This window comes from Sphingomonas sp. 22R3R2A-7 (assembly GCF_036856055.1).
Taxonomy (GTDB): domain Bacteria; phylum Pseudomonadota; class Alphaproteobacteria; order Sphingomonadales; family Sphingomonadaceae; genus Sphingomonas.
The window spans coordinates 1-49,241 of the sequence record NZ_JASPFR010000002.1; the positions used below are offsets into that span (position 1 = coordinate 1).

46 protein-coding genes, 6 pseudogenes and 1 riboswitch are annotated in these 49,241 nt (G+C 63.1%); of the genes and pseudogenes, 30 read left to right on the forward strand and 22 right to left on the reverse strand.

Annotated elements, in window-relative coordinates:
- Window positions 1-304: 304 nt before the first annotated feature.
- From QP165_RS19435 to QP165_RS19455, 5 genes are all read right to left on the reverse strand, one after another.
- Window positions 305-991 (reverse strand): ZIP family metal transporter, encoded by a 687-nt coding sequence (locus QP165_RS19435; RefSeq protein ID WP_055763298.1) that lies wholly within the window; start codon window positions 989-991, stop codon window positions 305-307.
- A gap of 3 nt (window positions 992-994) precedes the next feature.
- Window positions 995-4,228, reverse strand: a complete 3,234-nt coding sequence (locus QP165_RS19440; RefSeq protein WP_056677697.1) for an efflux RND transporter permease subunit — start codon at window positions 4,226-4,228, stop codon at window positions 995-997.
- A gap of 3 nt (window positions 4,229-4,231) precedes the next feature.
- On the reverse strand, window positions 4,232-5,401 hold the full coding sequence (locus tag QP165_RS19445) for an efflux RND transporter periplasmic adaptor subunit (RefSeq protein WP_055763292.1): 1,170 nt from the start codon (window positions 5,399-5,401) through the stop codon (window positions 4,232-4,234).
- Window positions 5,398-6,663: a TolC family protein gene (locus tag QP165_RS19450; protein WP_055763290.1), complete on the reverse strand. Its 1,266-nt coding sequence runs from the start codon at window positions 6,661-6,663 to the stop codon at window positions 5,398-5,400. The genes QP165_RS19445 and QP165_RS19450 overlap by 4 nt, the downstream gene beginning before the upstream one ends.
- Before the next feature lie 420 nt (window positions 6,664-7,083).
- Entirely contained in the window at window positions 7,084-7,746 is a 663-nt protein-coding gene (locus QP165_RS19455; protein WP_055843156.1) for a cation transporter, read from the reverse strand.
- 69 nt (window positions 7,747-7,815) lie between these two features.
- Here QP165_RS19455 and QP165_RS19460 point away from each other — a divergent pair, with 69 nt between their 5' ends.
- Window positions 7,816-8,220 (forward strand): MerR family transcriptional regulator, encoded by a 405-nt coding sequence (locus QP165_RS19460; protein ID WP_235516308.1) that lies wholly within the window; start codon window positions 7,816-7,818, stop codon window positions 8,218-8,220.
- Window positions 8,221-8,269: 49 nt separating this feature from the next.
- Here the strand turns inward: QP165_RS19460 and QP165_RS19465 are convergent, their stop codons facing one another.
- A complete protein-coding gene (locus QP165_RS19465) occupies window positions 8,270-8,998 on the reverse strand; it encodes a DUF6118 family protein (protein ID WP_192143182.1) in 729 nt (242 codons plus the stop codon).
- Between the two features lie 61 nt (window positions 8,999-9,059).
- Entirely contained in the window at window positions 9,060-12,032 is a 2,973-nt protein-coding gene (traA, locus tag QP165_RS19470; RefSeq protein ID WP_056677703.1) for a Ti-type conjugative transfer relaxase TraA, read from the reverse strand.
- Between the two features lie 194 nt (window positions 12,033-12,226).
- On the opposite strand from traA, the gene QP165_RS19475 reads away from it, so the two are divergent.
- The 4 genes and pseudogenes from QP165_RS19475 (at window position 12,227) to QP165_RS19490 (ending at window position 13,408) form a co-directional block, all read left to right on the forward strand.
- Window positions 12,227-12,553, forward strand: a complete 327-nt coding sequence (locus tag QP165_RS19475; protein WP_333981227.1) for a YnfA family protein — start codon at window positions 12,227-12,229, stop codon at window positions 12,551-12,553.
- 10 nt (window positions 12,554-12,563) lie between these two features.
- Window positions 12,564-12,893 (forward strand): conjugal transfer protein TraD, encoded by a 330-nt coding sequence (locus QP165_RS19480; protein WP_133032461.1) that lies wholly within the window; start codon window positions 12,564-12,566, stop codon window positions 12,891-12,893.
- Between the two features lie 13 nt (window positions 12,894-12,906).
- The gene (locus tag QP165_RS19485) at window positions 12,907-13,131 is read left to right on the forward strand and encodes a conjugal transfer protein TraD (protein WP_133032462.1); all 225 of its coding nucleotides are present in this window, start codon (window positions 12,907-12,909) and stop codon (window positions 13,129-13,131) included.
- A pseudogene (locus QP165_RS19490) lies at window positions 13,128-13,408 on the forward strand (hypothetical protein). The gene QP165_RS19485 and the pseudogene QP165_RS19490 overlap by 4 nt, the downstream one beginning before the upstream one ends.
- A 73-nt stretch (window positions 13,409-13,481) precedes the next feature.
- Here the strand turns inward: QP165_RS19490 and QP165_RS19495 are convergent.
- A pseudogene (locus tag QP165_RS19495) lies at window positions 13,482-14,000 on the reverse strand (type IV secretory system conjugative DNA transfer family protein); the annotation flags it as partial.
- A 106-nt stretch (window positions 14,001-14,106) separates the two neighbouring features.
- Between QP165_RS19495 and QP165_RS19500 the strand changes: the two are divergent.
- From QP165_RS19500 to QP165_RS19520, 5 genes and pseudogenes are all read left to right on the forward strand, one after another.
- A pseudogene (locus QP165_RS19500) lies at window positions 14,107-14,958 on the forward strand (type IV secretory system conjugative DNA transfer family protein); the annotation flags it as partial.
- Window positions 14,959-15,660: 702 nt separating this feature from the next.
- Window positions 15,661-16,536 (forward strand): replication initiation protein, encoded by an 876-nt coding sequence (locus QP165_RS19505; RefSeq protein WP_031392895.1) that lies wholly within the window; start codon window positions 15,661-15,663, stop codon window positions 16,534-16,536.
- A gap of 547 nt (window positions 16,537-17,083) precedes the next feature.
- Window positions 17,084-18,169 (forward strand): sulfite oxidase, encoded by a 1,086-nt coding sequence (locus QP165_RS19510; protein ID WP_031392894.1) that lies wholly within the window; start codon window positions 17,084-17,086, stop codon window positions 18,167-18,169.
- Complete coding sequence (locus QP165_RS19515) at window positions 18,169-18,609, forward strand: YidH family protein (protein ID WP_051916165.1); 441 nt, start codon at window positions 18,169-18,171, stop codon at window positions 18,607-18,609. The genes QP165_RS19510 and QP165_RS19515 overlap by 1 nt, the downstream gene beginning before the upstream one ends.
- Window positions 18,610-18,848: 239 nt before the next feature.
- Window positions 18,849-18,925, forward strand: a riboswitch (Fluoride riboswitch).
- A 23-nt stretch (window positions 18,926-18,948) separates the two neighbouring features.
- Window positions 18,949-20,313, forward strand: a complete 1,365-nt coding sequence (locus QP165_RS19520) for a voltage-gated chloride channel family protein (protein ID WP_055879823.1) — start codon at window positions 18,949-18,951, stop codon at window positions 20,311-20,313.
- A gap of 9 nt (window positions 20,314-20,322) precedes the next feature.
- Here the strand turns inward: QP165_RS19520 and QP165_RS19525 are convergent, their stop codons facing one another.
- From QP165_RS19525 to QP165_RS19550, 6 genes and pseudogenes are all read right to left on the reverse strand, one after another.
- Complete coding sequence (locus QP165_RS19525) at window positions 20,323-20,799, reverse strand: hypothetical protein (protein WP_031392891.1); 477 nt, start codon at window positions 20,797-20,799, stop codon at window positions 20,323-20,325.
- A 13-nt stretch (window positions 20,800-20,812) separates the two neighbouring features.
- Window positions 20,813-22,056, reverse strand: a pseudogene (locus QP165_RS19530) (molybdopterin-dependent oxidoreductase).
- 106 nt (window positions 22,057-22,162) lie between these two features.
- On the reverse strand, window positions 22,163-23,314 hold the full coding sequence (locus QP165_RS19535) for a TDT family transporter (RefSeq protein WP_031392889.1): 1,152 nt from the start codon (window positions 23,312-23,314) through the stop codon (window positions 22,163-22,165).
- Window positions 23,311-24,183, reverse strand: a complete 873-nt coding sequence (locus tag QP165_RS19540) for a LysR family transcriptional regulator (protein ID WP_031392888.1) — start codon at window positions 24,181-24,183, stop codon at window positions 23,311-23,313. Before QP165_RS19540 ends, QP165_RS19535 begins: the two co-directional genes overlap by 4 nt.
- Window positions 24,184-24,271: 88 nt before the next feature.
- A complete protein-coding gene (locus QP165_RS19545; protein ID WP_031392887.1) occupies window positions 24,272-25,255 on the reverse strand; it encodes a malate dehydrogenase in 984 nt (327 codons plus the stop codon).
- Between the two features lie 46 nt (window positions 25,256-25,301).
- The gene (locus QP165_RS19550; protein ID WP_051916164.1) at window positions 25,302-26,471 is read right to left on the reverse strand and encodes a hypothetical protein; all 1,170 of its coding nucleotides are present in this window, start codon (window positions 26,469-26,471) and stop codon (window positions 25,302-25,304) included.
- A 261-nt stretch (window positions 26,472-26,732) separates the two neighbouring features.
- Between QP165_RS19550 and copM the strand changes: the two genes are divergently transcribed.
- The gene (gene copM / locus QP165_RS19555; RefSeq protein ID WP_031392885.1) at window positions 26,733-27,113 is read left to right on the forward strand and encodes a CopM family metallochaperone; all 381 of its coding nucleotides are present in this window, start codon (window positions 26,733-26,735) and stop codon (window positions 27,111-27,113) included.
- A complete protein-coding gene (locus QP165_RS19560) occupies window positions 27,110-28,528 on the forward strand; it encodes a YncE family protein (RefSeq protein ID WP_056677682.1) in 1,419 nt (472 codons plus the stop codon). Before copM ends, QP165_RS19560 begins: the two co-directional genes overlap by 4 nt.
- 350 nt (window positions 28,529-28,878) lie before the next feature.
- On the opposite strand, the gene QP165_RS19565 is transcribed toward QP165_RS19560, so the two are convergent.
- The 3 genes from QP165_RS19565 to parA form a co-directional block, all read right to left on the reverse strand.
- Complete coding sequence (locus QP165_RS19565) at window positions 28,879-30,228, reverse strand: IS1182 family transposase (protein ID WP_236701726.1); 1,350 nt, start codon at window positions 30,226-30,228, stop codon at window positions 28,879-28,881.
- Window positions 30,229-30,475: 247 nt separating this feature from the next.
- A complete protein-coding gene (locus QP165_RS19570) occupies window positions 30,476-30,745 on the reverse strand; it encodes a ribbon-helix-helix domain-containing protein (protein ID WP_031392883.1) in 270 nt (89 codons plus the stop codon).
- A gap of 1 nt (window position 30,746) precedes the next feature.
- Complete coding sequence (gene parA, locus QP165_RS19575; protein WP_031392882.1) at window positions 30,747-31,424, reverse strand: ParA family partition ATPase; 678 nt, start codon at window positions 31,422-31,424, stop codon at window positions 30,747-30,749.
- Window positions 31,425-31,625: 201 nt separating this feature from the next.
- Here parA and QP165_RS19580 point away from each other — a divergent pair, with 201 nt between their 5' ends.
- From QP165_RS19580 to QP165_RS19595, 4 genes are all read left to right on the forward strand, one after another.
- A complete protein-coding gene (locus QP165_RS19580; RefSeq protein WP_031392881.1) occupies window positions 31,626-32,096 on the forward strand; it encodes a hypothetical protein in 471 nt (156 codons plus the stop codon).
- Between the two features lie 146 nt (window positions 32,097-32,242).
- Window positions 32,243-32,806 carry a recombinase family protein gene (locus QP165_RS19585; protein WP_056677686.1) on the forward strand — a complete coding sequence of 188 codons (564 nt, stop codon included), beginning with the start codon at window positions 32,243-32,245 and terminating at the stop codon, window positions 32,804-32,806.
- A 607-nt stretch (window positions 32,807-33,413) separates the two neighbouring features.
- Entirely contained in the window at window positions 33,414-33,896 is a 483-nt protein-coding gene (locus QP165_RS19590; protein ID WP_056677689.1) for a helix-turn-helix domain-containing protein, read from the forward strand.
- Window positions 33,896-34,468, forward strand: a complete 573-nt coding sequence (locus QP165_RS19595) for a PIN domain-containing protein (RefSeq protein WP_056677692.1) — start codon at window positions 33,896-33,898, stop codon at window positions 34,466-34,468. Before QP165_RS19590 ends, QP165_RS19595 begins: the two co-directional genes overlap by 1 nt.
- Before the next feature lie 221 nt (window positions 34,469-34,689).
- Here the strand turns inward: QP165_RS19595 and QP165_RS19600 are convergent, their stop codons facing one another.
- The 4 genes from QP165_RS19600 to copC all read right to left on the reverse strand — a co-directional run bounded on the left by QP165_RS19600 (window position 34,690) and on the right by copC (window position 38,972).
- Window positions 34,690-35,073: a MerR family DNA-binding protein gene (locus QP165_RS19600; RefSeq protein WP_055763348.1), complete on the reverse strand. Its 384-nt coding sequence runs from the start codon at window positions 35,071-35,073 to the stop codon at window positions 34,690-34,692.
- Complete coding sequence (locus QP165_RS19605) at window positions 35,070-37,352, reverse strand: heavy metal translocating P-type ATPase (protein ID WP_200909707.1); 2,283 nt, start codon at window positions 37,350-37,352, stop codon at window positions 35,070-35,072. The genes QP165_RS19600 and QP165_RS19605 overlap by 4 nt, the downstream gene beginning before the upstream one ends.
- Window positions 37,353-37,540: 188 nt before the next feature.
- Window positions 37,541-38,599, reverse strand: coding sequence for a copper homeostasis membrane protein CopD (gene copD / locus QP165_RS19610; RefSeq protein ID WP_333997081.1), 1,059 nt, complete (start codon window positions 38,597-38,599; stop codon window positions 37,541-37,543).
- Between the two features lies 1 nt (window position 38,600).
- A complete protein-coding gene (gene copC / locus QP165_RS19615; protein WP_055763339.1) occupies window positions 38,601-38,972 on the reverse strand; it encodes a copper homeostasis periplasmic binding protein CopC in 372 nt (123 codons plus the stop codon).
- Window positions 38,973-39,094: 122 nt separating this feature from the next.
- On the opposite strand from copC, the gene QP165_RS19620 reads away from it, so the two are divergent.
- From QP165_RS19620 to arsH, 13 genes and pseudogenes are all read left to right on the forward strand, one after another.
- A complete protein-coding gene (locus tag QP165_RS19620; protein ID WP_055763369.1) occupies window positions 39,095-39,367 on the forward strand; it encodes a hypothetical protein in 273 nt (90 codons plus the stop codon).
- The gene (locus QP165_RS19625; protein WP_055763336.1) at window positions 39,364-39,804 is read left to right on the forward strand and encodes a periplasmic heavy metal sensor; all 441 of its coding nucleotides are present in this window, start codon (window positions 39,364-39,366) and stop codon (window positions 39,802-39,804) included. The genes QP165_RS19620 and QP165_RS19625 overlap by 4 nt, the downstream gene beginning before the upstream one ends.
- Window positions 39,801-40,394 carry an RNA polymerase sigma factor gene (locus QP165_RS19630; RefSeq protein WP_055763333.1) on the forward strand — a complete coding sequence of 198 codons (594 nt, stop codon included), beginning with the start codon at window positions 39,801-39,803 and terminating at the stop codon, window positions 40,392-40,394. The genes QP165_RS19625 and QP165_RS19630 overlap by 4 nt, the downstream gene beginning before the upstream one ends.
- Window positions 40,395-40,437: 43 nt before the next feature.
- Window positions 40,438-42,375, forward strand: a complete 1,938-nt coding sequence (locus QP165_RS19635) for a copper resistance system multicopper oxidase (RefSeq protein WP_056405756.1) — start codon at window positions 40,438-40,440, stop codon at window positions 42,373-42,375.
- On the forward strand, window positions 42,372-43,583 hold the full coding sequence (locus QP165_RS19640; RefSeq protein ID WP_055763326.1) for a copper resistance protein B: 1,212 nt from the start codon (window positions 42,372-42,374) through the stop codon (window positions 43,581-43,583). The genes QP165_RS19635 and QP165_RS19640 overlap by 4 nt, the downstream gene beginning before the upstream one ends.
- Window positions 43,580-44,326: a PepSY domain-containing protein gene (locus tag QP165_RS19645; protein ID WP_268795171.1), complete on the forward strand. Its 747-nt coding sequence runs from the start codon at window positions 43,580-43,582 to the stop codon at window positions 44,324-44,326. The genes QP165_RS19640 and QP165_RS19645 overlap by 4 nt, the downstream gene beginning before the upstream one ends.
- A 36-nt stretch (window positions 44,327-44,362) precedes the next feature.
- Window positions 44,363-44,752 carry a DUF305 domain-containing protein gene (locus tag QP165_RS19650; RefSeq protein ID WP_235516307.1) on the forward strand — a complete coding sequence of 130 codons (390 nt, stop codon included), beginning with the start codon at window positions 44,363-44,365 and terminating at the stop codon, window positions 44,750-44,752.
- Window positions 44,753-44,806: 54 nt separating this feature from the next.
- On the forward strand, window positions 44,807-45,250 hold the full coding sequence (locus QP165_RS19655) for a DUF411 domain-containing protein (protein WP_055763320.1): 444 nt from the start codon (window positions 44,807-44,809) through the stop codon (window positions 45,248-45,250).
- 173 nt (window positions 45,251-45,423) lie between these two features.
- Window positions 45,424-45,747: pseudogene (locus tag QP165_RS19660) on the forward strand (ArsR/SmtB family transcription factor); the annotation flags it as partial.
- A 19-nt stretch (window positions 45,748-45,766) separates the two neighbouring features.
- Window positions 45,767-46,195, forward strand: a complete 429-nt coding sequence (gene arsC / locus QP165_RS19665) for an arsenate reductase (glutaredoxin) (RefSeq protein WP_082446616.1) — start codon at window positions 45,767-45,769, stop codon at window positions 46,193-46,195.
- Window positions 46,195-47,481: an arsenic transporter gene (locus tag QP165_RS19670; protein WP_055763311.1), complete on the forward strand. Its 1,287-nt coding sequence runs from the start codon at window positions 46,195-46,197 to the stop codon at window positions 47,479-47,481. The genes arsC and QP165_RS19670 overlap by 1 nt, the downstream gene beginning before the upstream one ends.
- Window positions 47,478-47,801 (forward strand): YnfA family protein, encoded by a 324-nt coding sequence (locus QP165_RS19675; protein ID WP_055763308.1) that lies wholly within the window; start codon window positions 47,478-47,480, stop codon window positions 47,799-47,801. Before QP165_RS19670 ends, QP165_RS19675 begins: the two co-directional genes overlap by 4 nt.
- A pseudogene (gene arsH / locus QP165_RS19680) lies at window positions 47,801-48,560 on the forward strand (arsenical resistance protein ArsH). The gene QP165_RS19675 and the pseudogene arsH overlap by 1 nt, the downstream one beginning before the upstream one ends.
- A gap of 56 nt (window positions 48,561-48,616) precedes the next feature.
- Here arsH and QP165_RS19685 read toward each other — a convergent pair.
- Window positions 48,617-48,832: a hypothetical protein gene (locus QP165_RS19685; RefSeq protein WP_055763301.1), complete on the reverse strand. Its 216-nt coding sequence runs from the start codon at window positions 48,830-48,832 to the stop codon at window positions 48,617-48,619.
- A gap of 179 nt (window positions 48,833-49,011) precedes the next feature.
- Here QP165_RS19685 and QP165_RS19690 point away from each other — a divergent pair, with 179 nt between their 5' ends.
- Window positions 49,012-49,200, forward strand: a complete 189-nt coding sequence (locus QP165_RS19690; protein WP_041394287.1) for a hypothetical protein — start codon at window positions 49,012-49,014, stop codon at window positions 49,198-49,200.
- Window positions 49,201-49,241 lie beyond the last annotated feature (41 nt).

The following is a 49,241-nucleotide window of genomic DNA, read 5'->3' on the forward strand; positions in this document are numbered from 1 at the left end:
GCAAAAGCCAAGGCCGCGGACTGCTGCGATCATGCCAAGGGCGGCATGAAGCACGGCTAAAAGCTGGATAGGGGCGGGCAGCCGCCCCTATTTTCCTAGTCTACATCTACCCGCCGCGGCACGCCGTCGCGCCATGGTCGCTGTGACGAGCGGAGAGTTACCCGTAGGGTTGAGGCTCTTCCCCGAACCGCATCCATCGTTCGGCCCATCTCGCGTGCGATTACCGCCAGAGTCTGCTTGGCCTCGATACGCCGACGAAGCTCGACGTCATCATCATTGGTCCAAGACGTTCCACGTCGAGCGGTCAGCCCAAAAACTCCTCGATCAGGAGCAATCCCAAAAAGCCGATGAAAAACATGGCGCTGATAAGCGGGGTATCGGGCTTCTCGTGCGCCTCCACCAATAGCTCTTCCGTCACAAGGTAGAGCAGCGCCATCAAACCGAAACTGAGAAACCCGGCGATGACGACGGGCGGAAACGTCGCAACGGGAGTCGCTATCGCCGCACCGATCGGCAGCAACAACGCGATCCCCATCGTAATCGCGATGATCCGCGCCTTGGACTTGATCGTCTCGCCCAACTCGGTGGTCACGGTCAGTCCGAGAAACAGCACCTCCAACGTCAACGCGATCGTCAGCAACACGCCGGCCTTCCCGCCAGCGACGAACGCCAACCCGAGAACAAGCCCGTCGATCAGGATGTCGACCGCGACCGCACCGAGCATGGCGATCGGTCCACTGGCGCGACCCTCAAGGGCTTTGAGCGACAGCATCACGAGAATGCCAAGCGCGCCGCCTGTGAATGTCGCGATCGGTGAACCTTCGTGCATCACCTGGGGCAGGATCTCGGCTGCCGCTGCGGCGAACACGACGCCTGCCGCCAAGTGCTGCATGGCGCTTACGAAGGCATCACTTGGCCGTCTCGATACCGCGAATAGCGAGCCGATCAGTACGGCGACGACGGGAATGAGCGTGAAGGCAACGGCCTGCATAGCTTAAGCCCTCACGCTGTCATGACTCAAAGGCGGCAGTTCGATGTGTCCCCCTGATGGGGCTGGCAGCTCGCGCCGTCCGAAACGAGCGTAGAGCGTCGGCAGCACGAACAAGGTGAGCAAGGTTGCGGATATCAGGCCACCAATGACGACGGTCGCCAGCGGCTTTTGCACCTCGGCTCCAGCACCATGACCAAGTGCCATCGGCACGAAGCCAAGCGACGCAACGAGCGCCGTCATCGCAACTGGCCGGAGCCGCGCCAGAGCGCCTTGATGCGCCGCTACCGCACGACCCATGCCTTGCCGCATCAGATCATGGATGGACGACACCATGACCAGCCCGTTGAGAACCGCGACACCTGATAGCGCGATGAAGCCGACTGCCGCTGAAATGGAGAACGGCATGCCTCTTAGCACCAGCGCAAGGATGCCTCCGACCAGCGCCAGCGGAACGCCGGTAAACACGATCAACGCATCCCTGACGGAGCCAAGCGCGCCGTAGAGCAGGAACATGATGACCACGAAGCAGATCGGCACCACAACGCTAAGCCTATCGCGGGCAGATGCCAGGTTCTCGAACTGACCGCCCCATTCGAGATACGTGCCAGGCGGCAATTTCACCTGAGCGTCGATGGCTGACCGGGCATCAGCCACGACACCGGCCACGTCTCGATCGCGCACGTTGGCCTGCACCACGACACGCCGCTTGCCGTTCTCGCGGCTGATCTGGTTGGGACCATCGACCACGGCGATATCCGCCACTGTCGATAGCGGTACGAAGCCGCCACTGCCGGTCGGCACCGGCACCTGAGCAACCGCCGTCAGATCGGATCGTGAGCTTTCGGCCATCCGGATCACGACGGGGAAGCGACGATCGCCTTCAAAGATCACGCCAGCCTGTCGGCCGCCAATGGCTGCGGCAACCGTGTCCTGCACGTCACCCGCCGTCACCCCGACGCGGGACATGGCAGTGCGGTTCGGCCGGATATCGAGCATCGGCAAGCCTTCGGTTTGTTCAACCCGCACGTCTGCTGCACCCCGCGTCTTTCGAAGGATGCCGGCTATCCGATCTGCGGTCGCGTTCATCTCGCCAAAGTCGTCGCCAAAGACCTTGATCGCGATGTCGCCGCGCACGCCTGCAATCAGCTCGTTGAACCGCATCTGGATCGGCTGAGTGATCTCATAGGCGTTGCCGGGCAGAGTGGAGAGCCGCTTTTCCAGCCGCTCGACCAGCTCTTCCTTGGACAGGCCGGGGTCGGGCCACTCCTTCTTCGGCTTCAGGATGACGAAGGTGTCGGTCGCGTTAGGCGGCATCGGGTCCGATGCGATTTCGGACGTGCCGGTGCGCGAGAAGGCGAAGCGGACCTCAGGGGCCTTGGCGAGTGCCTTTTCCACCTGGAATTGCATCGCCTGGCTCTGATCGACCGATGTGCCCGGGATGCGGACCGCCTGCACGAGGATGTTGCCCTCATCGAGCTGCGGCAAGAACTCCTGCCCCAATGTCGTAAAAGCGGCCCCGGCGAGTGCCAGCGCACCGATCGCGACGCCGATGGTGAGGGTGGGTCGGCGCATTGCCGCATCAAGTCCCGGCTCATAACGTTTCCGGAGGAAGGTGACGACGCGGCTTTCCTTCTCCTCGACCCGCTTGCTGAGACAGATCGCAATCGCTGCCGGTATGAAGGTCAGCGATAGGATGAAGGCGAACACCAGAGCGATGATGACCGTGAGCGCCATCGGCTCGAACATCTTGCCTTCGACACCCGTGAAGGTGAGCAACGGCGCATAGACAAGGATGATGATAGCCTGCCCGTACACCGATGGCCGGATCATCTCGCGCGCCGACGCCGCGACAATCCCGAGACGTTGCTCGATGGTCAGCACGTCATCACGACCATGCTGCGCCTCGCCCAAACGCCGTAATGCGTTCTCCACAATAATGACCGCGCCATCTACGATCAGACCAAAGTCGAGCGCACCAAGGCTCATCAGATTTGCGGAAACGCCCGCCTCCAACATGCCGATGCTGGTCAGCAGCATCGTGATCGGAATGACGCAGGCCGCGATCAGCGCCGCGCGGAAATTGCCAAGCAGCGCAAACAGAACGACGATTACCAGCACCGCACCTTCGGCGAGGTTGCGGGCAACCGTCGAAATTGTGGAGTTCACCAGCTCGGTCCGGTTCATGACCGGCTTCACGACAACATCGACCGGCAAAGAGCGGCCGATCTGCGTCAGCCGTTCGGCAACGCCGGTCGATACCGTGCGGCTATTCTCCCCGATCCGCATAACCGCGGTGCCGACGACAACTTCATGGCCGTTTTCTGACGCCGATCCCATGCGTAGCGCCTGCCCGGTGCGAACGGTCGCGATCTGGTTAAGCAGGATCGGAACGCTCTCGCGGGTGGCAACGACGGTACGTGCCAGCTCGTCGGCGTTGCGAACACGCCCATCCGATCGAACCGCCAGCCCTTCTCCGTTGCGGTTGACCACGCCAGCGCCCGCGCTGGTATTGCTGCGCTGAAGGGCGGTGGTGAGATCCTGAAGCGTTAGCCGCATTGCCGCCATGCGCTGTATGTCCGGAATAACGAGATATTCCTTGGTGTAGCCACCAAGGGAGTCGACGCCAGCAAGCCCGGCCGTGCTTTTGAGCTGCGGCGTGACGATCCAATCCTGTACGGTGCGCAGATAGGTCGCCTTGTCGGCGTCGCTGACAAGGTGATCCCCCTCGGGGGTGATATAGCTGGCATCGCGCTGCAAGCCGGGTTCGCCGTTGCGGTGGTGAACTTGGTCCAGCTCGCGATATTCGACCGTCCACATGAAGATATCGCCGAGGCCCGTAGCGATCGGCCCCATCTCGGGGTTCACACCTTCGGGAAGGTCTTCCTCAGCGGTTCGCAGACGTTCCGCGACCTGCGCTCGCGCAAAGTAGATATCGGTCTTTTCACCGAAAACCGCTGTGATCTGGGCAAAGCCATTGCGACTTAGCGAGCGGGTATATTCAAGGCCAGGAATGCCCGCGAGCGCGGTTTCGACCGTGAACGCAACCTGCTTCTCGATCTGATCGGGGGAGAGGGCAGGAGCAACGACATTGATCTGCACCTGGTTATTGGTGATGTCGGGTACGGCGTCGATCGGAAGCTGACGCAGCGCGCCAATCCCGAGCAATGCAGCCGCGATGGTGAGAAGCAGGACGAGCCAGCGCTTCTCGACGGAGAGGGTGACGATGCGACCGATCATGGCTCAGTCCTCATCCCCGCCTGCACCCTTGCCGAGTTCGGCCTTGAGCGTGAAGCTGTTGGTGGAAGCGATGCGCTCCGAGCCGGTAAGGCCTGCCGTTACGGTGACTTGCCCGCCGTTGGTGCGACCAAGCGTCACGGGAATTGCCCGGAATCCTGTCGCAGTGCGGACGAACACGAACGACTTGTCCTCGATCATCTGCACTGCGGCCGATGGCACGGCGACGGTGCGGTCCCCGGTCGCAGGAACGAGGATCGATACGTTGACCGTTTCGCCGACGCGCCATGTGCTGCCGGCGTTGTCGAGGGTAGCGATCACCGGCACCAATCGGGTCGTCTCGTCCAGAATGGGGGATACGAACGTGACGCGCCCCTCCTGACGCCGCCCCGGTGCCGTCACTTCGACACGCACGCCGGGTTTCACCCGACCGGCATCGGTGGGGACGAGTGAGGTGGTTACAGTGACCTTCGACAGGTTGGCGACGCGGAACAGCTCTGCATCGGCCGCGACCGCCTGCCCGAGTGTAGCGGATCTCGCGATGACCTGGCCGGCGATCGGCGAGCGAACCGCGATGCGGTTGAGCGCGCCGCCTCCGCTGCCCGTCGCTGACAATTGCTGCTGCGCGAGGCGAAGGGCAATGCTGGCCTCCGTCGCTGCCGTCCGCGCTGCGACCAGATCCTGCTCTGGCGAAACACGTTCAGCGAACAGGCGCTGTTCGCGGCGAAGGTTTGATTGGGCGAGTGCGGAACGCGCGCGCGCGGCTTCTACCTCCGCTTTCAGTGATGCCGCTTCCCGGCTTTCGATGATAGCCAGCGGGTCTCCCCGGCTGACTGACTGCCCGAGATTGCTGGTGAGGGAAACGAGCCGACCGCCTACGGAGGTGGACACAACCTGCACACCCTGAGGATCGCCCTCGATCGTTGCCGATAGCTCGATCGCTCCGGCCACGCCGCCTACTGTAGGACGCGTAACCTCTATCCCGGCATCCGCAATCTGCTGCGCGGACAGGGTGACGATATCCTTTGGACCCTCCTTGGCTTCGCTGGCCTCGGCACCTTCGGTCTTCTCGGCTCCGGCTTTCTCACCGGCCTCGCCGTTGCCACCCCCGCCGCATCCGGCAAGGAGGACAGCCAGGGTCACAGGCGCGAGCGCCCGCATGATGGTCTTCGTCATTGATTGGTTTCCTCGGTCGAGGGCGCTGCGGCAACGAGCCGTTCGAGGCGTGCCTTGGCGTCGTGATAGGTGGCGAGCGCATCGATCGCGGCGGTTCGTGTTTCGGACAGGGTACGTTCGGCATCGAGCAAATCGAGCTGACCGAACTTGCCCTCCCGGTAGCCGATCCGGGCGATCCGAGCGGCTTCGCTTGCCGACGCCAATGCCGGCCCGCTGGCGTTGCGAGCGGTCGTCGCGGCATTCGCGACGTTCGCCTGTGCGCTTGCGATATCCTGCGCGGTATCCAGCTCGGCCGCGCGACGTAGCGCCTGCGCCTGATCAGTCTGCGCCCGCGCCTGCGCCACTGCCGCCTTGCCGTTGTTGAACAGTGGGAACGGGATCGACAGCCCGAACACCGCTGCCACGTCGTTCGTAGCCTCAAGCCGTCGTGCGCTGGCGCTGAGTGTCACGTCGGGAATGCGCTGCGACCTAGCAAGCCGCACCTGTGCCTCTGCCGTTGTCACGTCCGCGCGTGTCGCCGCCAATGCCAGCGTCCCGGCGGTCTCGATCGGCCGCGCTGGACCAAAGCCCTCGACACGGCCGAACCACACCAAGTCCAACGGTCCCGTGAGGGGTTGGCCGATCCGTCGGGCAAGATTGCTTCGGGCGACCTCGGCAAGCCGCTCTGCGCGCTCCACAGCCGTCTCCGCGTTGATCCGCAATACATCGGCGCGCTGCTGTTCGAGCGGTGATGCTCGCCCCGCTTGAACGCGGACGCCGGCTGCGCGCGATGCTTCGCGGGCGATACCGGCCTGCTCGCGCGCGGTCACCAGTCGGCGTTCCGCTGCGGTCGCCTCGATGTAGAGCTGCGTGATGGCAAGCCGTAGATCAGCCTCGGCCAACGCCGTGCCTATCCTCGCTCGATTACCAATCGCATCTGCGACAGCGATCCGTGCCGATCGTTTGCCACCCAACTCGATCGGTAGTGCCAGACCTGCCGTTGTCTCGGCGCTTCGAAGACCGCGATATTGGCCGCTGCCGGCAATGTTCTCGGTCTCGGCGACGATCGACGGGTTCGGGCGGTAGCCGGCAACCGTGCGGCCTGCTTGTGCTGCCCGGACGCCAGCCGTGGCAGCCTCAAGGCTGGGGGCGCTGGCTCCGGCAAGCGAAAGCGCCTGCTCAAGGGTGAGCGGGGGACTGGTCGATGTTGGATCGGCTGACTGCGCCTGTGCGATCGACGCGCACGACGCCACGGCCAATAAGGCCGCAATAAAACGGTGCATGGGTAACGGACTCCTGACGAACCTTGGGCATCCGCACGGGCTTTCCCGGCGGAATTAGGCGTTGGTCAGGCTTGGGGAGGACGTAGGGCTGGGTCCGACGCTACCGGGGCCTTGGGCGCATTGCGCCACATCGATGCAGTCATACGAACGCTGCTGGCTGGTCCGGTTGAATCGGACGCGATCGGCACGCCGACATGATGGCCGTGGCAACCACCATGATGGTGAGGATAAGCCTTGTCGGCGTCTGCCGGCACTTGGTCGGCATCGCCGTCGCAATGATCGAGGGAGCTGACCGCTGTGGTATCAACGCACGTCACGCCTTCGGTCGCATGCGCGACTGATCCAAGCCCGAGCATAAGCACGAGCATGAAACTGAGGAACAGGGCGGAGAGGCGGTGCATCGGCCCGCGCCTTAGCAGCTTACCGACTGCCATGTAACGACTGCTGGTAAGTAGCGGGGGCGGGTGAGGGCTCGCTACGCATTTCGGCGCGTGCCTGCCGCATGATCTGAACACCGCCCGATATTCCCAACACAGCCATCAAGGTGGCGACGGCGAGATCAGGCCACGCGCTGTTGAGGCCGAACACTCCGCCTGCGGCCAGTACGACGGCGATGTTGCCAATCGCGTCGTTACGCGAGCAAATCCACACTGACCGCATGTTCGCATCACCGCTTCGAAAGCGGTACAGCATGACCGCGACTACAAGGTTCGCGATCAACGCGGCGATGCCGACCACGCCCATAATTTCGGCATGGGGCGTTGCTTCGTGGAGCGCCCCCCATCCCGCCGCGAACAAGACATAGACGCCTAGCAAAGCAAGCGTCGCCCCCTTCAACATCGCAGCGCGTGCGCGCCAGGCTATCGCCATTCCGGCAACGCCAAGGCTGATTGCGTAGTTCGCAGTATCCCCAAAAAAGTCGAGCGCGTCGGCTTGCAGCGCCTTCGATCCACCCGTGATGCCGGCAACGATCTCGATAACGAACATGCCGCCATTGATGGCGAGCGCAATCCATAGCGCGCGCCGCCACTTAGGGTCGTTGAGAGTGTCCGCCTTGTCGGACGCGCAGCTTGTGCAGGCCATATTCGCCACCTCGATAGAATCGATCTGACAGCCTATATGCACCCTCTAGTCGCTAGAGGGTCAAGCGCTGTGTCTGAGAAACTGACGATCGGAAAACTGGCTGGTGCGACCGGCACGAAAGTCGAGACGATCCGCTACTATGAGCAGATTGGCTTGCTGCCGGCTCCTGAGCGATCGGCGGGGAACTATCGGACCTATGAGGGCGCGCATCTACGCCGCCTGTCCTTCATCCGTCGCGCGCGTGATCTTGGCTTTTCAATCGATCAGGTGCGCGAGCTTATGGGGCTTGCCGATCGGCGCGATCAGTCCTGCATCGCCGTCGATGTCGTTGCCAACCAACACCGCGACGCGATTAGACGCAAAATTGCAGACCTCACCGCGCTTGCTGGTGAACTCGACGCGCTAATAGATTCCTGTAGCCGCAACACCGTCGCCGACTGCCGGATCATCGAAGCACTTGCCCCTTCCGCATAGCGCATCGCTGCTGTCCGGTGGAATGATCGGCTTGCACCGCTTGGGCACTTCAATCCGTGGAGCTGACGATCGCACTTCTTGCCGCCACGTCATCCCGACTGATCTCGATGGTACAGCGCACCGTCTTCTTAGTCCTCACAGCTATCTTGTAGCAGGCTTGCACAGCCTTGCGATTTGCGGTGATGATCCGATCGGCTGCCGCGATGTTGGCGAAAGCATCCGGCCCAGCAGCTCGCATGAGGCGCTGCCCGGCTTCCCATTTCGGTAGGTCAAGCGTGCGCGCTGCCATCCACTCGGGCACCTGCCACTTCCCCGGGAGCTCGCGCGCGATGATCCCCGGCACGATCGTCCATAGCAGCGCCCCGCCCAGGCACGCTCCCGCACCGACCTGCCACAAGGTACGGCGCTGCTCGTCCGCACGGCGGGCAGAACCGCCGATACCGTGCAAAGCGGTCGTCGCCTTGTCCATCTTCTCACCGGCGGTCGCGATCATGCGCCGATCCTCGTCGCGGGCATGGCCGCCAGCCGCGACGATCCGGTCGGCGACATAGCGCGGCGCGACATTGTCCTCGGCCGTTTTCGCCAGCACGCCGACATTTTGCATGGTCGCGTTGAGCGCCTTCGCCATTTTCCCCAGCGTCTCGCTGTAATCGGGTATCTCCGGCACCTCGGCGCGCTCCGCGGACAGCCGCTCGACGGCGCGGCGCAACAGCGCAAGCTCACCGCGGACACCTTCAAACGCCTCCGCTGCGGCGTCCGGTTCGTGATCGTCACTCATGCACTTCTTCCCCTTTACTGCATGAAACCACAAACCGGATCGTACCCGAAAGCACGAACCGTCACCGGCTCATCCCCCGATCCCGGTCGCGCCCACGATCGAGCGACGACGACAGCGCATCGCCGATCGACCGCTCGCTTTCCTGCTTCAGCGCCAGGTCGGGTGCATGGCGACGCAGTGCGGATTCGAGCTGCGGGTCACGGTGCAGCCCGCCCGCCGCCTTCTCCATCCGCTCGCGCAACCGCTCGGCACCGGCACTGTCGCCGGCCCGCTCCATGCCTGCCCGCGCCTGCTGCATTTTCTGCCAGCCTTCCACGAACCGCTCGGCACGCGCGTCCGGGTCTAGCCGCACACGCTTCTCGTCGGCCATCGCGCGTGCCGCGCCAACTGTATTGCCGCCCGACACCTGCTCGATAAGCTTCGGATCACGCGCAAGCGCCGATGCAAGGTCGCGCGCGGCATGGGGACGGGTCGCGTCCAGCCTCTCGCCAGCCTTCTGCAAAGCGCTCTCCTGATGCGGCAGCACGGGCAGACCCTTGTTGCGCATCCGGCCGATATCGCCCGCGGCACGTGCATAGCGTTCGATCGCCTTGGCCTGAGAGACGTCCAAGGTGGTGTTAATCGGACCCCCCTGGCTGCGATCACGGGCGGTGTTAATCGGACCCCCCTGCCCGTGATCGCGGGCAGTGTTAATCGCCCCCTCTTTCGCGACAGCCGGCTTTGGCCGGAAACCGGCAAACATGCCCTTGGCCTTGTCGCGCACCTTCTCGACCATCTGGCGTGCGAGTTCCGGGAACCGGATCTCGCGCCGATCGGCGAACGCCCGCGCCTGATCCTGCTCGGGCTTAGCGTAATCGCCCGCCATGTCCTTGCCGCGTTCGCGCGACAGAGCGCGAACAAGCTGGCGCTGGTCGGTGAAGTCGTCGCGGCCATAGTGAAGCTGCACGTCGTCGCGGTGCCGCGACATGCCGACATAGGCGCTGTGGCGGTCCATGCCCGGAGTGGCGAGGACATGGGCGCGATCGACCGTCACGCCTTGGGATTTGTGGAACGTCGCCGCATAGCCGTGATCGACATGGGCATAATCCTTGGTGTCGAACGCGACCCCGCGCCCGTCATCGAGGCGCACCGCCATGCCCTCGGGCGATACCCGCTCGATCGTCGCCAGCGTGCCGTTCTTGACCCCCATGCCGCGCTCGTTGCGAAGGAACATGATGCGGTCGCCGGTCGCGAACTGCCGCTCGCCGCGCTCGGCCTTCACCGTCACGTCATCGCCAAGGTCGCCGCTCGCGCGCAACCGGTCGCGCGCCTCGCCATTGAGGCTCTGCACCTCGGCGTTGGTGTGGGTGAGGATGATGCGGCTCTTGCCCGGCTCGGTCTGGCGCGCGCGATCCCAACCATCGACCAGCGCGCCCCGCGCCGCCTCGCGCGTGTCGGCCGCGTGGACCGTGCCCTTGCCGTCATAGGCGTGGATCGCCTCGCCGGTGCGCCCGGTCGCCAGCGCACGTGTGGCGTCGCGCTGCCAGTCCTCGCGCTGCCGGCGTATCTCGGTGATCTCGGCCGCGCCGTGCCGCTCGGTGACGCTGCGGAACGCCGCGCCCGCCTCGATCGCCTGCAACTGCTCAGGATCGCCGACCATCACGACCTTGGCCCCAGCATCGCGTGCCTGGGACAGCACCCGCTCCATCTGGCGCGAGCCGATCATGCCAGCCTCGTCCACTACCAGCACGTCCTTGGGGCCTAGCTGCTCGCGGCCCTGCCCCCATGCGTGTTCCAGGCTAGCGATGGTGCGGGACTGGATGCCCGATCCGCCCTCAAGGTTCTCGGCCGCAATGCCCGACAACGCCGCGCCGCGAACCGTGTAACCCTGCCCCTCCCATGCCTCGCGCGCCACGCCAAGCATCGCCGACTTGCCGCTGCCGGCATAGCCGACGACGGACGCCAGCCCCGCGTCGCCGGTCACATGATCGAAGGCGTCGCGCTGCTCGCCCGACAGGACAAGGCCACGCCCCTCGGCCGCGCCGATCGCGACGTCACGATGCCGATCGGCGACGCCATGCTCGCCCCGGCCCGCCAGATCGTCGCCGGCACGCTCAAGCCGGTTCTCCACCGCAATCATGTCGCGCGACGTGAACCGCTCCTGGTCGCGTCCATCCTTCCCCAATGCGACCAGCTCAGGGCTGGCGCGCACCGCCCCCATCACCTGGTCGAACTGCTCCTTGCCGTCGCTGTGCCGGAACGCGAACGTCGCAAGGTCACGGACGGTGAACGTGGCCTGCTGCCGCGTGAGGGCGTCCAGCGCGACATTGGGATCGGCGATGATCTTCTCGCCGTTCTCACGAGCGATGCGCGTGTGATCCTCGATCCGCTCCGCCTCAAGCCCCTGCTCCGGACGACGCGATGCGGCCGGGCCGATCTTGTGCTGCGGCTCCAGCCCGATCCCCTGCGCCTCGTAACTGCGGTGGTCGATGCGACCCTCAATCCCCAGCTCGGCCATGCGCTCGTTAACGTGAGCGCTCCACGCCTCGCGCCAGTCCTTCAAAAGCTCGGTCGAGTTCCAGTCGCGGTTCTTCTTCCCGAACCCCTCCAGCCCCACGTCGCGCATCGCAAGCATGACATGCGCGTGCGGCTTGGGCGTGCCGTCCTTCGCCTTGTCCCAATGCACGTTCAGATCAGCGACCATCCCGCGATCGACAAACTGCTTCTTCACGAAATCGCGTGCGAGCTGGACGCCCTGCTTCTCGTTCATCTCACGCGGAATCGAGAACTCCACCTCACGGGCAAGCTGCGCGTCCTTGCGCTTCTCGCCTGCCTCAACCTCGTTCCACAGCGTCGTGCGATCGTTTAAACGCTCTGGTGCGCCCTCCGGCAACATCACCTCGGAGTGAATCACGCCCGCCTTGTTGCTGAAGTCGTGATCGCGGTTCAACCGATCGTCGTGCAGCTCAGATGCGGAACGATAGGCGGCGCTCGCGACGGCGCTCGATCCGTTTGCGCGGCTCACAACTTTGGCGGAGAAATGATAGATCGCCATGACGCTCCGCACACTGCCCTACTTAGCGCACGTTGGCAACGACGTATAAGCGCGCACTCCCGATCTGCTGCGCATCTCCTGATTGACTTGGTGCCTGTGTTTGCCCTTTCCTGCTTTACCCTCATGCCGGGTGCGTTAAAGTGGTGGCATCAAGATGCGGAAGTGAGGCGATGCCGACATTAGGTTCACTGACGATGACCAGTGCGATCTACCTCGCTGCGGCACTTGCTGAAATCGCCGGCTGCTTTGCTTTCTGGGCATGGATGAAGCTTGGGCGATCGGCGTGGTGGATTGCGCCGGGGATGGTCTCGCTGGCGCTATTCGCCTTCTTGTTGACCCGCGTCGATTCTGATGCGGCCGGGCGGGCGTATGCTGCCTATGGCGGCGTCTATATCCTCTCGTCTTTGTTGTGGCTGTGGCTGGTTGAGCATCGTGCGCCCGATCGGTGGGATATGATCGGTGCAACCATGTGCATCGTTGGGGCGGGTGTAATCCTGCTCGCGCCGCGATCCGCTTTGTGAGGAAAAAGGTATGAGGAAGGTTCGCGATTACGATGCTGAGCTAAAGGCGCTGAACGACAAGGCCCGCTCGCTCAAGGCGAAGCGGGTTGAACAGCTAGGCCAGCTCGTCGCTGCCACTGGTGCCGATGCGCTTGATGCGGAAACCCTAGCCGGCGTGCTGCTCGATGCGATCGGATCAAAGGACGCCAGCGCGAAGGAGGCATGGCGCGCAAAGGGCGCGGCCTTCTTTCAACGGCGCGGGCGCAAAGGTGGCGGCGCTGCTGCGATCGACGGATCGGGCGCTGCGACTGAATCGGGCGGCGACGCTGCGGGCGGAAGCGGCGGAACGGCGAACGGATAGCAGGGGCTGGGTCGTGCAACGTCGCGAACGAACACGCCACCTGATTGAGCTAGGCGGCCTCGTCCAAAAAGCGGGCCTGGTCGAGCTGACCGACGACGATCGTGCCACCCTTTACGGCGCGCTGCTCGATCTTGCCGGGCGTGGTCGTCACGACGATTCTGGCGACATACTGGCGCTATGGAAAAGACGCGGAAAACGCGCGTTCGACGCAGAGGCGGAAGGGAGCGAGGCGCAATGAGCGATTTCGATATCGAGACGATCCGCTGCCAGGTCCGCGCGATGGATTTCGTGCGCGGCACGCCAACGGAAATCGCGATGTGGCACGAAGACATGGCGGACTCGCGCGCCAACCTGGTCATCGAGGACATGATCCCGACGCCCAACGACGATGCGTTTTTCGCGATGATGCTGGACGAGGGCGTGCCCCCTCCCTGGTCTCGCAAATCCTGCTCCGGCTGCTCGATCATCCCGACGCCGACCGGTCCCTGCCGGTCACGCCGATGGCGGCGCACTGATGCCCCGGCGACGGATCAGCCCACTACTCGCGGTCTTCGTCGCCTTCGTGGTGCTGATGGCGAGCAACGCCTGGCTCAACACGCGGCGATCGGCAGGTTCGTGGATGACGGTGTGTAGGATCAGCCCGGCGATCAGAGCCTTGGCTTCCTCGTTCCAGTGGGCTTCGCCCGATTGCCCCGGCGCGTCATGCACCAGCGCGTCGGCGAGGGTGTTGGCATCTTCCGCGAGATCGAGGCTGGCGGGATCGAGCCGGTCGAGCGGATTGTAGCGGGCAGGGGGCTGACCCGACACGCCGAATGGATCGAGGCACCAGACCTGGCCCTTGGCGGCACGCGCGCGGGAGGTGACACGGGCGTTCTCGCCCTTGGGGTCGATGCAGATCACCGAGCGGTCGAGCAGCAGCAGGTTGGGAATGATCGTACCCACGCCTTTGCCCGAGCGGGTGGGTGCCATCGTCAGGAGATGCGCCGCGCCGTCGTAATGCAGCAGCTTTCCCGACTTCGCCGAGCGGCCGATCAGAAGATCTCCGTTCGCTTCCAGCTTCCGCACGTCGGCACGGTCACCGAAACGTGCGGAGCCGAGCAGATCGTTGTGCTGGTTGGCGGCACGCCGGTTGAAGCGCCAAGCCAGGAATAGGATCGCTCCGGCCAGCAGGAACGGAATGTCGGTCGCGATCTCGCCATAACCGAAGATGCCCTTGGCGACGGTACGCGACAAGTTGACGCTCGCCCCCGCCGGCTTTGCCGCGCTGCTGGCCGATATGCAGGACAGCGTCGGCGCCGGTGGCCTGATCGCCCGCGCCGCCAACCGCCAGCTCGGCAAGTCCGATCGCGAAGCAGCAGGCGTCCTGTCTTCGGCGCAGCGCCATACCCACTTTCTCGACAGCCAACGCATCGTCGCCAGTACGGCCGCGTCCGATTTCACCTTCGCGGGGCTGAAGGACACGACAGCCACGGTGTTCCTGTGCCTGCCGCCCGATCGGCTCGATACTTATGCCCGCTGGCTGCGGCTGCTGGTGAGCCAGGCCGTCACCGACATGGCCCGGTCCACCGCCCGCCCTGCCCGGCCTGTTCTGTTCCTGCTCGATGAGTTCGCCGCGCTCGGCCGCCTCGAACCTGTCGAGCGCGCAATGGGGCTGATGGCGGGTTACGGCCTCCAGCTCTGGCCGATCCTTCAGGACATGCATCAGCTCAAAGCCACCTATGGCGAACGCGCCGGCACGTTCATGTCCAACGCCGGCGTAATCCAGACGTTCGGGGTCAACGATCATGCGACCGCCGACATGCTCTCGCGCACGATCGGCGACACGACGATCGAATACGATACCGTCAGCACGTCACGCGGTACGGGCTGGGGCGAAAATCGCGCCGGGCCTTCGGAGAGCGTCAGCGGGCACGTTTCGGCCCGCCGGCTCGCCACGCCAGACGAAATCATGCGGATGCGGCCCGATCAACTCCTGCTGCTGCGCCAGGGTGAACACCCGCTCGCAGTCGAGAAGATCCGTTATTACGATCAACGCGAGTTCACCGGCCTGTTCGATCCTGCGTGACGATGCGCGAAAGGTGAGTTTTGGGGTAGCGCCTCACCTTCCGAAGGTGACGGAGCTGGTGATCGGATTGACGATCTACGAAACCGATCGCGAAGGAGCTGATTTAAGCACCAACAGCGAGGTTCGGTGCTGCAAGGGTGCGGATCGTGGCAAAGCCCTCTTCCCTGCCCTCATGGCGCTCTTGGTCGGCTCTGGCGTAGTATCTGGTCGCCAGCTCGCCTTTCTTCTTTTTCCGCTAAGCACGCGGCGTTTGCGCCGCTCTGGTGACAGCGCAGCCGGCACGAGACGAATAGTGCATCGGCCATTAGGCCGATTCCATTTGCCTATTCTGACGGTGGTTATCCACAGGCTCGCCACCCCAAAGCTCACCTTTCGCCGTTCAGATTCTCTAATTCTTCTGATTCAAGATTCGGAGCCCTGAAAGGTCCGTATTTCTGCCGAAAAATGACTCCAACAGTGAGCGTTGGGGTCGATTCGCGTGAGTTTCGGGGTAGCATGCGGTGAGCTTTGGGGTCGGTAAAAGTGAGTGTTCGGGCAGGGTCCAGTGAGTGTTGGGGTACCCCAATGGTTGGGTTAAAAGGATCGGTGAGTTTTGGGGTATCCGCCTCTCTACTCCACGGGGGAGCTGAAACATTTGCCTAGCTCACTTTTCGTGATTAGGGTGAGTTGGTAAGTTCCTCTAGCTCACCGTTGGTCAAGCCTATGTCGCAACCTGCCGTGGTCGATATGACATTCCGCACGCTGGCCCAGAAGGGACGTGGAAATCCTTTTGATCCCGCCAACTACGGTGAAATCGTCAAGCCCGGCGAGTTGGTCGATATTGTAGAGCTAAGCCCCCTCACCCTCGCGGATCGCCGTATCTACAACCTGCTGATCGCCAATGCCTGGGAACGCATTGGCGAGCCGATCATCCATCGCATTGCGAAATCCGGACTGAAAGGGACGCACCAAGGCAACGAGCGCATAGAGAGTTCACTGCTGCGCCTCATGGGCACCATCGCGATCGTCACGATCCGCAAGGATGGCAAGAGCTACAAGCGCCGTGTCCAGCTGCTCGGCCCAAGTGATGAAAGCCTCGAAAAGGACGGCTTCCTTCACTATCGTATCCCAGAAGAGCTGATCGAGATACTGCGGAACAGTCAGGTTTATGCCCGTCTCAAGACGCAGGTAATGTATTGCTTCGAGTCAAAATACGCACTTTGTCTCTATGAAATGATCGAGCGGCGCATTGGTCTCGAATACAAACAGAAAGAGGAGTTTACGATCGAAGAGCTGCGCGGCCTGCTTAACGTGCCTGAAGGTAAACTCGAACGCTTCGCTGATATGAACAAATATTGTCTGAAGGTGGCTGTCGAGGAAATTAACAAGCTTTGCCCCTTCTATGTCGATTTCACGCCGATCAAGAACGGGCGCAAGGTCGAACGGGTGGCACTCCACTGGTTCCCAAAAACGTCCAGCGGCAAGCGCGACGCACAGAACCTGATCGACCAGCACAGCATTGTACGACGGGCAAAGCTGCGCGGCGGAATTCCCGAACTGCCCGTGCTGGTAGATTTCAGCGCGTCGGCCCAAAGGTGAGCCGCTACCCCAAAACTCACCGATAGGCTTTGCTACCAACCTCTACATGCCAGACACGTGTTCACGTTCCATCGTGTTCTCGTGCTATCATGTTCACATGCCAACAAGTGGGCTGGCGGATTCCGGGGTGCCCGTTACAGATGCCGGGCATTCACCCAGCCCTTGCATGTTCCACTCGGGACGGATCATTCGGATCGCCCCCTCTTCGGGGTCGGTACATAGAACGGACCCAGATATACGTTAAGCGCCCTCATCCGGGTTCAGGCGGCGCAAATCACCCGTTTGTCGCGCATCTGCGATGGCGACAGGGTTTTCCGTCATCCCTAGTACCTAGCGACGACTTTTGGGACAAAGCCGTCGTAGCAAGTCCAGCCACATCGCGACGATCTACGGGAAAGGCTGTCTGGCGCTCGGCGCCTTTCGCGCGACGGCATGGTGATCGCTCCACCGCCGTCTAGAAAGGGATAGGCTATCGAAAGAGTCTGGGTGACATCGCCCAGCAAAACGATCGATTTCGCTACTGATTTCATCATGGTAGGCCGCTTGCATGACCGCATCCGATCGCGCCGAACAGAATCTGATCCTCCGCTGTCCGGAGCCGCTCAATGCGGAAACGCCCCCGGATAAACTGATCACGTCCTTCCTGACGCCGCAGGCGAACTTCTACATCCGCAGTCACGGACCAACGCCGGAACTGGCCGACGATCATCGTATAGCGCTGGACGGCTTAGTCGACCGCCCGCGCTCCTACACGGTTGCCGAACTTCAAACGGCATTTGCGACCCGGACAGTGACCGCGACCATGCAGTGCGCCGGCAATCGTCGGGCACATCTTCAAGACGTGGAAAAGACTTCGGGCGATCCCTGGGACGTGGGCGCGATTGGCAATGCGGCGTGGACCGGCGTCGCACTGTGCGACGTGCTCGCCGCAGCCGGCATCCAGGACGGCGCGTCGTTCGTCGGCACTACGGGGGCCGACAACGTGGATGTCGATGGTGAGACGGCACCGTTCGGTGCCTCGATCTCGATCGCCAAGGCGCTAGAGCCCGACGTGCTGATCGTCTGGGCCATGAATGGCGAGGCGCTGGCCCCCGAACATGGCGCACCGCTGCGGCTCGTCGTGCCGGGTTATGCGGGCGTTCGTAGCGCCAAGTGGCTGACGCGCATCGAGGTGCGCGATCGCCCGTCCGATGCGCCGATCCAGGCTAAGGACTACAAGCTCTTTCCGGCGTCGGTAGCGAAGGAGGACGCAGACTGGGATCGGGGTCTGACTATCGAGGAGATGCCGCTCAATGCTGCGATCTGCGCGCCGGTGGACGGCGCGCATGTCAGCGCCGGCGCGTGCGAAATCGCGGGTTATGCGGTCGCCTTCGGCCGAGCGGTCACCCGCGTCGAGGTCTCCGTCAATGGCGGCACCGACTGGCTGCAGGCGGAACTGACTGCAAAACCCGATGCGCCTTGGAGCTGGACGCAGTGGCACGTCACGGTCGATCTGTCTCCCGGACTCCACGTCCTGATCGTGCGCGCCGTTGACGGTGCCGGGCAGATGCAGCCCGAACGGCCCGAGCCGATCTGGAACTTCGCCGGCTATCTCTCGACTGCCTGGCATCGCATCGCCGTTACCGCTGGCTGATGGACGCGCCGCACGACGCCGATCGGGCCCATGCGAAGCTGGCGGAGAGCGCGAGCAAGCTGAAGGACAGCGCAGTCCAGCAGGTGGACAGCGCCGACCGTCGCACAGAGCTTGCCGCGGACCGCACAATCCTCGCCGGCGAACGCACCTATGCTGCCTGGGTGCGTACCGGACTGGCGGCGCTCGCTTCCGGTATCGGCGCGCGCGCGCTGCTCAAGGACGTCGTGTTCCCGTGGCTGGCGACGGCGACCGGGACCATGCTGATCTTGTTCAGCGCCTTTTGCTTCGCCGCTGCGGTGTGGCGAGAGATGGGCGCAGGCGCCCCGCCGCCACGACCGGACATCAAGCGCCTGCCAGCGACGTTGCTCCTAGTGATGAACGGGTTTCTCATGCTCGTGTCACTGGCCGCGCTCGTCGGCATCTGGACGGCACGCTCGTAGCAGCCATCCCTAGGTTTGCTGCGAACCGATCAGACCCCGCAGCGCATCCGCGGCTTTCGTGCGGTATCGCCCCCTTGTGACGAAGCCCGAAAACGACGTGGGCCAAAGCCGATCGGTCCCGCATGCAGCGTACCCGGGGTCGGTACATATAACGGGCTCAGATAGACGCTGCCGACTGGCCGGTCCGAGCATTTGCCCGACCAACATGCCCATTGACGGTTGGGGCAAACGTCTAATAGATCGACTTTGGCAATGGATTTCTGCCGGGCAATTTGGCCGAACCGCTCTGATAAGAGCTGATGATTCCTACTTGGCGCCTTCAGGCAGCAAGGAGGAATTGTGCGCGCTACCTTTCGCAATCTCGTCGGCACGCTGAACGTCGCGGCATTCATGCGCGATCGTCACGACCATGCGATCTCTGTCCTGCGCTGGGCGCTGATCTTGCTGCCCATGGCGGCACTCGTCGGGACGCTATGTGCGGCGTTCCTGCTGAGTCTCGATACCGTTACGCGACTGCGGTTTGCATCGCCTTGGCTGCTCTATCTGCTACCGGTGGGCGGGTTCGTTGTCGGATTCCTCTACCATGTCACCGGGCGCACAGTGGAAGGCGGCAACAATCTGATCGTCGAGCAGGTCCACGAGCCTGGCGGCGGGGTGCCTCTGCGGATGGCGCCGCTCATCTTCTTCGGCACAGTGGTGACGCATCTTTTCGGTGGCTCGGCCGGACGTGAGGGCACCGCCGTCCAATTGGGTGGAAGCCTTGCCAGCGGTTTCGGCCGCGCGCTCCGCCTCGATGCGGGCGGCACGCGCATCCTGTTGATGACGGGTATCGCAGCCGGGTTCGGCGCGGTCTTCGGCACGCCGATCGCAGGCGCGGTCTTCGCGCTCGAAGTGCTGGCGATCGGCCGCGTTGAATATTCCGCGCTAGTGCCTTGCCTCGTTGCAGCGCTAGTCGGCGATTGGACGTGCCTCGCCTGGGGTATCCATCACGGTGTCTACCCGATCGGTGCGTTGATACCGGTCGATGCGCTGCTCGTGACGAAGGCGGGTATTGCGGGGATCATATTCGGACTGGTCGGTTTGGCCTTCGCCGAAGCCAACCACGTGGTCGGGGGATGTCTGAAGCGGATCGTCCCCTATGGTCCGCTACGTCCAGTGATCGGCGGGGTCGTCGTTATCGCGCTCGTCTTCCTGTTCGGCACGCGCGACTATCTAGGCCTGGGTGTCCTGGCAGCGAGGCCCGAGAGCCTTACCATCGCCAGCTTCTTCGGACCAGACACGCATCCGTGGAGTTGGGCGATCAAGCTGCTGTTTACTGTCGTCACGCTCGGTGCGGGTTTCAAAGGCGGTGAAGTCACGCCGTTGTTCTTCATCGGCGCGGCGCTCGGTAACGCGCTGGCGCCTTTCTTGGACGTACCGACGGGCCTGTTCGCCGCGATCGGCTTTGTTGCGGTCTTTGCCGGGGCTGCCAATACCCCGCTCGCCTGCACCTTCATGGGGATTGAACTGTTTGGCGCCAGCTATGCGGTGCCGATCGCCGTCGCCTGTTTCGTGGCCTATCTCTGCTCGGGCCACAATGGCATCTACCTGTCGCAGCGCGTTGCGATACCCAAGGTGCCCGCGAACGGCCTCGCGCCCAATGCAACACTGCGCGAGACACGTACACGCCGCACAGCACTTCGCGCGCAGAACCGCGTGTCGTGAGTGATGGGCTTAGCCTGATCCCCCCGATACGTCGGGCGCAGCCTTCGGATCGGGGTCTTGCGCCTTGCCCTTCGCGGCGCCCGGCTGCTTTGCGCTCATGGCGGTCAGATAAGCGACGATCGCCGGCACGTCAGCCTGTGCAACAGGAGCCTTGTAGACCTCGCGCATCTTGGTGACCTCCGCGGTCCACTGATCGGAGGAGAGTGGCGGCTGGTTCAGCGCCATGCTCGCCGAATGACACGAGGTGCAGTTGGCGTTGATGACGTCGGCATGCGGGCCGGCGGGATATTGCCCTTCGTCGGTCGGGAGATCGACCGAGGTGGACGCCAGCGAGAAGCCGCGCGCCGAAACGCTTGGCGGCGGTGGTGCGGTCGGGGCGGCAGGCGGCGGGGCGATGCGGCTGTTCGGGGCACCGATCGCGAGTAGAAGAACGACGGTCGCGCCGACGAACCCGAACGACAGCGTGCCGATGGAAGGCGTTTTCATGGGGGAGCGCTCCTCAGCCGACGACGATGTTGGTGGTTTCGATGTTGCCGCGCATGAACCCGCCCGGGTTCCAGATCGGCGTCATCGGCTGCGCGATGCCGGCGGTGTTCCAGCAGCGCGACATCAGTCTGGTCGGGCCCGCATGGCTGAGCGGCACCTGCGCATCCCAGCGGCGGAAACTGTATTTGCCGTGATCGGGGCCAAGCGTCGTCTTGTACCAGCTCTTGCCGTTGTCGGTCGACACATCGACCTTGGCGACGCCGCAATCGCCGCCCATCGCGATGCCGCCCAGCGGGATTGACCGGTCAAACGCGATCACCTGCCCTTCGTCGAGGCTCGTGACCCAACTGCGCGGGATCATCTTGTTGATCGGGACGGCCGGGAAATCCTTCTGGCCAGGCCGCACGTTCGCGCCTGGAGTGTCAGGGATCTTGTACGCCTTGGCCATCCAGTAACCGTCGTCGGGCGCGGCAAGCACCTCGATGTCGTTCAGCATCTTGACCCAATAGGTCGAATACCAGCCGGGTACGATCAGCCGGACCGGGAAGCCGTTGAGGAGCGGCATCTGTTCACCGTTCATCCCGAAGGCGAGCATCACTTCGCCGTCGCGTGCGTGGTCGATCGACAGCGACTTGGCAAAATCCGGTCCACCCGCGACCACCGGCTGGTCGAGCGCACCGAACCGCACCGCGACCGCGCCCGGCTTCACGCCGGCGATATCGAGCACGTCGCGCAGGCGCACGCCGAGCCATTTGGCGTTGCCCATCGCCCCGTGACGCCACTGCGCACCGGCAACAGGGGCTGGAACAGCGCACGCGAATTGCCCGAGCATTGGTTGATCGCCGCCAGCTCGACGCGTGGCAACTTCAGCAGTTGCGCGAGCGAGATCGACAGCGGCCGCGTGACCGCGCCGTGCACCTTGATCCGGAACGCCTCGACATCGATCGCGGTCGGAATGTCGGCCCAGTGCCAGCGGACGAAGAACTGGTCGTTCGGTGTGAAGACGTCGCCATTGAACACGCTCATCGGCGTTTCCAGCAGCGGCGGGTGGATCCGCTGGAGGATCATGCTGCCCTTGCCGGGGAACGCACTGGTTATCGGCCGTTCCGATGGGCCACCCGGAAGATGCAGGTCGACCATGCTCTGCGCCAGCGCGGGTGCGGCGATCAGCGCGCCGCTGCCGATCGCAGCCTCTGCGAGAAAGCGACGGCGGTTCGTCGCCTGCGCCAGTTTCATATCCAGGCTGTCCACCAGCATTCTCCCTTCGATGTCATGCTCTTATGCGCGATCCGTCCGACGGTCTGCCCGGTACGGGTCGATCGGATGGGCCGGTTCGATCCGGCAGGACGATCAGTTCGGCCCATCAATTGGCTTGGGCGATGCAGGGCGACACGAACAGGTTTCCGCGCCAGCCGCCTGCGACCGTCTTGGCGCCGACCAGCAGCCACATCGCTGCGAGCGCGATGGTGAGGATGGTGCCGACGATCCCGAAAAAGCCGAGCTGGAGCGTCGTGCCGAGCTTGAAGGTGGCGACAGTGTAGACGCCGAGCGGGAAGGTGTAGCCCCACCAGCCAAGGTTGAACGGGATACCCGCGCGCCAGTAGCGGATCGTGATCAGCGTCGCGAGCGCCAGCCACCACAGGCCGAAGCCCCAGAGCAACAGCCCGGCGATCGTGCCGATCCCCTGCGCTACCGCGCCGATCTGGCCGAGGCCGTTGGCGGCGAGGATCGCGGGCGCGTCGCTACCGAGCACCAGCATCCCGAGCGCACCGGTGCCGATCGGACCGAGCGCGAGCCAGCTCGAGGCGGCCATGCTCTCGTGCGGCAGCTTGTGGAGAGCCATCCGCAGGATCAGGATCGCGAGAATGCCGAACGCGACCGGCACCGAATAGGCCCACAGGACATAGGAGGTCGCCAGCACCACGAACTGATGATGGGCGTCCGCCAGATGCGGTGCGAGCAGGCCTCCGCTCGCGCCTGCGACCTCGGCCGCGACCACTGGCAGGAGCCACACCGCGGTCATGCCGTCGAGCGAATGTTCGTGCCGGGTAAACATGAGGTAGGGGATCGCTACACCGCAGGCGAGCGACATCGCGACGTCGATCCACCACAATGTCTCGGCGATCGGGATCACGCCGGCGCCGAACCGCGGCAGGCCGAACGCCAGGAACCCGTTGATGATCGTCGCGAGGCCCATCGGGATCGTACCGATGAACATCGATACGGTGTTGTGCCCGAAGATCCGCCGCGCCTCGTGCCCGAACATCGTCCAGCGCGCGGTGTAGAGCCCGGCGAACAGCGTGAAGAGCGCGATGTTGAAATACCACAATGCCTCGCCGACCGGGTGCAGCGACGTGCCGACGCCCGGCACCTGCGGTAAGGCCAGCGCCAGGATACCGGTGCCCATGGTCGCGGCGAACCAGTTGGGCGTGAACTGCCGGATCATCTCGCGCGGTGAGTCGAGCCGGCTGAGCGGCTTCAGGCCATCAAGAACGGGTTTCAGATCGGCGGTCACTTGCCAGTCTCCTTGATGAGATCGGTCAGCGCATCGGCCGCCCGGGTACGATAGCGCTCTTTGTGCCGCAGCGCGTAGAACGGACGCCGCGGCAGACCGAGCGGCAGATCGTGCAACGTTCCGGCCGCGATTGCAGGTGCGACGACATGCTGCGACAGGACCGCGACGCCTGCGCCAGCCTCGACCGCGCTACGTACCGCCTCGTTCGACGGCAGGGTCAGCGCGGTGGTGAGGTCCGACGGATCGACGCCGCGCTGGCGCAACACCTCCTCGAACGACGAGCGCGTGCCCGATCCCTGTTCGCGGACGATCCAGCGCGCGGCGCGGATCCAGTCCTCGTCGATCGTGTCGGCTGCGCGATCGCTTACCAGCACCATGCGGTCGTTCGCGACCGTCCAATGCGCGAGCGCGGGCTCGTCGATCACACCCTCGACGAAGCCGAGCTCGACCGCACCGTCGAGCACGCGCGCCGCGGCCCCCTCGGTGTTGTCGATCGCCAGTTCGATTGAGATCGCGGGGTAGCGCGCATGGAACGCCGCCAGCTGGCGGGGCAGCCAATAGCCTGCGATCGTCTGGCTTGCGACCAGCCGCAGTGTGCCGCGCTCCAGTCCTGCATATTCGGCCAGTGCAAGTTCCGCGCTGGCGGCACGGCCAAGCACTGCGCGCGCGTCGACCAGAAACATGCGGCCCGCTTCGGACAGTTCGATCCCGCGGCCGACCCGGTGGAACAGCGGCACGCCGTGCCGAGCTTCTAGCGCGGCGATGGCAGCGCTTGCGGCTGACTGCGTCACATTGAGCGCTTCGGCAGCGCGCGTCATGTGCTCGCGCTCTGCGACACCGACGAAAATCCTGAGTTGTTCGAGGGTCATGCCCGATCTCCTTGCCCCAATGATAGGGAAAGGAGATCAATCGCACCAACCAAAGATTACAGTCATTCCAATCAGATATACCGATCGTTCATTTCAGAATGTCGATAACCGCCTCACGTTCATCGACCAGTTCGGCAATCGTGCGATCGAGCATCGATCGCTGGAACGGATCGAGGGTCAGGCCTTCGATACGCGCATACCCACCGCTCATGCAGTGCACCGGCACGCCGCACACCAGTCCTTGCGGGATACCGTAGGAGCCATCTGACACCACGCCCATCGACACCCAATTATCGCCTGCGCCGTGCACCCAGTCGCGCAGATGGTCGATCGCTGCATTTGCGGCCGACGCGGCCGAGGACGCACCCCGTGCTTCGATGATCGCGGTTCCGCGCTGCGCAACGGTGGGGATCAGGGTTTCGCGGTACCAGGCCTCGTTTCCGATACGGTCGGCAAGCTTTTGGCCATCGAGTTCGGCATTCCCCCAGTCGGCAAACATCGTCGGCGAATGGTTTCCCCAGACGACGAGCTTTGTAATCGCATCGACACCTACACCCGCCTTGGCCGCAAGCTGTCCCTGCGCGCGGTTGTGATCGAGGCGGATCATCGACGTGATGTTTTCGGCAGGAAAACCCGGTGCGCTTTGCGCAAGAATCCAGGCATTTGTGTTGGCGGGATTGCCGACGACCAGGATCTTGGCGTCACGTTTGGCCACTGCGTCCAATGCTGCGCCCTGCGTCTTGAAGATCGCTGCGTTGGCAGCGAGCAAATCACGGCGCTCCATGCCCTTTGAGCGGGGACGAGACCCAACCAGCATGGCCGCATCGATGTCCTTGAAAGCCACCATCGGATCATCAGTAATGATCACACCTGCCAGTAGCGGGAACGCGCAATCCTCCAGTTCCATGACCACGCCGCGTACGGCGTCCATAGCCTGCGGCACGTCGAGCAGTTGAAGGATAACGGGCTGGTCCGGTCCGAACACGTCACCCTGCGCAACCCGGAAGAGCAGCGAATAGCAAATTTGTCCTGCGGCACCGCTGATCGCGATCCTGACGGGGGGCTTGGTCATTTCAGAAAGGGCTTTCCTTGGGAAATTACAGACGGTGTAAGACCGATCAACGCGCCGCCACGGCAAGCGCCGCATCGCGCCCGGATGGCACCAGATTGGCGAGACCTTTTCCTGATCGCACGGCACCAGGAACGTAGATCAGGCTTTGCGCATCCGTACTGATAGGGATTGTCGACACGGTGGTGTACGTCAGCGTGTCGATCCCAGCGACCTTGTTGGTTCCGGCCAGGCTGGCATAGATTCTCGTACCATCGCCCGACGGCCAAACCGCACTTGGAGCCGCTTGTAGCGGGACGGTTGCCACAGCCTCCAGGCTGTCGGTTCTATAGACCTTGATTGCAGGTTGATCGCCGCCAATGCTGACATAGGCAAAGGAATCGTCCGCGCGCTGGGCGAAGTTGACCGCGCCCGTTGCTGGACCAGTGTTTATCACTTCGCGTACCGCAAACGGCGGTTTGGCAGCAAAAACCGTGGTCGTGCCGCTCTCGCGGCGTGTTGCCCAAATCTGTTTGCCATCTGGCGAGACCGCGATTGCTCCCTCACCTGCACCGTTGCTGGCAACGTGTCCGACGACGCGCCGATGCTCGACGTCGACAACCAGGATGGACGGCCTTTCAGTAAGCGATACAAAGGCATAGCGTCCGTTTGGCGACAGGATGGTCGCGCCCGCTCCGCCACTTGCTGGTACGCGGGTGATCTCCCGCGCGGTCTTAGGATCCACGACCGCGATGGCATGTTCATCGCCGAGCGAAACCCAGAGTTCGTGCCCATTGGGCGTAAACGCGACGGCGGTAGGCGACGTCTGGAACACGGTCCGGCCTCGTTCCGTGTTCGTGGCCAGATCTACGAGCGTCACACTGTGCTGCGCTAATGCCGATACCGCCAGGGTCCGCCCGTCACGCGTTGCAGCCAGGTGCTGGACTTTGGGGCTGGAAAAGCTGGGCTCAGCTATCGCGCTTTTGGTGAGGTCGATGCGTCCCAGTTCGTTGCCCGCTGCAGGATCGATGACAACGATCTTTGTCGATGTCGGGTCAGACACATAGATCCGGTCATGATGACTAAGGTCGATATCAGCCTTCGACCACGGTGCCTGAACCGCCTTGATATCGCAGGGAAAGTCGTCCGCCGCAGGTGCAGCCCAATAGGCCTGAGCGATCGCCGGGACTGGGGCTACGGAGGCCAACATCGCGGCAACCAGAACGATCGCAGCTTTCATCGTTTGATCCTTATCGCGGATCCGGCGGGTGATCGTGCCAGTCCGATGCCGCTAGATCGACCGATATCTCCCCTGCGTCCAACGCATGGTAACGATGGTTTCAATACGAAAACGCGATCATAGATTGTCTACCGTTCTTTTTAGATGATCAGAACAACCATGCTTATGCGTTGGATCGATGGCTGAGCTGCGATCATTTACGCTGTCACGCTCGGCATTCATCGCTCGCGTGTCATAAATGGGAATACTAAAGGCATGACGATGAAATCTCGCACGGCCTTGCTAACGGCGATAGCCGTGTCCGTATCAACGGGTGCGTTAGCGCAAACGGACGGTTTCGCGTCCGCAATGGATGCGGCGATGGCGCGGATGCACGGCGCGATGATGACCGGTTATTCAAGCGATCCCGATCGCGACTTCGCAAGAATGATGATCCCGCATCATCAGGGTGCGATCGACATGGCCGAAGTCGAACTGCGGTTCGGCAAGGATGAACGCCTGCGCCGGCTCGCCCAGGGAATCATCGTCGAACAGCGTCAGGAAATCGCGGTGATGCAGGGCATCCTATCCGAAGGCGGCGCGTTGCTGCCTCACACCGAACCGACCGCGACCGGTCACCCCCATCACGGAGACCGTCCATGAAGCGTTTCACCCTAACCGCCTGCGCCGCCTTGTGTTTCTCGGGCCCTGCGTTTGCCCAGCAAGTGCCGAACGCGACCCCCGACGTCCCCGTCAGCGCGCAGGACCGGTTCTACACCTCGGACCAGTTCTCCAACACCGTGTCGGTGATCGATCCGTCGACCAACACGCTGCTCGGCATGATAAAACTCGGCGACCAGACCCCCGCGAACCTCAGCCCGCTCTACAAGGGACAGCTGCTCGTCCACGGCATGGGCTTCTCGCCTGATCGCAAGACGCTGGCGGCGATCTCGATCGGCTCGAACTCGGTGACGTTCATCGACACTGCGACCAATGCCGTGAAGCATACGACCTATGTGGGCCGATCGCCGCACGAAGCGTTCTTCCGCCCCGACGGTCGCGAAGTCTGGGTCGCGGTGCGCGGCGAGGATTATATCCAGGTGCTCGACGGCAAGACCTTCGCGCCGACTACGCGCATCCCCGTTCCTAATGGCCCCGGCATGACGATCTTCTCGCCGAACGGGAAATACGGTTACGTCTGTTCGAGCTTTTCTCCCGAGACCGTTGTGATCGACACCGCCTCGAAGAAGATCGTCGGTCGCGTCAAGCAGGCGAGCCCGTTCTGCCCCGACATCGCCGCGACGCCCGACGGCAAGCAGGTCTGGTTGACGCTGAAAGACGTCGGCAAGGTCATGGTGTTCGACGCCAAGCCACCCTTCGCAGTGCTCAAGACGTTCGACACAGGCGCGATCACCAACCACGTCAACATCGCCCGCACCAAGGCTGGCCAGTTCGCCTATGTGACGGTCGGCACCGAGAACGTCGTCAAGGTGTTCCGCACCACCGACTTCGCGCAGGTCGCGAACATCCCGGTCGGCGCGCTCCCGCACGGCCTTTGGCCGTCGGGCGACGGTACGCGGATGTATGTCGGGCTGGAGAACGCCGACGCAGTCGCGGCGATCGATACCGCCAGCAACACCGTTATCGCGACGATTCCGATCGGTCAGGGGCCCCAAGGCGTGGCCTACGTTCCCGGCGCGGTGCCGGTAGGCGATGGCCGTGCAAACCTGGTGCCGCTCGCCCAGGCCGGCATGAAGATCCAGCTGACTCTATCCGGGACTGGGCGCAGCCAGGTGACGCTGTTCGATCAGGGCCAAGTCCAGATTTTGCAGGCGGCGGTTGCGGGCCTCAGTCCAAAGATGCCCTATGTCCTTGGGCTATCCTCCCGCGCTGATGGCAGCGGCGTGATCCAGCCTCTGGCGAAGTTCATGACCAATCCGGCGGGCGGCGCGATAGTCAACACGCTCGGACCGCTCCGCCAGATCGTCAGCGACGCAAAAGGCGACATGCGCCGTTACCTCGTCATTGCTCCGGGCGACCCGATGATGCCGGGCGCCGTCGTTCAGGTGCAAAAATGAGGATTCCGGTGAAACCTGCGATCTCTTGTCCGTATCCGGTATCTTGGTCATGACGCTGGTATAGGCTGCCGCAGCGTTTTGAGACTGTCGGAAAACACACCAGACCGTCCGAGAACTCCGGGATGGCCATGCCGTTAGGCGCGCGCTGCCCTGGAGGGCGCTCGAGGCAGAATTTCTGGATTGGATCGCTCGTCGGCGGGCAAATCCCTCACATTGGGCATCGTCAGCGCGATATTCTCTTGAGAAATGGATGTCCGGCCTTTTCAGGCCTGCACGGCGCGGAGCAGGGCGGGAATGCCGAGGATGTTGATGGCTCGCCGCAGGTTGTAGGCGAGCGCCGTCAGGCTAAACTAGGCGTTGACGTTGGCGAGCCCGCGCATGAGGAACGCACCCTGGTTCATCCACTGTTTGATTGATCCAAACGGGTGCTCGACCGTCTCGCGTCGCTTGTCGAGAATATCGGGCCTCGCGACAAGTCGTTCGGCCATGCGTTCAAGCACAGCCTCGTTTTCCCAGCGATCAATAGTTCGCCGGGAGCCCGAAGTGCATTGCGGCTTTAGGGAGCAGGTTTGGCAGGCCCGCATATTGGTATAGCGGATGGCGATATGCTCGTCCTTGCGGGTGCGGGTATAAGGATCAAGGCGATCACCACTCGGGCAGACGTAACAGTCGGCCTCCGGGTCGTAGCGAAACTCGGTTCTGTTGAAATAGCCGCTTGCAACCGCCGAGCCGCGCTGCGGCCGCGCGACATAGGGCACGACGCCGATATCCTCGCAGGCAGCGATGTCCTCGCCCTTGTAGTAGCCCTTGTCAGCGACTGCATCGATACGTTCGACGCCCAGCACCTCACGCGCGGCACCGGCTGTCTGGGCCAGGAATCCAAGGTCGCTGCCCGAATTGGTGACGTTCTGCTCGACGATCAGCTTGTATCGGGCATCGACCGCGACCTGTGCGTTGTAGCCCACCCCGACCTTGGGGTGCATCGCCATCCCCCGGGCATCAGGGTCGGTAAGTGACAGCTGGCTCTCACCGCTGGCGACAAGTTCGGTGAGCATCGCCTGGTGCAGCTCACGCCGTGTTCGCACCCGCGCGAGCTTCGCCTCGAGCGTGGCCGCACGGCGCGCCGCGCCTTGCGCCTCGATTTCCGCGCGGTCGGCCCGATCAAGCCGTCCCAAATACTCTTCGATCCGCTCGTCGGCCAGCTTGATCCATCCGGCCAGCTTTTGCTGCGTGAAGTTGCGCTTGCGGCTGTTCACCGCCTTGAGGCGCGTGCCGTCCACGGCAACCAGTTCCCGCCCGAACAGATCGAGCTTGCGGCACAGCAGCACGAAGGCGCGAAACAGCGGCTTGAATGCTGGCCGGTTCACGCGCCGAAAATCCGCGATCGTGCGAAAGTCGGGACGCAGGCCGCCCAGCAGCCAGATCACTTCGAGATTGCGCCCGGCTTCCGCCGCCAGGCATCGGCTTGAGCGGACCCTATTGAGATAGCCATAGAGGTAAAGCTTCAGCAGATCCGCGGGATCGTAGCCGGGTCGGCCCGTCGCCTTTGGCCGAAAGCGGTCAAAGCCAAGTTCCCCCAGATCCAGATCGTCGACGAAGGCCGCGATGAAACGCACCGCGTTGTCTGCCGCCACATAGTCATCGACCGAGGCTGGCAGCAGCAGCATTTGATCGCGCGATTGACGTTCGATGTAGCCCATGCCCGATCATACCGGATACGAAACCTGACGGGAATCCATCACGCAGTTTTCGGACAGTCTGACATGCTTTCGGACAGGGTGCGCTCCGGCCTTGGGTCGTGGTGCCAACAGGATGGCAGAGTGTGCGACAAACCCTGTCGCTTTGGTCAGCTGTACGGAAACCCGAATCTGGGGGTTTGCTGACACCCGATCGCGTTAGCGTACATCTGGGTCCGTTCTATGTGCAGCCCCTCTTCAAAGCTGCGCGTCACCGCTCCCCGAACGGGTGCTTGCCGTACTGGCGCATGAGAAGGTCGATTGCCTCGCCCATCAAGGCCTGAAGGGTAGTTCCGTTCTCGGCCGCCAGCACATTTAAGCCTCGGCTAACTTCCGGACTAAAGTATGCGCTGACAGCCTTCTTGCCCTGCCGCGCCGCCGATCGCACCGACGCCGAGCCCTCAATGGCTGGGGTCGAGACGCTCGGCTCCACCTTCGCGCGTTCTGCACGCTGCTGCCTCATGGCGCCAAATTTGCTCATGTCAGCCTCGCTTCTTTCTGCCCTGCTTACTTGTGGGCAAGTTCACACGTTCGCTTGTCCACGTCCATAGCGCGGCGATCTCCTCCGCCGCCTTACCGTCAGGCTCCGCCTCTATCGCGGTTTTCCCTTGCGCCGTGCTGTGGTGATAGATCGCGCGCATCGTGAGCATGACGGGCGCGACCGGCACACCCATACCCTCAACGCCTTCGCTGCCCTCAATCAGCTCCCGCGCGTCTCTGTAAGTAGTTGGCGCGCGCTGAGGACCGCCCATGAAGAGCACGAAGGCCGGCTTGCCTGCTGCCTTCACCAGCTCGGCCGTCGTTTCAACGGCTGACAAGTCGAACGCTTGGGGACGACAAGGAATAAGGATCAGGTCCGCAGCCTTGCACGCCTCGCGCGCCATGATGTCCGCGTGTGGGGGCGTATCGATAATGACTAGGTCCGCGCCTAGATCGGCTGCTTGCTGCACCTTGCGCGGAAGGAGGGTGGGGGAGGCACAATCTACGACCTCAGGGTCCGCGCCGCCTCGCCAGTGGTTCCATTGGCTAGCGGTCGCTTGCGGGTCCGCGTCGAGGATCAGCGCGGAGAGGCCCGCACTGGTGGCGGCACCGGCAAGGTGGATGGCAAGCGTGGTCTTACCCGCTCCGCCCTTCTGGCTGATGATAGATATGGTCTTCATGTAGCCCCTGCACGTGTTCGCGTGTGAACATGATGGATAGCACACAAGTGAGCAAGATAACAATCTCACTTGTGAACTGATAGCCTTCGCGGCCTGTAGCAGCGTGGTTGGGTGGTCGTAAGCTGCACCCGAGGTTCGCGGCATAAGGGAGCATACGTGACAGGAATATCAGGGGGGTCAGGATCAGGCGGCTGGACGTGGGTGCAAGGCTTCGGAACGGCCTTTGCGGGCGTGCTTGCCTACCTTGGCGCGCGTTTTGGCGCGCAGGCCGGGAAGGAGAACGCAGACAAGGCCATCTTCGTCCAGATCGTCACCAGCGAGCGCGCGGTATGGCGAGAAGCAATGCGAGGGCTGGTTGTAGAGTTAACGGCCGAGGTGCGGCGTGGTGCAGTTAGCCCTGCCAAGCCGGTGAATTGGCGAAAGGTACATGCCGCGCGCGCTGGTATCGTACTCCGCCTAAACCCGGCCTGCCGCGACGTAGGGACTGAGGACAAACATGCCCTGGATCGCGCGCTCTTCCGCGCAGTCGAGGAGCTAGTGAGTGCGCGGCATACTCCAAAGCCCGATTGGCTCAAAAAGGCGGATACGGTCGAGAAAGCAGCCCAACGGCTCATCAAGAAGGAATGGGACAAGTCGAAGAAGGAGGCTCGCACAGGCAGGCTTGAAGAATGAGGCTGTGAGGGCCGCAGGATAGCAACTGTCGACTGTCGCAAATGTTCTAAGTTTTGCGACAGCGTTCCTGAAAACTGTTTTGTCTCATTTAGCGTTGTCGCAAAAGTCTGTTGCATAATACTCACATTTCGATACAGTTATGCGACATGTTGATTGGCTACGCCCGTGTGTCCACCGATGACCAGGATCTCCGGCTGCAACGCGCCGCGTTGAAAGAGGCCGGATGCAAGCGGACGTTCGAAGAAAAAATCTCTGGCGCAAAGCGTGACCGGCCTCAGCTTGCCAAGATGATCGAGCAACTGCGTGACGAAGACACGGTGGTGGTGACGCGGCTTGATCGGTTGGCACGCTCGACCCGCGACCTGCTCGATATTGCCGAGAGACTGAAGGAGGTCGGCGCCGGTCTGCGTTCGCTGGCCGAGCCCTGGGCGGATACGACCTCGCCTGCGGGCCGCATGGTGCTGACCGTGTTCGCCGGCATCGCCGAGTTCGAGCGCGAGCTGATCCACCAGCGCACCGGCAGCGGACGGGTAGCAGCCAAGGCAAGAGGGGTGCGCTTCGGCCGTCCGCCCAAGCTCACCCCCGATCAGGTCGCGCTCGGCGAACGATTGATAGGCGAAGGCACATCGGTGCGCGAAGCCGCCAAGCTGCTCAAATGCCATCATGCCACACTCTACCGGGCGCTGACCGCAGCGACGGTGGCTCCATGATGCGGTGGGCTGAGCAACCTGACGTTTCGGCAGGGAGGGCCTGATGCCTATCCGCCCCGAGCACGTGTTCCTGTATCCGATCGACTGGGCGCAGCTCTCGCACCAGATACGCTTCGTGCGGGCGGGGGGACACTGCGAGCATTGTGGACGCCCCCACAGGCAGAAGGTCTTCCACCTGGGCGACGGACGGTGGTGGGATCGGAACCGGCAATGCTGGCGCAATGGCCGGGGCCGGCGTGTGCAACGGCCTACGGAGAACATTCTGCTACAAGGCCGGTGGACACCGGTGGTCCTGGCCTGTGCGCACCTCAATCATGATCCGAGCGACAGTGCGCTTCACCAGCTCGCAGCGCTCTGCCAGCGCTGCCACATGCTCCACGATGGACCGGAGCATCGACGCCGTCGCTGGATGAACGCGCACTATCGGCGTGCGTTGGGTGATCTGTTCTACGGCCCATACCCCAAGCTGGGAGGCGACTGGATCACACCAACCCCCTCAGCATGCTCGACGATCACCGCAGTGGAACGTCCTCCCGTTGACACTCGTTTCACTTATTGCGTTTACAAGTCGCAATCACTAGATGGCTTCCGCTCTGGGAGACGAAACATGGCCGCCGTGGCCTTCAATATCGACGAGGCCTACGAGCCTACTGCACACGAGATCGAGGCGGCCGGTAACGCCGCGCGTGCACTGTCGAGGGTAGATTCCAGCCGCCCTATTCACCTGACTGTAGAAGGGGCAGGCGAGGACGTTATCAGCCTGCCTTCTGGTGTGTTCAACAGTATCGTCAAGATGCTGGTTGAGATCGGCAACGGTCATGCCGTCACTGTTGTGCCAGTACAGGCAGAACTTACAACCAGCCAGGCGGCCGATCTGCTCAACATGTCGCGTCCACACCTCATCAAGCTCTTAGAACGCGGTGACCTGCCGTTCCGGATGGTCGGCACGCATCGTAAGCTGCTCGGGCGCGACGTGCTGACCTACCGCAGCCGCATGGATGCGGCCCGGCATGAGGCCTTGCAGGGGATGGCGGACCTGGATCAGGAAGCTGGCCTCTTCGATGATCACGCACCCCTCGATCGTCCCTGATGCTGGTCGGCCGCTACACCGTCCTGCTTGATGCCAACGTCATGCACCCCTCCATCGTGCGGGGTGCGCTTTTGTGGTTCGCCGCCAACCGGCTGTTCCGGCCGCTCTGGAGCGAGGCGATCCTGGCCGAGTGGGAGGAAAGCCTGAGGCGGCGGTTTCCTGATTTGCCAACTGACCATTTCCAACGCCAGCGGGCCTACATGGACAGCTTCGGGGAGGCGCTGGTGGAAAGCTATGAATCGCTGATGCCTGCCCTGACGCTGCCTGATCCCAAGGACGTCCATGTTCTTGCAGCAGCGATTCACGGCAGAGCCGATGCGATCGTCACTTACAACCTCAAGGATTTTCCGGTCGAAGTGGCCGCCCGCCACGGTATCGAGGTGAAGCATCCCGACGACTTCATCGTCAATGTCATCGATCTTGATACGGCCAAGGCTCTGACCGCGATCGGTAGCCAGCGCCGTCAGTTTCGCAATCCCGCTGTAACCGCCGAAGATTACCTCGACCGCTTTCGGAAAAGCGGCTTGGTCCAAGCGAGCCACCGACTGCAACCCCTCGCCGAGCTATTTTAAATGAGGGTTCTGACACCAGCAAGCGCTTGAAAGGCGCTGACCTATCTCAAGCGTCAGAACCGTTCGGTTTTGACACAAAGCTTCCTCGAAAACGATGGTCTTTTGGGAACGATAGATCTTTCCCAAAAGCCGTTTTCACACGAGAAGGGAGAACACTAGAACCGCTTGCGAACGCCCACAGGCGGTAGAGCGCGGCACGCTAAGCGCCGCGCTCGATCGGATTATTCAGCGAGGCTTTCGATAATTGGGCACTCCGGGCGATCATCGCCGTGACAGCGCTCAACCAAGTCGATCAGCGCCAATTGCATAGCTTTCAACGCGCGCGCCTTGCGGCCCAGCTCGGCAGCGCGCGCTTTCGCCAGCGCCTTAACTTCGGCGCTCGACCGATCCCGATCCGACCACAAGCCGAGTAGCGTGCGGATCTCCTCGATTGGAAACCCAAGGTCTCGCGCGTTGGCGATGAACCGCAGCCGATGAATGTCCACTTCCGAATAATCCCGGTAGCTCCCGCGCCGGAGCGGTGCGGGCACAAGGTCGATCTTCTCGTAGTGGCGGATCATGCGTTGCGAGACGCCGCTGGCCTCCGACGCCGCCCCGATGTTCATAGTTTCACCGTGTTCAGACGCAGCGCGTTGAGCACGACGGTGAAGGAAGAGAGGGCCATCGCAGCGCCAGCCAGCATTGGTGACAGAAGGATGCCGGCAACGGGGTAGAGCACGCCGGCCGCGACGGGCACGCCGACCCCGTTGAACAGGAATGAGAAGAACAGGTTCTGCCGAATGTTCCGCATCGTCGCACGGGCGAGCTTGCGCGCGCGCACGATCGCCGAAAGATCGCCGCGTGTGAGCGTCATGCCCGCGCTTTCTATCGCTACGTCGGTTCCCGTCCCCATCGCGAGCCCAACGTCGGCAGCGGCCAGCGCCGGGGCGTCGTTGATACCGTCGCCGGCCATTGCAACCTTGGCACCATCAGCTTTCAATTCGCCGATGATCCGCGCCTTATCTTCCGGTCGCAGATCGGCGCGTACATCGTCCAGGCCGCCCACGGCGCGCGCAACCGCATCGGCCGTCCCGCGATTGTCGCCCGTCAGCATGATAACGCGCAGACCTTCCTTGCGAAGAGCCGCGATGGCGTCGCGCGCCGAAGGGCGCACCGGGTCAGCAACCGCGAGCAAGCCCGCGAGTGCGCCGTCGATCGCGATCAGGATGACGCCGGCTCCCTCGCTCCGATGGCGATCGGCCGAAGCGTCGAGTGACTGGGGATCGGCACCGACCCGGCTCATTTGTGCGGCATTGCCGATCACCACCGATCGGCCGCCAACCGTGGCACTGACACCCATGCCGGTCTGCGAAGCGAAGTCTGCGACCGTGGCGAGTTGCAATCCGCGTTCCTTGGCGGCGACGACGATCGCGTGGGCTAGCGGGTGTTCGGACTGTCCTTCGACAGCCGCAGCGAGCGCGAGCATGTCGTTCTCTCCAACGGTGCCGGTTGCCTCGATCGCGACCAGCGACGGCTTGCCTTCCGTTAGCGTGCCCGTCTTGTCGATGACCAGCGTATCGACCTTATCGAGTGCCTGTAGGCTTTCGGCATTCTTGACGAGCACGCCGGCCTGCGCGCCGCGGCCGGTGCCAACCATAATCGACATAGGGGTCGCGAGCCCGAGCGCGCACGGGCAGGCGATCACCAGCACGGCGATCGCATTAAGAAGGGCGTGACCCATGCGTGGCTCGGGACCGACCAGCGACCACACCACGAAGGTCGCGACCGAGATCAGCACGACCAAAGGTACGAACCAGCCCGATACCCGGTCGGCGACCGCCTGGATCGGGGCACGGCTGCGCTGCGCTTCCGCGACCATGCGGACGATGCGCGCCAGCATCGTGTCCGAACCGACCGCGCCGGCTTCCATAACGAGGCTGCCCGTGCCGTTCACCGTCCCCCCCGTGACTGCGGCATCGACTTCCTTGAGGACGGGGGCCGGCTCGCCGGTGAGCATGGATTCATCGACCGAGGAGCGACCCTCGACCACCACGCCATCGACCGGGATCGCATCGCCGGGGCGGACCCGCAACCGATCTCCGGTTGCCACGTCGGCAAGGCTGACTTCTTCCTCTGACCCGTCAGACCGCAACCGTCGCGCTGTCTTGGGAGCGAGGTCCATGAGGGCGCGTATCGCGCGGCCAGTCGCCGCTCTGGCGCGCAATTCGAGAACCTGTCCGAGCAACACCAGTGTCACGACGACGCCGGCAGCTTCGTAATAGACTGGGACCATGCCCCCGTGCATCCGGAACGTCGCAGGGAAGATGCTGGGCGCGAGTGTTGCGACCAGGCTGTAGAGGAATGCCGCACCGACGCCGATCGCGATCAGCGTGAACATATTCAGATGGCGGGTGCGAAGCGACATCCACCCCCGCTCGAAAAACGGCCATCCCGCCCACAGCACAATTGGCGCAGTGAGTGCGAGTTGGACCCAAGGCGAAGCGGTAGGGCTAACAACATGGAGCCCAAACATCTCGGCGAACATCGAAACAATGAGCAGCGGAACGGTGAGCGCTCCTGCTACCCACAAACGCCGGGTGAAATCGACTAGTTCTGGATTGGGACCGTCATCGAGCGACGGCTCTTCCGGTTCGAGGGCCATGCCGCAAATGGGGCACGTTCCCGGCCCTTCCCGACGAATCTCAGGGTGCATGGGGCACGTCCACATCGCTCCCGGGGTTGCCACCGGCTCGGGCTTTGGCTTGGCCCCAAGGTAAGCATCAGGGTCAGCGACGAACTTGGTTCGACACCCTGCACTACAGAAATGATACTCGTGCCCGGCATGCTCGGCATGGTGCGCTGTTTTTGCCAGATCAACGGTCATGCCGCATACCGGGTCGGTCACTGTGGCAGAAGGTTCTCCGCCCGCTTTCCCTGAGCAGCATCCTTCCTTGGCAGCTTGTGGAACAGCCGGAGATTTGGAGGACGAGCAGCAGGACGCGCCCGCCTCGCGCTCGATCGCAGCAGCTTTATCAGCTTGCTTGTTCGAGCACCCGCAGCCCCCGGCCAAATGGGCGTGGAAATCAGGGTCGTTCATAGAAAAACTCCTTCAACCCGAGAGCATGTAGGGTCTGACACCGTGTCAGGGTCAAGCCCCCCTTCCAACGACTCACGGCACCTAATTAAATTACGTCGCAAAGCTCGATTGCCCTCAAACCAATAGCTACATGGCCGACGCAGGGGTTCGAGCGTGCCGAGCCAACCTACCAGCACGAGGATCGCGACCACGCACGAAGCCTCGACTGCAAGACTTGTTCGCAAGGTTCGCAGCGCGCCTTTATAATCGCCTGCTGACACCGATCGTTCGAATGCCGGTGTAAAGCGGAAGCGGTTAAGCGAAGCGAGTCCGAGCATCCCACCCAACAGCACAAGCTTGGCGATCAAGAGCCTGCCGTAGACCGTCGTGCCGAGGGTCGGGAGATTGCCAAGGCCAACCAACAGCCAAGCGTTGATGAGGCCGGTGATGACGATCGTACCGACGACAATCGTGCCGGTCAGACCGAACCCGTGCAGCGCTCGATAGGTCAGTGCGAGGTGGGCGGCATCGGTGCGCCGCGCTGGTCGTGTCACCAGCAGCCCAAGCCCGAGCAGCGCTCCCACCCACGCACCAGCGCTCAGGAGATGGAGGATATCGGCCGCCAGATGCACCCACCCGGTCGCGCCTTCGTCCATCGCCCCGTGCCCCGTCCAGGCGAGCGTTGCGAGAGCGACGCCGGAAAAGATGGCGACCAAGCCAAGCGGCATCGTGCGCCGCGCCGCTATTAGGGCAGCGATAGACGCCACCAAGAGCGCGATCATGCGTACTTTCCATGCCGTGCCCGTTGCGGAGTCAGAGAGCAGCATTCCGACTGCTTCCCGATCGATCGGCCACGGAGGTGCACCTGCCATCGCGGCTGCGAGCAGCGCGACCGCTATGCCGGAGAATAGCAGGGCGAGAAGCCCGGTCCCGAACAGCCAAGGGCGGAAGGCAAGCGCGTTGCCGCGCTCACCGACCTTCAACCCGTAGAGGCCGAATGCCGAGAGGCCGAACAGCCCGCTCAGCGTCACGTAAAGCGCGAAGCGAACCGCGATCAGCGGCCAGTCGGCTTCCACCTTACTTCACCGTGAAGGCGTAGTTTCCGGTGATGCGGTGTGTGTCGGTCGAGACCACATGCCAGGCAAGCTTATAGCTACCCGCGCCGAGCGGCGACTTGGGCGTGACGACGAGGGTGCGACCGTCCGAGCCGACAGTTGCGGTCCCGACGACTTTCATTGGTGCGTGCGTCATGCCGCCATGCCCGGTCATCATCAGATCCGCACCGGAAAACTTGGGCATCAGCTTCTCGCTGAAGCGCAGTGTGACATTGGCGGGCTTCGCGACCATCGCATTCGGTGCCGGGGATGCGGATACGAGTTTGGGATGGGCCTGGGCGGCTCCGGCAAGGCCGAGAAGGACGACAGCGGTAGGAAGGAAGACGCGACGCATGGGAATACTCCGATCAGGTTCGTGCCTGTTCTACGCGGCCCGGCCGCTCGCCCCTCATGACGGAAGTCGAGGGGTGATGGGCATCGCTGCGTAACAAGTGGTAGAGGCGCGGAGTGGACAGCATGGACGATCTAGACAGAACATTGGCGAGGCTCGCGGGCGCACCCGTGCCGGCATCGCTGGACGGGATCGAAGCGCAGGTGTTCGCACGCATCGGTGCGCAGCCCGTCGCACGGTTGACCGGATTGGGCGTCGGGGGCGTGATGGTCGCAGCGCTCGCGATCGGCATGGTTGGCGCGGAACTTCCGGCGACCGCCAGCCCTGCGGTGTCGCTTTCGCCGCTCGGGGGCGCATCACCACTGGCGCCATCGGTCTTGCTGATTGGTGAGCCATGACATCGACCAAGCGGCTTATCGTCTGCGTTGTACTGGCCTTCCTCGCGGCTATCGCAGGCGTATTTCTTGCGCGCGTGTTGCTGCCCCAGCCTAAGCAACCGGGCACCGCCTTGCACGAGGTCCTGCACCATAAGCTGGCGCTTGATGGCAATCAGCAGGCCCGGCTGAAAAGCCTAGAGGACCGGTTCGCGGTGCAACGCCACGCGCTGGAATTGGAAATGCGCGCGGACAATGCACGGCTAGCCGAGGCCATTGAGACCGAGCATGGCAACGGCCCCAAGGTGACCGCCGCGGTCGATCAGAGTCATGCGGCGATGGGCGAGTTACAGAAGGCAACGTTGGCGCATATCTTCGCCATGCGGCAGCTTTTGCGCCCGGATCAGACCCCCCAATTCGATGCTGCGGTGGTGAAGGCGCTCACCGACGACCAGGGGTGAGCCTCGATTGGACCACCCTGTCCGACGGCGAACTGGCGACGCTCAGCATCGCTGGCCGACAAGCGGCATTCTCCGAAATCATGCGTCGCTATCGTCAGCCTATATTCCGGCTCGCGCGCGCCTTTGTCGGCGAGGCCGACGAAGCGCTCGATTTGGTTCAAGAGACGTTTGTCGCGGCGCATCAGGCGATGCCGCGCTACGATACACAGCGGGCGATGAAAGCATGGCTTTCTACGATCGCCGTCAACAAATGCCGGGATTGGGCAAGGAAGCGCGCGGTCCGTCGGTTTTTCTCCTTTGCCGCACCGCTCGACGAACAGGCCGAGACGATCGCGGACGATCAGGTAGCAATCGATGACGCAGCAGCCGATCGGCAGGAACTTGCCAAAGTGACGCGCGCCATCGCGACCTTGCCGATGAATCTCAAAGAACCGTTGGTGCTCCGCACGATCGAGGGTTTGAGCCAGGCGGAAACGGCCGATGTATTGGGGATCAGCCAGAAGGCGGTCGAAACCAGGCTATATCGGGCTCGCGCGCGCCTCGCCGAAAATTTGAAAGAGAACCAAGGGGTAGGCGCACGGGACGCGTAAGAGGTGAGACGGGCCGGCAGCGGCTCAATCCCAAGGAGCTACCATGTCGCGCGTTCTAGACCGCCGCCAATTGCTGCGCGGTGCCACTCTTGCAGGAGGCGGTGTTGCGCTGTCGGCATATATGCCGGCATGGGCGCAGCCTGTTTCCGCTGGTATTGTGAAGCCGCTGCCTACTGTATCGGGTGATGAAATCCGGCTCCGGGTCGCGCACCAGATGATGATGATCGACGGACGGCAGAGCCACGCCATCGGCATTAACGGCACTGTGCCCGCACCGCTGATCCGGCTGCGGGAAGGTCAGACCGTGCGGCTGCATGTCGAGAACGGTCTTGATGAGCAGACCTCGTTGCACTGGCACGGCCTGATCGTGCCGTTCCAGATGGACGGCGTGCCGGGCGTTGCCTTCCCCGGCATCGATAAGCGCACGACCTTCACCTACGAGTTCCCGATCGTGCAGGCCGGCACCTATTGGTATCACAGCCATTCCGGGTTGCAGGAGCAGATGGGGCTCTACGGCCCCATCGTGATCGACCCCAAGGGCGTTGACCCGATCCAGTCGGATCGCGAGCACGTTATCGTGCTGTCCGACCACAGCCAGCTCCACCCGCATCGCATCTTCATGAAGCTCAAGAAGCAGTCGGGCTATTTCAACCGGCAGCAGCAGACGCTCGCCGGCCTGCTCAAGGGCGAGGACCAGCCGCTCAAGGATCGCCTCGATTGGGGCAAGATGCGGATGGACCCGACCGACGTCGCCGACGTGACGGGTTCAAACTACACCTATCTCGTCAACGGGCATGGGCCGCAGGACAATTGGACGGGGCTGTTCAGGCCGGGCGAGCGGGTGCGGCTGCGTGTCATCAATGCGTCCGCGATGACGACCTTCAACGTCCGGATTCCGGGGTTGAAGCTGAGCGTTGTCCAGGCGGACGGCCTCAACGTCCGTCCCGTTGAGGTCGACGAGTTCCAGATCGGCGTGGCCGAGACCTACGACGTGATCGTCACTCCATCGGACGAGCGCGCCTACACGCTGGTCGGTGAGAGCGTGGACAGGTCCGGCATGGCGCGCGCAACGCTAAGCCCCCGCGAAGGCATGGCCGCTGAAGTCCCTCCACTTCGCAAGCGCCCTGTCGCCACCATGAAGGACATGGGGATGGACATGAACATGGATATGTCGGGCGGCGGTTCGATGCAGGGCATGGACCATAGTGGCATGCCTGGAATGGATCACGGATCAATGGCCACGGCTGAAAAGCCCGCCGCTGCGATGGACCACGCGCAGATGGACCACGGTGCTGCCGGTGCCGGCGCGGGCGGAATGGCCGGGATGGATCACGGCGCGATGCAGTCGGGTGCTACGATGCCAGGCATGGCAGGTGCGCCCGACGCCGCAGGTGGTATGGCAATGGGCGGCATGGCGGGCATGGACATGAACATGCGCGACTTTTCGAAAGCGCCGGGCGTGAAGAAGGGGCCGGGTGTCCAGACCATCTCGCCGATGCCGATGGATCGTACCGGCGACCCCGGTCAGGGTCTGGAGAATGTCGGGCATCGTGTGCTGAATTACCGCGATCTGGTCGCGGTCGATCGCAATCCCGATCTGCGCGCGCCGTCGCGCGAGGTGCAGATCCACCTTACCGGCAACATGGAACGCTACATGTGGGCGCTCGACGGTGAAAAGCTGTCCGAGGTGAAGGCACCGATCCCATTTCTTGCTGGCGAGCGCGTCCGCGTCACGCTGGTCAACGACACGATGATGGGCCACCCGATCCACTTGCACGGCCACTTCTTCGAATTGGTGACGGGGCACGGCGCGTACAGCCCGAGAAAGCATACCGTCATGGTCCAACCGGGGGGCAAGGTCAGTTGGGACGTGACCGCCAACGAGGGCGATTGGGCATTCCACTGCCACATGCTCTACCACATGCACGCGGGCATGATGCAGGTCGTCCAGGTCCGTTCGGCGAAGGGAGAGGCGGCATGAAGGCGCTGCTTCTCGCCGGGATCGGCGCGCTGGTCGCCACGGCACCTGCCACGGCGCAGACGATGGACCATTCAATGATGCCGGGCATGAGCATGCCGGGCATGAAAATGCCGGCGAAAAAACCGACCGCTAGATCGAGACCGGCCACAAAGCGGGCCCCTGCCAAGAAGGCAGCGACTAGGAAGGTCCCGGCAAAGCGTCCCTCCAAGCCTGCAGCCGATCCACATGCCGAACACACGATGCCCGGCATGGACATGAGCGGTGCGAACGCGGCCGATCCGCACGCCGGCCACGACATGTCCCAAATGTCAGGCATGAACCCTGCTCCGGCTACCGCAACAGGCGAGCACACCGGCCATGATATGTCGGCGATGCCCGGCATGGATATGGCACCCGGCCAGCCAACGCAGCATGACATGTCTTCAATGCCGGGAATGGCGACCGTGCCTGTCGGTACAGACCTGAAGCCGGGCAATGCGCCCGCGCCTGCACCATCTCCGGTGCTGGCAGCGTCTCGCTATTACGGCGAGGCAGCCATGAGCGATGCCAACCGCGACCTGCGCCGCGAGCATGGCGGAATGACCTACTACCAAGTGCTCTTCAACCTTGCCGAGTATCAGGCGCGCAAAGGCGGGGACGGCTATCGATGGGATGGCGAGGCTTGGATCGGGGGAGACATCAACCGTCTCACCCTGAAGAGCGAAGGCGAGGGCACATTTGGCAAACCGCTCGAAGCGGCCGAGGTGCAGGCGCTCTACAGCCGTGCGCTCGATCCCTATTGGAACCTTCAGGCGGGCGTCCGCTACGACTTCAAGCCGAACCCTTCTCGCACCTACGCGACGGTCGGGATCGAGGGGCTTGCGCCCTATTGGTTCGACGTCGAGGGGGCACTGTTCCTTTCTGACAAGGGCGACGTGCTTGGCCGAGCCGAGGCATGGTACGACGAGCGAGTGACACAATTCTTCGTCCTTCAGCCTCGCGTGGAAGCCAACTTTGCAGCCCAAGACGTGCGCCAGGACGGCATCGGATCGGGGCTTACGGACCTCGAACTCGGGCTCAGGCTGCGCTACGAAAAGTCGCGTGAGTTTGCGCCCTACATCGGCGTGTCGTGGGAAAGGCAATTCGGCGACACGGCACGCTTCACGAGAGCACGCGGTGATGACACGGGCGGCTTCAGCTTCGTTGCCGGCGTGAGGACCTGGTTCTGAGGAGCGGCAGGCTCCGCCTTCATGTCGGTGCCAGCAAGCTTCATCGCTGGCTGGCACTGATTATCGGGGTGCAGCTACTGCTCTGGTTCTCCAGCGGCTTGTTGATGAGCATCCTGCCGATCGAGCGGGTACGAGGAGAACACCTCGTTGCACGCGAGAACACGGCGACGATCGATCCGGCTCAGGAGTTTGCTTCCCCGGCATCGGTGTTGGGCGCTGCCCCCGGCCCGGTGCGCGAACTGCGCTACACGACCTTGTTCGGACAACCCGTCGCCGAGTTGACGATGGCTAACGGCACGGTCCGGATGCACGACGCCCGGACCGGTTTGCCGATGCAGCGTATCGATGCGCCCTTTGCGCTACGAGTTGCACGCGCGGCATATCGCGGCCCCGGTGTCCCTGTTGCGTCCGTCATGTTTGCTCGAACAGCGAGCACGGAGTTTCGTGGCAAACTGCCGGTCTGGCGTGTGGAGTTCGAGGACGCCGAGACGACGCGCGTGTTCGTGTCACCGGAGAACGGTAGGATTGTCGGTGTCCGAACGGGTACGTGGCGGCTCTATGATTTTTTCTGGGGCCTCCACATCATGGACTGGAAAAACCATGAGAACTTCAACACCCCTTGGATGATGGCATTTGCAGCTGGGGGGCTAGCCCTTGCGGTGGCAGGCGTGGTGCTGCTCTACATGCGCTGGCCGCGCCGCAGGCAAAGAAAAGTCCAAGGGGTGCACGACGTTGCCGCGTAACTCTCTCTAGGTGGGGGATACCTCGGGAGAACGACTATGAAGACCATTACCACGATCGGCATGTTAGCCGCAGCGCTCGCCGCCAGTCCGCTTGCCGCACAGAGCAGCATGGCGGGCATGGATCATAGCCAGATGCAGGGAATGGATCATTCCAAGATGATGAATGATCCGGGCAATCCTTACGCCGCATCCGAGATGGACATGCATCAGAAGATGATGGCCGCGAAGCAGGGAGACGCATCGGAGATGTGGACCCGCAAGATGATCGAACATCATCGTGGAGCCGTTACCATGTCGCGCGTGGCGCTTCGGGACGCGAAGGATGCCGACACGAAGCGGATGGCGCAGATGACCATTACGAAGCAGGAAAAGGACATCGCCGAGCTTCAGGGCTGGCTCAAGTCGCATGGCAAGCGCGCCCAATAAGGCCGCTGGCAGGAACCCCGCCCCCGGGCGGGGCTTCACCAAAGGAGTTTAGCAATGAAGTTTACGATCCGGAGTGCGATCGTCGCCGCAGCGATGATGACCCCGGCTGTGGCCTTAGCGGCGAACAGCATTGCCATGCACCGCGATCCAGGGTGCGGCTGTTGCGAGCAGTGGGCCAAGCAGGTCCGTCAGCAGTTCGGGCGCAACGTGCAGATCATCGATGACGCTCACCGCGATGTGCTTCAGCGCAAGATGGGTGTCCCCGCCGACCTCAGTTCATGTCACACCGCGGTAGTCGACGGTATGGCATTTGAGGGCCATGTACCGATTGCCGACATGAAACGGGTGCTTGCCCAGCATCCCAAAGGCGTAAACGGGCTTGCCGTGCCGGGTATGCCGGTGGGATCACCTGGCATGGAAATGCCGGGCATGAACGCACAGCCCTATGAGGTGATCGCGTTCGGACCAACCGGACGCAAGGTGTTCGCCCGCCATTAAAAGAGGGAGGCGCGGACGCCTCCCTCCCATTTACTTTTCATGCCCGACATGTCGTGGCCGGCATGGTCTTTACGCCTGCCGCTTTCATGTCGGTGCAGGGCGTTGTCGGAATCGATAGTGGTTTGAAGATCGTGAGAGCTTTCATAACTTAACATATCCGCTATGCCGGATGCATGGATAACGATTCGGCTATCATTGCGCTTGGTGCGCTCGCGCAAGGCACACGCCTCGACGTGTTTCGCCTGCTGGTTCGCCACGAACCGGACGGCATGGCGGCGGGTGAAATTGCCCGTCAGCTCGACGTGCCGCAGAACACCATGTCCGCGCACCTCGGCATTCTCGCGCGCGCCGGCATCGTGCGCTCGGAACGGCATAGCCGGTCGATTATTTACCGTGCCGATCTAGACGGGCTGCGCGCGCTAACGCTGTTCCTCGTCAAGGATTGCTGTGCCGGCTCGCCTGAACTGTGTGCGCCGCTCCTGGCCGAACTCACCCCTGCTGCTGAAAGGACGCCCCGTGGCCGTCGATATCGTGATCTATCACAACCCCGAGTGCGGCACGTCGCGCAACACGCTGGCGATGATCCGCAATGCTGGCATCGAGCCGCACGTCATCGAATATCTGAAAACCCCACCCTCGCGCGCGTTGCTGGTCGAGCTGATCGACCGCGCCGGGATCACGCCCCGCGATCTGCTACGCGAGAAGGGGACGCCCTATGCGGAGCTGGGCCTTGGTGACGATGCGCTGTCAGACGACACGCTGGTGGACGCGATGATGGCGCATCCGGTCCTCATTAACCGGCCGCTGGTCGTCTCGCCGCTCGGCGTGAAGCTGTGCCGACCGTCCGAAGCGGTCCTCGATCTGCTGCCTGATGCCCAACAGGGCGCGTTTGCCAAGGAAGACGGCGAACAGGTTGTGGATGCTTCGGGCCAGCGCATCGCCTGATGCTGCTCGCGTTCGCTATCTTCGTCGTCACGATCGCGCTCGTCATCTGGCAGCCCAAGGGCCTGGGCATCGGCTGGAGCGCGCTAGGCGGCGCGGCCGTCGCGCTACTCGTCGGGGTCGTTTCGCTCTCTGACGTGCCGGTGGTGTGGGGCATCGTCTGGAACGCGACCGCGACGTTCGTCGCGATCATCATCGTCAGCCTGTTGCTCGATGAAGCCGGGTTCTTCGAATGGGCGGCGCTCCACGTTGCGCGCTGGGGCGGGGGGCATGGTCGTCGGCTGTTCGTGCTGATCGTCCTGCTCGGGGCGGCGGTGTCGGCGCTGTTCGCCAATGACGGCGCCGCGCTGATCCTGACGCCGATCGTCATCGCGATGCTGAGGGCCCTGGGATACAAGGACAAGGCGACGCTGGCGTTCGTCATGGCGGCGGGGTTCATTGCCGATACCGCAAGCCTGCCGCTGATCGTCTCCAACCTCGTCAACATCGTGTCGGCCGACTTCTTCCGGATCGGCTTTGCCGATTATGCCTCGGTGATGGTGCCGGTCGATCTGGCGTCGATCGCCGCGACGCTGGTCGTGCTGCTGCTGTTCTTCCGGCGCGACATACCCGCCAGCTACGATGTGGCGCAGCTCCGCGCGCCCGCTGATGCGATCCGTGACCATGCCACATTCAAGGCGGGCTGGGTCGTCCTCGCCCTGCTGCTCGCCGGCTTCTTCTTGCTCGAACCTATCGGCGTGCCGGTCAGCGCCGTCGCTGCTGCCGGTGCCGTGCTCTTGCTGGTCATCGCCGCGCGCGGCCATGTCATCCAGACGCGCAAGGTGCTGGCCGGCGCGCCGTGGCAGGTCGTGATCTTCTCGCTCGGCATGTACCTGGTCGTCTATGGCCTGCGGAATGCCGGACTGACCGACCATCTTGCCGGCCTGCTCGATCGCACCGCGCAAGGCGGCGTTTGGGGTGCGGCGTTCGGCACCGGGATCATTGCCGCGCTGCTGTCGTCGGTGATGAACAACATGCCGACCGTTCTGGTGGGTGCGCTGTCGATCGACGCGACGCACGCCACGGGCGCGATCAAGGAAGCCATGATTTACGCCAACGTGATCGGGTGCGACCTTGGCCCGAAAATCACACCGATTGGCTCGCTCGCGACGCTGCTCTGGCTGCACGTCCTCGGGCAAAAGGGCATTCGGATCGGCTGGGGCTATTACTTCAAGGTCGGCGCGACGCTAACGATTCCGGTGCTGCTGGTAACGCTCGCGGCACTCGCGATCAGGATCAGCATGGGATGACGGCACTCGTATATCTGGCCGCGTCGCTCGCGGAAATCGCAGGCTGCTTTGCCTTTTGGGCATGGTTGCGGCTGGGCAAATCGCCCCTGTGGCTGGCTCCGGGCGTGGTATCGCTTGTGCTGTTCGCCTGGCTGCTGACACGCGTGGACAGCGATGCAGCAGGGCGGGCCTATGCAGCCTATGGCGGCGTCTACATCTGTGCATCGCTGATCTGGCTGTGGGCTGTCGAAGGGGTGAGGCCCGACCGCTGGGACGCTGGTGGAGCGACACTCTGCCTGATCGGCACCTGTATCATTCTGCTTGGCCCAAGGACCGCCTGATGCCGCTTCGCGCCCTCTCTGACCCCGATCATCTACCCGCCCTTGATCGGCGCTATGCGCTCGATCGTCCTGCCCTTGGGCTGGGCGCTGGTGATCCACCTCCGCGCATACTGTTGCTCTACGGCTCTTTGCGGGAGCGGTCCTTTTCGCGGTTGTGCGTTGAGGAAGCCGCTCGCCTGCTGCAATTTTTCGGCTGCGAAACGCGAGATCTTCGATCCTTCGACGTTGCCGCTGCCCGATCAGGTGACGGGGGACGATCACCTGGCCGTCCACGAGCTACGCGAACTGTCGATGTGGTCGGAGGGGCATGTGTGGTGCAGCCCCGAGCGCCACGGCCAGATCACCGGCATCATGAAGCTGCAAGTCGATCACCTGCCGCTGTCGATGGGTGGGATGCGCCCGACGCAGGGCCGCACGCTTGCCGTCATGCAGGTGTCGGCCGGATCGCAGTCGTTCAACAGCGTGAACACCCTGCGCGTCCTCGGCCGTTGGATGCGAATGGTGACGATCCCAAACCAATCGAGCGTCGCGAAGGCGTTTGCGGAGTTCGACGAAAGCGACCGAATGAAGCCTTCGGCCTACTATGATCGGATCGTGGATGTGATGGAGGAGCTGGTGCGCTTCACGGTCCTTCTACGCCCGCACACCACGCAGCTTGTTGATCGCTATTCCGAGCGAAAGGAGGCAGATGTGCCGATCGATAGCGCCACGGACCTTTCGAGCATCGCAACCTCGCCAACGTACCGGAAAGGCGAGTAAAGTTCTCTTAGTGTGGCGAACCGCTCCTCCGACATTGTGCATCACTGAGTGTGCTTCTAGATGCATCCAATGAAACGCCGGGCTCGCCCATTCTCCAAGATATTGCGTTCCATGGCGTTTTTCGTCCTGGCAGTGATGTTGCTGGTCCGGCTTGGCCCGCTCTGCGAGACGATGGCGATGGCCGCGCCTCCGGCTGCGTCCGCGATGATGGACTGCGCCAGCAAATCAGCAGGCGCTCCCATCAAAAAGGCACCTGCGTCGGCCTGCGCCATACCGTGCGTTGCGGTTGCCGGCGAAACCGTCGAGCATATCGGGCTGGTTCCGTCCTCCCATCTATCGCCTTGGCCAGCTCCACAGACGGGCCTTTTGGGCATGGCATACGCTCCGGCCACGCCCCCTCCGCAAACCGTGTGACGTCGAACACCATCACACGTAAATTTCGGAGAATATCATGACCAAGTTCAAGCTCATCAGCGCTGCCTTCGCCCTCACCCTGTCGACTGGCGCATTCGCCGCTGTCGCCAATTGCTGCGCCGACATGGCGTGCTGCAAGGACGGTGCGGACTGCTGCAAGGATGGCGCAAAAGCCAAGGCCGCGGACTGCTGCGATCATGCCAAGGGCGGCATGAAGCACGGCTAAAAGCTGGATAGGGGCGGGCAGCCGCCCCTATTTTCCTAGTC

Excerpts from the sequence above, each read along its gene's own strand:
- QP165_RS19435 (WP_055763298.1), bottom strand. The coding sequence starts at position 991 with ATGCAGGCCGTTGCCTTCACGCTCATTCCCGTCGTCGCCGTACTGATC.
- QP165_RS19440 (WP_056677697.1), bottom strand. The coding sequence starts at position 4,228 with ATGATCGGTCGCATCGTCACCCTCTCCGTCGAGAAGCGCTGGCTCGTC.
- QP165_RS19445 (WP_055763292.1), bottom strand. The coding sequence starts at position 5,401 with ATGACGAAGACCATCATGCGGGCGCTCGCGCCTGTGACCCTGGCTGTC.
- QP165_RS19450 (WP_055763290.1), bottom strand. The coding sequence starts at position 6,663 with ATGCACCGTTTTATTGCGGCCTTATTGGCCGTGGCGTCGTGCGCGTCG.
- QP165_RS19455 (WP_055843156.1), bottom strand. The coding sequence starts at position 7,746 with ATGGCCTGCACAAGCTGCGCGTCCGACAAGGCGGACACTCTCAACGAC.
- QP165_RS19465 (WP_192143182.1), bottom strand. The coding sequence starts at position 8,998 with ATGAGTGACGATCACGAACCGGACGCCGCAGCGGAGGCGTTTGAAGGT.
- traA (WP_056677703.1), bottom strand. The coding sequence starts at position 12,032 with ATGGCGATCTATCATTTCTCCGCCAAAGTTGTGAGCCGCGCAAACGGA.
- QP165_RS19475 (WP_333981227.1), top strand. The coding sequence starts at position 12,227 with ATGACCAGTGCGATCTACCTCGCTGCGGCACTTGCTGAAATCGCCGGC.
- QP165_RS19480 (WP_133032461.1), top strand. The coding sequence starts at position 12,564 with ATGAGGAAGGTTCGCGATTACGATGCTGAGCTAAAGGCGCTGAACGAC.
- QP165_RS19505 (WP_031392895.1), top strand. The coding sequence starts at position 15,661 with ATGTCGCAACCTGCCGTGGTCGATATGACATTCCGCACGCTGGCCCAG.
- QP165_RS19510 (WP_031392894.1), top strand. The coding sequence starts at position 17,084 with ATGACCGCATCCGATCGCGCCGAACAGAATCTGATCCTCCGCTGTCCG.
- QP165_RS19515 (WP_051916165.1), top strand. The coding sequence starts at position 18,169 with ATGGACGCGCCGCACGACGCCGATCGGGCCCATGCGAAGCTGGCGGAG.
- QP165_RS19525 (WP_031392891.1), bottom strand. The coding sequence starts at position 20,799 with ATGAAAACGCCTTCCATCGGCACGCTGTCGTTCGGGTTCGTCGGCGCG.
- QP165_RS19540 (WP_031392888.1), bottom strand. The coding sequence starts at position 24,183 with ATGACCCTCGAACAACTCAGGATTTTCGTCGGTGTCGCAGAGCGCGAG.
- QP165_RS19545 (WP_031392887.1), bottom strand. The coding sequence starts at position 25,255 with ATGACCAAGCCCCCCGTCAGGATCGCGATCAGCGGTGCCGCAGGACAA.
- QP165_RS19550 (WP_051916164.1), bottom strand. The coding sequence starts at position 26,471 with ATGAAAGCTGCGATCGTTCTGGTTGCCGCGATGTTGGCCTCCGTAGCC.
- copM (WP_031392885.1), top strand. The coding sequence starts at position 26,733 with ATGAAATCTCGCACGGCCTTGCTAACGGCGATAGCCGTGTCCGTATCA.
- QP165_RS19560 (WP_056677682.1), top strand. The coding sequence starts at position 27,110 with ATGAAGCGTTTCACCCTAACCGCCTGCGCCGCCTTGTGTTTCTCGGGC.
- QP165_RS19565 (WP_236701726.1), bottom strand. The coding sequence starts at position 30,228 with ATGGGCTACATCGAACGTCAATCGCGCGATCAAATGCTGCTGCTGCCA.
- QP165_RS19570 (WP_031392883.1), bottom strand. The coding sequence starts at position 30,745 with ATGAGCAAATTTGGCGCCATGAGGCAGCAGCGTGCAGAACGCGCGAAG.
- parA (WP_031392882.1), bottom strand. The coding sequence starts at position 31,424 with ATGAAGACCATATCTATCATCAGCCAGAAGGGCGGAGCGGGTAAGACC.
- QP165_RS19585 (WP_056677686.1), top strand. The coding sequence starts at position 32,243 with ATGTTGATTGGCTACGCCCGTGTGTCCACCGATGACCAGGATCTCCGG.
- QP165_RS19590 (WP_056677689.1), top strand. The coding sequence starts at position 33,414 with ATGGCCGCCGTGGCCTTCAATATCGACGAGGCCTACGAGCCTACTGCA.
- QP165_RS19595 (WP_056677692.1), top strand. The coding sequence starts at position 33,896 with ATGCTGGTCGGCCGCTACACCGTCCTGCTTGATGCCAACGTCATGCAC.
- QP165_RS19600 (WP_055763348.1), bottom strand. The coding sequence starts at position 35,073 with ATGAACATCGGGGCGGCGTCGGAGGCCAGCGGCGTCTCGCAACGCATG.
- copC (WP_055763339.1), bottom strand. The coding sequence starts at position 38,972 with ATGCGTCGCGTCTTCCTTCCTACCGCTGTCGTCCTTCTCGGCCTTGCC.
- QP165_RS19620 (WP_055763369.1), top strand. The coding sequence starts at position 39,095 with ATGGACGATCTAGACAGAACATTGGCGAGGCTCGCGGGCGCACCCGTG.
- QP165_RS19625 (WP_055763336.1), top strand. The coding sequence starts at position 39,364 with ATGACATCGACCAAGCGGCTTATCGTCTGCGTTGTACTGGCCTTCCTC.
- QP165_RS19635 (WP_056405756.1), top strand. The coding sequence starts at position 40,438 with ATGTCGCGCGTTCTAGACCGCCGCCAATTGCTGCGCGGTGCCACTCTT.
- QP165_RS19640 (WP_055763326.1), top strand. The coding sequence starts at position 42,372 with ATGAAGGCGCTGCTTCTCGCCGGGATCGGCGCGCTGGTCGCCACGGCA.
- QP165_RS19650 (WP_235516307.1), top strand. The coding sequence starts at position 44,363 with ATGAAGACCATTACCACGATCGGCATGTTAGCCGCAGCGCTCGCCGCC.
- QP165_RS19655 (WP_055763320.1), top strand. The coding sequence starts at position 44,807 with ATGAAGTTTACGATCCGGAGTGCGATCGTCGCCGCAGCGATGATGACC.
- QP165_RS19670 (WP_055763311.1), top strand. The coding sequence starts at position 46,195 with ATGCTGCTCGCGTTCGCTATCTTCGTCGTCACGATCGCGCTCGTCATC.
- QP165_RS19675 (WP_055763308.1), top strand. The coding sequence starts at position 47,478 with ATGACGGCACTCGTATATCTGGCCGCGTCGCTCGCGGAAATCGCAGGC.
- QP165_RS19685 (WP_055763301.1), bottom strand. The coding sequence starts at position 48,832 with ATGGCGCAGGCCGACGCAGGTGCCTTTTTGATGGGAGCGCCTGCTGAT.
- QP165_RS19690 (WP_041394287.1), top strand. The coding sequence starts at position 49,012 with ATGACCAAGTTCAAGCTCATCAGCGCTGCCTTCGCCCTCACCCTGTCG.